57 protein-coding genes, 1 tRNA gene and 1 pseudogene (1 of these 59 only partly in view) are annotated in these 55971 nt (G+C 62.5%); 48 read left to right on the top strand and 11 right to left on the bottom strand.

Translation table 11 applies throughout. The annotated features are described in order from the left end of the window. The 4 genes and pseudogenes from ACTJK4_RS24210 to ACTJK4_RS24225 form a co-directional block, all read left to right on the top strand. Nucleotides 1-248, top strand: a pseudogene (locus tag ACTJK4_RS24210) (substrate-binding domain-containing protein); the annotation flags it as partial. Nucleotides 249-304: 56 nt separating this feature from the next. Continuing rightward, nucleotides 305-2839: an ABC transporter permease gene (locus ACTJK4_RS24215; RefSeq protein ID WP_440819138.1), complete on the top strand. Its 2535-nt coding sequence runs from the start codon at nucleotides 305-307 to the stop codon at nucleotides 2837-2839. A 34-nt stretch (nucleotides 2840-2873) separates the two neighbouring features. Beyond that, nucleotides 2874-3278: a group II truncated hemoglobin gene (locus ACTJK4_RS24220; RefSeq protein ID WP_147214697.1), complete on the top strand. Its 405-nt coding sequence runs from the start codon at nucleotides 2874-2876 to the stop codon at nucleotides 3276-3278. A 49-nt stretch (nucleotides 3279-3327) separates the two neighbouring features. Next, nucleotides 3328-3906, top strand: coding sequence for a DUF924 family protein (locus tag ACTJK4_RS24225; protein ID WP_316869795.1), 579 nt, complete (start codon nucleotides 3328-3330; stop codon nucleotides 3904-3906). Between the two features lie 12 nt (nucleotides 3907-3918). Here ACTJK4_RS24225 and ACTJK4_RS24230 read toward each other — a convergent pair whose 3' ends face one another. From ACTJK4_RS24230 to ACTJK4_RS24275, 10 genes are all read right to left on the bottom strand, one after another. Beyond that, nucleotides 3919-4503 (bottom strand): TIGR00730 family Rossman fold protein, encoded by a 585-nt coding sequence (locus tag ACTJK4_RS24230; RefSeq protein ID WP_440819139.1) that lies wholly within the window; start codon nucleotides 4501-4503, stop codon nucleotides 3919-3921. After that, nucleotides 4500-5219 (bottom strand): TetR/AcrR family transcriptional regulator, encoded by a 720-nt coding sequence (locus tag ACTJK4_RS24235; protein ID WP_440819140.1) that lies wholly within the window; start codon nucleotides 5217-5219, stop codon nucleotides 4500-4502. Before ACTJK4_RS24235 ends, ACTJK4_RS24230 begins: the two co-directional genes overlap by 4 nt. Before the next feature lie 136 nt (nucleotides 5220-5355). Continuing rightward, nucleotides 5356-5820 carry a diacylglycerol kinase gene (locus tag ACTJK4_RS24240; protein ID WP_232040480.1) on the bottom strand — a complete coding sequence of 155 codons (465 nt, stop codon included), beginning with the start codon at nucleotides 5818-5820 and terminating at the stop codon, nucleotides 5356-5358. 12 nt (nucleotides 5821-5832) lie between these two features. Further along, a complete protein-coding gene (locus ACTJK4_RS24245; protein ID WP_232043025.1) occupies nucleotides 5833-6876 on the bottom strand; it encodes a glycosyltransferase family 4 protein in 1044 nt (347 codons plus the stop codon). A gap of 85 nt (nucleotides 6877-6961) precedes the next feature. Beyond that, nucleotides 6962-7912 carry a UDP-2,3-diacylglucosamine diphosphatase gene (locus tag ACTJK4_RS24250; protein ID WP_232040479.1) on the bottom strand — a complete coding sequence of 317 codons (951 nt, stop codon included), beginning with the start codon at nucleotides 7910-7912 and terminating at the stop codon, nucleotides 6962-6964. A gap of 243 nt (nucleotides 7913-8155) precedes the next feature. Beyond that, the gene (locus ACTJK4_RS24255) at nucleotides 8156-9172 is read right to left on the bottom strand and encodes an esterase/lipase family protein (protein ID WP_440819141.1); all 1017 of its coding nucleotides are present in this window, start codon (nucleotides 9170-9172) and stop codon (nucleotides 8156-8158) included. 30 nt (nucleotides 9173-9202) lie between these two features. Beyond that, the gene (locus ACTJK4_RS24260; RefSeq protein WP_440819172.1) at nucleotides 9203-9727 is read right to left on the bottom strand and encodes an RDD family protein; all 525 of its coding nucleotides are present in this window, start codon (nucleotides 9725-9727) and stop codon (nucleotides 9203-9205) included. Between the two features lie 99 nt (nucleotides 9728-9826). Further along, nucleotides 9827-10666: a DUF3106 domain-containing protein gene (locus ACTJK4_RS24265; RefSeq protein ID WP_440819142.1), complete on the bottom strand. Its 840-nt coding sequence runs from the start codon at nucleotides 10664-10666 to the stop codon at nucleotides 9827-9829. Between the two features lie 11 nt (nucleotides 10667-10677). Then, a complete protein-coding gene (locus ACTJK4_RS24270; protein WP_232040475.1) occupies nucleotides 10678-11118 on the bottom strand; it encodes a DUF3619 family protein in 441 nt (146 codons plus the stop codon). Next, complete coding sequence (locus ACTJK4_RS24275) at nucleotides 11115-11681, bottom strand: RNA polymerase sigma factor (protein WP_260801843.1); 567 nt, start codon at nucleotides 11679-11681, stop codon at nucleotides 11115-11117. The genes ACTJK4_RS24270 and ACTJK4_RS24275 overlap by 4 nt, the downstream gene beginning before the upstream one ends. 359 nt (nucleotides 11682-12040) lie before the next feature. On the opposite strand from ACTJK4_RS24275, the gene ACTJK4_RS24280 reads away from it, so the two are divergent. From ACTJK4_RS24280 to ACTJK4_RS24305, 6 genes are all read left to right on the top strand, one after another. Further along, a complete protein-coding gene (locus ACTJK4_RS24280) occupies nucleotides 12041-13798 on the top strand; it encodes an acetolactate synthase 3 catalytic subunit (protein WP_045206179.1) in 1758 nt (585 codons plus the stop codon). Then, nucleotides 13798-14289, top strand: a complete 492-nt coding sequence (ilvN, locus tag ACTJK4_RS24285; protein WP_004630835.1) for an acetolactate synthase small subunit — start codon at nucleotides 13798-13800, stop codon at nucleotides 14287-14289. Before ACTJK4_RS24280 ends, ilvN begins: the two co-directional genes overlap by 1 nt. 75 nt (nucleotides 14290-14364) lie before the next feature. Beyond that, nucleotides 14365-15381, top strand: a complete 1017-nt coding sequence (ilvC, locus tag ACTJK4_RS24290) for a ketol-acid reductoisomerase (protein WP_004630832.1) — start codon at nucleotides 14365-14367, stop codon at nucleotides 15379-15381. Nucleotides 15382-15529: 148 nt separating this feature from the next. Continuing rightward, complete coding sequence (locus tag ACTJK4_RS24295) at nucleotides 15530-16177, top strand: phosphatidylserine decarboxylase (RefSeq protein ID WP_024975282.1); 648 nt, start codon at nucleotides 15530-15532, stop codon at nucleotides 16175-16177. Nucleotides 16178-16190: 13 nt separating this feature from the next. Next, nucleotides 16191-17063: a CDP-diacylglycerol--serine O-phosphatidyltransferase gene (gene pssA / locus ACTJK4_RS24300; protein ID WP_260801841.1), complete on the top strand. Its 873-nt coding sequence runs from the start codon at nucleotides 16191-16193 to the stop codon at nucleotides 17061-17063. Between the two features lie 318 nt (nucleotides 17064-17381). Continuing rightward, the gene (locus ACTJK4_RS24305; protein ID WP_232040472.1) at nucleotides 17382-18923 is read left to right on the top strand and encodes a 2-isopropylmalate synthase; all 1542 of its coding nucleotides are present in this window, start codon (nucleotides 17382-17384) and stop codon (nucleotides 18921-18923) included. A 244-nt stretch (nucleotides 18924-19167) separates the two neighbouring features. On the opposite strand, the gene ACTJK4_RS24310 is transcribed toward ACTJK4_RS24305, so the two are convergent. After that, nucleotides 19168-19635 (bottom strand): hypothetical protein, encoded by a 468-nt coding sequence (locus ACTJK4_RS24310; RefSeq protein WP_440476492.1) that lies wholly within the window; start codon nucleotides 19633-19635, stop codon nucleotides 19168-19170. Nucleotides 19636-19795: 160 nt separating this feature from the next. On the opposite strand from ACTJK4_RS24310, the gene ACTJK4_RS24315 reads away from it, so the two are divergent. The 38 genes from ACTJK4_RS24315 to ACTJK4_RS24500 all read left to right on the top strand — a co-directional run. Beyond that, nucleotides 19796-21055 (top strand): branched-chain amino acid ABC transporter substrate-binding protein, encoded by a 1260-nt coding sequence (locus ACTJK4_RS24315; RefSeq protein WP_440819143.1) that lies wholly within the window; start codon nucleotides 19796-19798, stop codon nucleotides 21053-21055. Nucleotides 21056-21214: 159 nt separating this feature from the next. Beyond that, nucleotides 21215-21484, top strand: coding sequence for a 30S ribosomal protein S15 (rpsO, locus tag ACTJK4_RS24320; RefSeq protein ID WP_012436069.1), 270 nt, complete (start codon nucleotides 21215-21217; stop codon nucleotides 21482-21484). Between the two features lie 329 nt (nucleotides 21485-21813). Then, complete coding sequence (gene pnp / locus ACTJK4_RS24325; RefSeq protein ID WP_253537698.1) at nucleotides 21814-23982, top strand: polyribonucleotide nucleotidyltransferase; 2169 nt, start codon at nucleotides 21814-21816, stop codon at nucleotides 23980-23982. 101 nt (nucleotides 23983-24083) lie between these two features. Further along, nucleotides 24084-25037 (top strand): HAD family hydrolase, encoded by a 954-nt coding sequence (locus tag ACTJK4_RS24330; RefSeq protein ID WP_232040468.1) that lies wholly within the window; start codon nucleotides 24084-24086, stop codon nucleotides 25035-25037. A 39-nt stretch (nucleotides 25038-25076) separates the two neighbouring features. After that, nucleotides 25077-26081, top strand: a complete 1005-nt coding sequence (locus tag ACTJK4_RS24335) for an NAD(P)H-quinone oxidoreductase (protein ID WP_440819144.1) — start codon at nucleotides 25077-25079, stop codon at nucleotides 26079-26081. A 79-nt stretch (nucleotides 26082-26160) separates the two neighbouring features. Continuing rightward, complete coding sequence (gene tpiA / locus ACTJK4_RS24340; protein WP_440819145.1) at nucleotides 26161-26907, top strand: triose-phosphate isomerase; 747 nt, start codon at nucleotides 26161-26163, stop codon at nucleotides 26905-26907. 62 nt (nucleotides 26908-26969) lie between these two features. Then, complete coding sequence (gene secG / locus ACTJK4_RS24345) at nucleotides 26970-27332, top strand: preprotein translocase subunit SecG (protein ID WP_045206187.1); 363 nt, start codon at nucleotides 26970-26972, stop codon at nucleotides 27330-27332. Nucleotides 27333-27511: 179 nt separating this feature from the next. Further along, a tRNA-Leu gene (locus tag ACTJK4_RS24350) sits at nucleotides 27512-27596 on the top strand. A 163-nt stretch (nucleotides 27597-27759) separates the two neighbouring features. Beyond that, nucleotides 27760-28119, top strand: a complete 360-nt coding sequence (locus ACTJK4_RS24355; protein WP_004630810.1) for an NADH-quinone oxidoreductase subunit A — start codon at nucleotides 27760-27762, stop codon at nucleotides 28117-28119. Nucleotides 28120-28125: 6 nt separating this feature from the next. Continuing rightward, entirely contained in the window at nucleotides 28126-28608 is a 483-nt protein-coding gene (locus ACTJK4_RS24360; protein ID WP_004630808.1) for a NuoB/complex I 20 kDa subunit family protein, read from the top strand. A gap of 1 nt (nucleotide 28609) precedes the next feature. After that, nucleotides 28610-29212 (top strand): NADH-quinone oxidoreductase subunit C, encoded by a 603-nt coding sequence (locus tag ACTJK4_RS24365; protein WP_232040464.1) that lies wholly within the window; start codon nucleotides 28610-28612, stop codon nucleotides 29210-29212. A gap of 22 nt (nucleotides 29213-29234) precedes the next feature. Then, nucleotides 29235-30488 carry an NADH-quinone oxidoreductase subunit D gene (locus ACTJK4_RS24370; protein ID WP_260801833.1) on the top strand — a complete coding sequence of 418 codons (1254 nt, stop codon included), beginning with the start codon at nucleotides 29235-29237 and terminating at the stop codon, nucleotides 30486-30488. Between the two features lie 115 nt (nucleotides 30489-30603). Beyond that, nucleotides 30604-31107: an NADH-quinone oxidoreductase subunit NuoE gene (nuoE, locus tag ACTJK4_RS24375; RefSeq protein WP_045206189.1), complete on the top strand. Its 504-nt coding sequence runs from the start codon at nucleotides 30604-30606 to the stop codon at nucleotides 31105-31107. Next, nucleotides 31108-32403, top strand: coding sequence for an NADH-quinone oxidoreductase subunit NuoF (gene nuoF / locus ACTJK4_RS24380; RefSeq protein ID WP_004630799.1), 1296 nt, complete (start codon nucleotides 31108-31110; stop codon nucleotides 32401-32403). A gap of 12 nt (nucleotides 32404-32415) precedes the next feature. Then, entirely contained in the window at nucleotides 32416-34767 is a 2352-nt protein-coding gene (nuoG, locus tag ACTJK4_RS24385; RefSeq protein WP_440819146.1) for an NADH-quinone oxidoreductase subunit NuoG, read from the top strand. A gap of 8 nt (nucleotides 34768-34775) precedes the next feature. Then, nucleotides 34776-35840: an NADH-quinone oxidoreductase subunit NuoH gene (gene nuoH, locus ACTJK4_RS24390; RefSeq protein ID WP_009241059.1), complete on the top strand. Its 1065-nt coding sequence runs from the start codon at nucleotides 34776-34778 to the stop codon at nucleotides 35838-35840. 20 nt (nucleotides 35841-35860) lie between these two features. Further along, nucleotides 35861-36352: an NADH-quinone oxidoreductase subunit NuoI gene (gene nuoI, locus ACTJK4_RS24395; RefSeq protein ID WP_003261939.1), complete on the top strand. Its 492-nt coding sequence runs from the start codon at nucleotides 35861-35863 to the stop codon at nucleotides 36350-36352. 146 nt (nucleotides 36353-36498) lie between these two features. Continuing rightward, nucleotides 36499-37131, top strand: a complete 633-nt coding sequence (locus ACTJK4_RS24400) for an NADH-quinone oxidoreductase subunit J (protein ID WP_024975296.1) — start codon at nucleotides 36499-36501, stop codon at nucleotides 37129-37131. Nucleotides 37132-37148: 17 nt separating this feature from the next. Continuing rightward, entirely contained in the window at nucleotides 37149-37460 is a 312-nt protein-coding gene (gene nuoK / locus ACTJK4_RS24405; protein WP_004630788.1) for an NADH-quinone oxidoreductase subunit NuoK, read from the top strand. Between the two features lie 29 nt (nucleotides 37461-37489). Next, complete coding sequence (nuoL, locus tag ACTJK4_RS24410; RefSeq protein WP_440819147.1) at nucleotides 37490-39550, top strand: NADH-quinone oxidoreductase subunit L; 2061 nt, start codon at nucleotides 37490-37492, stop codon at nucleotides 39548-39550. A 12-nt stretch (nucleotides 39551-39562) separates the two neighbouring features. After that, the gene (locus tag ACTJK4_RS24415; RefSeq protein ID WP_440819148.1) at nucleotides 39563-41029 is read left to right on the top strand and encodes an NADH-quinone oxidoreductase subunit M; all 1467 of its coding nucleotides are present in this window, start codon (nucleotides 39563-39565) and stop codon (nucleotides 41027-41029) included. Between the two features lie 16 nt (nucleotides 41030-41045). Next, nucleotides 41046-42521 (top strand): NADH-quinone oxidoreductase subunit NuoN, encoded by a 1476-nt coding sequence (nuoN, locus tag ACTJK4_RS24420; RefSeq protein WP_232040459.1) that lies wholly within the window; start codon nucleotides 41046-41048, stop codon nucleotides 42519-42521. Between the two features lie 13 nt (nucleotides 42522-42534). Continuing rightward, nucleotides 42535-42849 (top strand): DUF2818 family protein, encoded by a 315-nt coding sequence (locus ACTJK4_RS24425; protein WP_232040458.1) that lies wholly within the window; start codon nucleotides 42535-42537, stop codon nucleotides 42847-42849. A gap of 44 nt (nucleotides 42850-42893) precedes the next feature. Then, complete coding sequence (locus ACTJK4_RS24430) at nucleotides 42894-43505, top strand: NUDIX domain-containing protein (RefSeq protein ID WP_232040457.1); 612 nt, start codon at nucleotides 42894-42896, stop codon at nucleotides 43503-43505. A 137-nt stretch (nucleotides 43506-43642) separates the two neighbouring features. Further along, on the top strand, nucleotides 43643-44104 hold the full coding sequence (locus ACTJK4_RS24435; protein ID WP_232040456.1) for a DUF1178 family protein: 462 nt from the start codon (nucleotides 43643-43645) through the stop codon (nucleotides 44102-44104). A gap of 83 nt (nucleotides 44105-44187) precedes the next feature. Next, a complete protein-coding gene (locus ACTJK4_RS24440) occupies nucleotides 44188-45384 on the top strand; it encodes an acyl-CoA dehydrogenase family protein (RefSeq protein WP_232040455.1) in 1197 nt (398 codons plus the stop codon). A gap of 35 nt (nucleotides 45385-45419) precedes the next feature. Beyond that, nucleotides 45420-46550: an acyl-CoA dehydrogenase family protein gene (locus ACTJK4_RS24445; RefSeq protein ID WP_322017257.1), complete on the top strand. Its 1131-nt coding sequence runs from the start codon at nucleotides 45420-45422 to the stop codon at nucleotides 46548-46550. A 56-nt stretch (nucleotides 46551-46606) separates the two neighbouring features. Continuing rightward, complete coding sequence (locus ACTJK4_RS24450) at nucleotides 46607-47092, top strand: MaoC family dehydratase (protein WP_322017256.1); 486 nt, start codon at nucleotides 46607-46609, stop codon at nucleotides 47090-47092. Nucleotides 47093-47129: 37 nt separating this feature from the next. Next, a complete protein-coding gene (locus ACTJK4_RS24455) occupies nucleotides 47130-47609 on the top strand; it encodes a MaoC family dehydratase (RefSeq protein WP_232040452.1) in 480 nt (159 codons plus the stop codon). 264 nt (nucleotides 47610-47873) lie between these two features. Continuing rightward, nucleotides 47874-49136 carry an urea ABC transporter substrate-binding protein gene (gene urtA, locus ACTJK4_RS24460; RefSeq protein ID WP_232040451.1) on the top strand — a complete coding sequence of 421 codons (1263 nt, stop codon included), beginning with the start codon at nucleotides 47874-47876 and terminating at the stop codon, nucleotides 49134-49136. 106 nt (nucleotides 49137-49242) lie between these two features. Then, nucleotides 49243-50874, top strand: coding sequence for an urea ABC transporter permease subunit UrtB (gene urtB / locus ACTJK4_RS24465; RefSeq protein ID WP_440819149.1), 1632 nt, complete (start codon nucleotides 49243-49245; stop codon nucleotides 50872-50874). 1 nt (nucleotide 50875) lies between these two features. Further along, complete coding sequence (gene urtC, locus ACTJK4_RS24470; RefSeq protein WP_440819150.1) at nucleotides 50876-52045, top strand: urea ABC transporter permease subunit UrtC; 1170 nt, start codon at nucleotides 50876-50878, stop codon at nucleotides 52043-52045. Then, a complete protein-coding gene (gene urtD, locus ACTJK4_RS24475) occupies nucleotides 52042-52893 on the top strand; it encodes an urea ABC transporter ATP-binding protein UrtD (protein WP_009241045.1) in 852 nt (283 codons plus the stop codon). Before urtC ends, urtD begins: the two co-directional genes overlap by 4 nt. A 30-nt stretch (nucleotides 52894-52923) precedes the next feature. Next, a complete protein-coding gene (gene urtE, locus ACTJK4_RS24480; RefSeq protein ID WP_232040447.1) occupies nucleotides 52924-53616 on the top strand; it encodes an urea ABC transporter ATP-binding subunit UrtE in 693 nt (230 codons plus the stop codon). Nucleotides 53617-53759: 143 nt separating this feature from the next. Further along, a complete protein-coding gene (locus ACTJK4_RS24485) occupies nucleotides 53760-54647 on the top strand; it encodes an urease accessory protein UreD (protein WP_440819151.1) in 888 nt (295 codons plus the stop codon). A gap of 90 nt (nucleotides 54648-54737) precedes the next feature. Beyond that, nucleotides 54738-55040: an urease subunit gamma gene (gene ureA / locus ACTJK4_RS24490; RefSeq protein WP_045206205.1), complete on the top strand. Its 303-nt coding sequence runs from the start codon at nucleotides 54738-54740 to the stop codon at nucleotides 55038-55040. 55 nt (nucleotides 55041-55095) lie between these two features. Beyond that, nucleotides 55096-55713 carry a HupE/UreJ family protein gene (locus ACTJK4_RS24495; RefSeq protein ID WP_316879021.1) on the top strand — a complete coding sequence of 206 codons (618 nt, stop codon included), beginning with the start codon at nucleotides 55096-55098 and terminating at the stop codon, nucleotides 55711-55713. Between the two features lie 11 nt (nucleotides 55714-55724). Then, nucleotides 55725-55971, top strand: partial view of an urease subunit beta gene (locus tag ACTJK4_RS24500; protein ID WP_012762288.1) — the 5' portion only. 59 nt of this gene lie beyond the right edge of the window; the window shows 247 of its 306 coding nt (coding positions 1-247); the start codon lies at nucleotides 55725-55727; the stop codon falls past the right edge of the window.

Raw genomic sequence — 55971 nt, forward strand, 5'->3', positions numbered from 1 at the left:
GCCCGGGCGCCGAAGCCCACGGCCTGCACTTTGTTCCGCTGACGCGCGAAACGTATTACCTGGCGGTGCGCCGCAACGATGCGCTGTCGCCCTGGGTGCGCGAGCTGATCGAGCGCATCGGTCAGCCCGCCTTCCGCGAAGGCCTTGGCCACCTCGCAGGCTACCGGCCGACCGAGCACGTTTCGCTGCTGACCGCAGAGCAGGCGCTGCCCTGGCACGCTGACGAGGCTCGCACGCTGGCCCGCTGAAGTCGTGCGAACATGGCGGGGTTCGCGCGATCGAGCGCCCCGTCAATGTTCTGCCCATGTCACGTTTCTCCGTCTGGACCCAAGCCCTGCGCATGCTGCGCCGCGACTGGCGCGCCGGTGAGCTGAACCTCCTGCTCGTCGCGCTGGTGTTGGCCGTGGCAGCGCTGGCGTCCGTCAGTTTCCTGGCCGATCGCATGCATGCGGGGCTGGAGCGCGACGCGCGCCAGCTGATCGGCGCGGATGTCCTGATCGTGTCCGACCAGCCGTTGCCACCCGACATCGAGGCGCATGTGCGCGCGAGCGGCCTGCAAGTCACGCACACCGCCACCTTCCCCAGCATGGCGAGCACGTTGGCAAAGGGCGCCTCGGGCGAACCCGTATCGCAACTCGCTGCCATCAAGGCCGTCGACGTGGGCTACCCGCTGCGCGGCACCCTCAAGGTGAGCGATGACGGGCGCGATACCGTGGGCGCGCCCATCCAGGGCATTCCTGCTGCAGGCACGGTGTGGGTGGACGCACCGCTGCTCGAAGCGCTCGGCATGCGCGTGGGCGATGCGATCCGCCTGGGTACGCGCACGTTCAAGGTCGCCCATGTCATCACCCAGGAACTTGATCGCGGCGCCGGCTTCATGAATTTCGCCCCCAGGGTGATGCTGCCCATGTCGGATCTGGGTTCGACGGGGCTTGTCACCTACGGCAGCCGGGTCACGTATCGCCTGCTGGTGGCTGGCCCCGATGCCGCTGCCAGCGCGTTCCGCACCTGGGCCGAGAACGAAGCGAAAACGCGCCAGTTGCGTGGCGTGCGCGTTGAATCGCTGCAGAACGGCCAGCCGCAGATGCGCGAAACGTTGGACCGCGCCGAGCGCTTCCTCTCGCTCGTCGCCTTGCTCGCCGCGATGATTGCCGCAGTGGCGATCACCATGGCCGCGCGCCGCTACACCACGCGGCATACCGATGCGGTGGCCGTCATCAAATGCCTGGGCCTCAAGCAGGGACAGATTCTCGGCACGTTTGCGCTGGAGTTTTGGCTGATCGGCGTGATCGGTTCGGCGGTGGGCGTGGCACTGGGTTATGGGGCGCATTGGTTGTTGCTGGCATCGCTCGGCGACCTGGTCACGGTGACATTGCCCGCGCCATCCGTCTGGCCGGCAGTCGTGGGCGTGACGGCGGGGCTGGTGCTGCTGATCGGCTTTGCCGTGCCGCCGTTGCTGAGCCTCGTGCGCGTGGCGCCGCTGCGAGTACTGCGGCGCGATGTGGCCGAGCGCGCCGTTGCTGCATGGATCGGTTATGCGCTGGGTGCTGCGGCGTTCTTTGCGCTGCTTGTGGTGTCTGCGCGCGACGTAAAACTTGGTGCGCTCACCGCCGCCGGGTTTGCCGGCGCAATCGTCGTGTTTGCGCTACTGGCTGCCGGCGGATTGCGCGCGCTGGCGGTGTCGCTGGGGCGTGGTCGCGCGCTCAGCGTGGGTTGGCGCTTTGCGCTGGCCGTACTGGAGCGCCGTCGTGGCGTGAGCGTGCTGCAAACCGTGGCGCTTGCGGTCGGCCTGATGGCGCTGCTGTTGCTTGCCATGACGCGCAATGACCTGATCCGTTCGTGGCACAACGCCACCCCGGCCGATGCGCCCAACCGTTTCATCATCAATATCCAGCCCGATCAGGTGACGCCCGTGGCGCAAGCCCTGGCCCATGCCGGCGTGGCCGACCCAAAGCTCTACCCCATGGTGCGCGGGCGCCTCACGCAGGTGAATGGCCAGGTGATCGACCGCCAGACCTATGCTGAATCGCGCGCCCGCAATCTGGTCGAACGCGAATTCAACCTGTCGTACGCCACGGCGCAGCCGCCCGAAAATCGCATCGTCGCCGGCCGATGGTTCAGCGGGCAGAAGCCCGAGGCCTCGGTGGAAGAGGGCATCGCCAAGACGCTCGACCTGCACCTGGGTGACGTGCTGCGTTTCGACGTCGCCGGGCAGACGGTGGATGCGCCCATCACGTCATTGCGCAAGCTCGACTGGAGCTCGATGCGCGTGAACTTTTTCGTGATCCTGCCGCCCGTGGCGTTGCACGACATGCCGCAGACGTACGTGACCGCGTTCCGCATTCCCACCGGGCAGGCTGATCTGCCGGCCAAGCTCGTGCGTGAGTTTCCAAACCTGACGGTCGTCGACACCGAGCTGATCCTGCAACAAGTGCAGGGCGTGCTGGATCAGGTGACGGCGGCGGTGGAGTTCCTCTTCGTCTTCACGCTGGCGGCGGGTGTGCTGGTGCTGTACGCCGCGCTCTCCGGCTCGCGTGACGAGCGCTTGCGCGACGCAGGCGTGCTGCGCGCGCTGGGTGCGGGCTCCGCCGTGGTACGTCAGACCCAGTATGCAGAAGTACTGATCGTGGGCGGCCTGGCCGGGCTGATGGCAGGTGTAGGCGCAATCGCCATCGGCTGGGTGCTCTCGGCGCACGTGTTCGATTTTCCGTATCGTTTCAACCCTGCGATCCTGCCGGTGGGCATCGTGAGCGGTATGGCGTGCGCCTTTGTTGGCGGCTGGTTGGGGTTGCGCGACGTGCTGCGTCGCCCGGCCATGGCAACGCTTCGTGACGCATGACGACGCCTGAAATTTCTGATGTGACTGACGCTGTATGACTGACGCAACTTCTGGCCAGGAAGCCCTGGCTTTTGACCTGATTGGCGGCGAAGCGCGCGTGCGCGAACTCGTTGACCGCTTCTACGACCTGATGGATCTGGAGCCCGAATTTGCCGTGCTGCGCGCACTGCATCCGCAAAGCCTGGATGGGTCGCGCGACAAGCTGTTTTGGTTCCTGTGCGGCTGGCTGGGCGGCCCAAATCATTTCATCGAGCGCTTTGGCCACCCGCGCTTGCGCGCGCGGCATATGCCGTTCGAGATCGGCACGCAGGAGCGTGATCAGTGGATGCGCTGCATGGCACTCGCCATGCAAGATATTGGCTTGGACGAAGCCCTGCAGATGCGACTGATGCAGGCGTTCTGGCAAACCGCCGACTGGATGCGGAACGTGCAGCGCTAAGGTGCCGCGCTAAAGCGCACCGTACAAAAACAGATTCAAGGAGACCCCGATGATCGGTTTGCCCACCGCAGACGACGTGCTCGCGTTCTGGTTCGGCAATGCGCCGCTGATTGACGCACGCCCGGAGTGGTTCACCAAATCTGACGCGTTTGATGCCGAGATCCGCGCGCGCTTCTTGCCCCTGTGGGAAGCGCTTTCCACGGGAGACGCCGACACCTGGATGGATACGCCGCTCGACGCCATCGCGCGCATCGTCGTGCTGGACCAGTTCCCTCGCAACATGTTTCGCGGCAGTGCTCGCGCATTTGCCAGCGACGCGGCTGCGCTGCACACCGCGCAGATCGTCGTGGCAGCAGGGTGGGATGCGCAATTACCGACGCGCCATCACCGCATGTTTTGCTACCTGCCGTTCGAGCATAGCGAGGCGCTGTCTGCGCAGGACGAATCGATTCGCCTCTACACATGCCTGCGTGACCAGGAAGGTGATGCGGACCCGCTCATCTGGGCTGAGAAACACCGCGAGATCGTGGCGCGCTTCGGGCGCTTCCCGCATCGCAACGAAGCCCTCGGGCGCGTTTCCACACCCGAGGAAGTTGCGTTTCTGACGCAGCCGGGGTCGTCGTTTTAGCGCTGGCGGTGCTTACGTGCGCTCGCGGCGCTCCGACCACTTGTCGACCGTCTCGCGAGGCGCACGCGCCAGCATGTCGATCAACCCGGCAGGGTCGTCGCTCACGTGCAGCAGATCGGCGTGGTGGCGCTTGAGGAAGCCTTCCTGCACGGCGTGGTCGATGAAGGCCAGCAGCTTGTCGTAGAAGCCCGCCACGTTCAGCAGGCCGATCGGCTTGTTGTGATAGCCGAGCTGCAGCCAGGTGAACGTCTCGAACAGCTCTTCGTAGGTGCCGACGCCGCCGGGCATGGCGATGAAGGCATCTGCACGGTCAGCCATCATCTGCTTGCGCTGATGCATGCTGTCGACGATGTGCAGCTCGGTCAGCTCTTTATGCCCGACCTCCTTGCGCACCAGCGATTTCGGGATGATGCCAATGACCGGCCTGCCGCCGTGCAGCACCGCATCGGCCACCACGCCCATCAGGCCGACGTTGCCGCCGCCGTAGACGAGCGTGAGGTCACGCTTGACCATCTCGTTGCCCAGCGCGATGGCATTGGCTTTGTATTCCGGGCGCTCGCCCGGGCTGGAGCCGCAGTAAACGCAGATCGATTTCATTTAGCAGGGATGTTGTTGCTTGGAGTGCCCGCGGTGCCGATAGGCGGATCGTTGCTGCGGCTCACCGCCAGCAAATCGAACGCCCGCCGCGGCTTGCCGCGCAGGTAAGGCGCGAGGATCGACAGGATGTGGTAGCTCGCGCCGTGCAGGTGGTCGCGGATCGCGTTCTGGTCGTTGTACTGACGCGGGTGCTGCACGAACTGGAACGACAGCCAGTAAGTGGCAATCACGACGATATTGGTGCAGATGACGTCGACCTGCTCGGCCGTGGCTTCCATCTCGCCGTCTTCGATGAACTGGTGGCAGATGTCCATGGCGAAGTGGCGCTTTTGCTCGACGATGCGCTTGAAGTTCAGTTCAAGCATGCGGTTGCGCGCGAGCAGATCGTTGATGTCGCGGTACAGGAAGCGGTAGTTCCAAAGAAACTCCGACATGTACTGCAGGTAGCCCCAGGTCTCGTCGAGTGTGGCCTTGTGGTCATCCGGCAACTTCAGGCGACGCGCGATCTCCTGCTCGAACTGTACGAAGATCGAGTTGATGATGTCGTCTTTGTTGCGGAAGTGGTAGTACAGATTGCCAGGGCTGATCTCCAGCTCTTCGGCGATCGTCGTGGTGGTGACGTTGGGCTCGCCCAGTTCGTTGAACAGGCGCAGCGACACTTCGAGGATGCGATCACGCGTGCGGCGTGGGCCGGTGGAATGCTGCTTGGTTTCCATTGAACTGCCAAGGCCGGTGGCCCTGTCTCCGTGGCGTATTGGTGCCCGGATTATAAGAGATCGTGCCCGTGCAACGACCCCCACATGCTGTGGGCAGGCATTACCAAACGTTGTCACCGGTTTTTCGCTGGTGTTCCTAATGCAACAGCGACGCTACCCACGGCCAGGCAATCGCCACCCACGTCCCCACACACAGCAGCAGGGCCAGCATGACGGCCGCGCTGCCGAAATCCTTGGCGCGCTTGGACAGCCCGTGCTGCTCCAGCGAGATACGGTCGACCGCCGCTTCCACGCTCGAATTGAGCAGCTCGACAATCAGCACCAGCACCAGCGTGCCGAGCATCAGAATGCGCTCGACCACCGTGGCAGGAATAACGAATGCACACGGCAGCAGGATCGCGCACAGCGTCAGCTCCTGGCGGAAGGCGCTTTCCTCGTCGATGGCGAAGCGGATGCCGCTGATGGAGTTCTTGAGCGCAAACCATGCCCGCGTGATGCCGCGATTGCCCTTATGCGGGTTGTCGGCCGGCGAATAGGCGCCGGCCGCCGGCGGCGCAGGCGGATTTTCCAGGCGCCGGTCCGGCGGGGTAGTGGGTTTCATGGAACGCAAGGCTCAGGCACCCGCGGCGGTGGACGGTTCGGCGGCCTTGGTGTTGCCGGCTGGCGCGGCGGGCATCGGGCGCAGGTGCGCGAGGAATTGTTCCGAGGCCGCGCGCCACGAGAACTTCTCGGCGTGCGCACGCGCCGTGGCGCGGTCGATACGCAACGCTTCCAGGCAGGCTTCGCGCAAGTCTTCGCGCAACGCACCAGCCGGTGAATCGCCCAGCACGTCGATGGGGCCTGTCACCGGATATGCGGCAACCGGCAGGCCACTGGCCAGTGCCTCCAGCAGGACCAGGCCGAACGTGTCGGTGCGGCTCGGAAAGACGAACACATCGGCCGAGGCATACACCTTGGCCAGCTCCGGTTGCTTGAGCACGCCGAGGTAGCTGGCGTTCGGGTACTTGGCTTTCAATCCGGCCAGTGCCGGGCCTTCACCCACAACCCATTTCGAGCCCGGCAGATCCAGCTCCAGGAAGGCTTCGACGTTCTTCTCCACGGCCACACGGCCGACGTACAGGAAGATCGGATGCGCCGTGTTGAGCACGTTGCTGCGCTGTGCGGTGAAGATGTCCAGATCGACGCCGCGCGTCCACAGCACGCCGTTGGTGATGCCGTAGTCGGCAAGGTCTTTCAGCACCACGGGCGTCGGTGCCATCACGGCCTGGGCGGGGCTGTGGAACCAGCGCAGGAAGCGATACGTCCAGGCCAGCGGAATGCCGAAGCGCGCCTGCACGTATTCCGGAAAACGCGTGTGATACGCCGTCGTATAGGGCAGCTTGTGGCGCAGCGCATAGGCGCGTGCGGCCAGGCCGAGCGGGCCTTCGGTGGCGATGTGCAGGGCCTGCGGGGCGAACTTCTCGATGCGCGCACGCACGCGCTTGGCCGGCAGGATCGAGAGGCGGATTTCCGGATACGTCGGGCACGGCACCGTCTTGAATTCCAGCGGCGTGATCATGTCGACGATGTGCCCCATGGCCTCCAGCTCGCGGCGCGTCTGGGTGAGGGTGCGGACGACGCCGTTGACCTGCGGTTCCCAGGCATCGGTGACGATCATGACTTTCACGGGCTCTCCTTGGGGGGTAGGTTGGGCTGCGGTGGGCTGCACGAGGTCGATGCTGGTGTTGGTCATAGGGGTCCCATCAGGCGGCGGCCGCAGCGGCACGGCGTGCGCGGCGGGAGGTGCGCGGCGCATCGAGCAGATGCGTCCAGTAGACGATCTGCAGTTCGCCTTCCATGGTTTCGACCAGGGCAGAAAGGCTTTCCACCCAGTCGCCGTCGTTGCAGTAGAGCTGGCCGTCGATCTCGCGAATCTCGGCCTTGTGGATATGCCCGCAGACCACGCCGTCGCAGCCGCGGCGGCGCGCTTCATCCGTCATCACACGCTCGAATGAATTGATGAAGTTGACCGCGTTCTTGACCTGGTGCTTCAGGTATTGCGACAGCGACCAGTACGGAAAACCCAGCCGCACGCGGATGCGGTTGAAGTGCCGGTTCATCGCCAGGATGAAGGTGTAGAGCGAGTCGCCGACGTAGGCCAGCCAGCGCGCATGCTGCATCACGCCGTCGAACAGGTCACCGTGCACGACCCACAGGCGTTTGCCCGTGGCGGTGACGTGCACAGCGTCTTCAGCGACTTCGATATCGCCAAAATTCAGCCCGTGGAACTGGCGCGCCATCTCGTCGTGGTTGCCCGGGATGAACACCACGCGCGTGCCTTTACGCGCCCGGCGCAGCACCTTCTGCACCACATCGTTGTGTGCCTGGGGCCAGTACCAGCCCTTGCGCAGTTGCCAGCCGTCGACGATGTCGCCCACCAGGTACAGCGTGTCGGACTCGTGGTGTTTGAGAAAGTCCAGCAGGTAATCGGCCTGGCAGCCCGGCGTGCCGAGGTGGATATCCGACAGCCAGATCGTGCGGTAGCGCTGGATCTTCTCGGCGGGCGGGTCGGTGTCCGTGTCAGCCGAGTGCTCTGGCGCCAACGTGGAAGCCGGCGTGGCAACGGGAGCTTCGTGCTCGCGCACATCGCCGCGGCCCGCCGGCACAGCCGAGCCCAGCGCACCGGCAGCGGCTAGTCCGGCAGCCATTTGCATCAGAGGCGGTGGAGCATTCCAGTCGGAACCGGTGAGGGGAGCAGCGCGAAAGCGTTGCGCGAGGCGGCGGAGGAAACCAGGGCGAGATGGCAGTTTGGGCAGGACCATGTCGGCAACAGAGGCTGCGTTGGACGGATTTCGCCATCGCCGCATGAAAGCGCCGTGTCAGAAACATGACCGTCACATGACGTATTTGCCGAGAAGGGGGCTGGGTGCGCCCAAGACCTGCGCCGGGCGCGCGTTTCAACCAGATGGGCTCACGGAGGTGGCTTCGATGCGCGCGAGTTCCGCCAGCACAGCGTCGCGCACGCGTGCGTCGCATAGCAGCGACACATGGCCGATGCCCGCAAATGCGATGTGCCGCGCGCCGTCCAGCCAGGAAGCACCAGCCGGGCCGACGATGGAGTCGTGCCACGAGAAAATCGACGTGATGCGGGCTCGCACGGCCGGCGTTTCGGATGCTGCAAGCTGCCGCAGCCAAGGGCTTGCCCAAGCCATCTGGCGAACATTATGACCGCGCCCGCTACGCGCCATTGCCGTGCCCCGATGTGGCGTGCCGAGCGTGATGACGTGGGCAACGGGGCCGGATTCCGATTGGCGCAGCAGCGCTCGTGCGGCGAGGCCGCCCATGCTGTGGCAGAGCAGAACGGGCGCACGGCCATGCATGTGCGTCAGGTGTGCGACAGCGGCAGTAATGTCGCGGGCGTAGTCGTCGATGTCGCCTAGCAGCGGCATGAGATCGATGGCGTCGATCGGATGCCCTGCGGCGGCCACATGCTTCTGCATGGGCAGCCATACCGCGCGATTGCAGCCATAGCCGTGGATCATCAGCACAGGCACGCGCTTGCCGTCGCCCGCCGGTAAATCGAACGCGGCGCGCGCTCGGAACGGTTGCAGCACGTTGAACATCCACGCCACGGATACACATTCGCGCAGCCAGCACCCGATGAAGGCGTTGATGCCGATGCGGTGTTCGCGCGGCACGGGCATGCGGTCCCACACGGGGTCGTCCGGTATCGCGGTGCCCAGACTCTTCAGCGACACCAGGAACGCCCATCCGACCGAAAGGAGATAGCCCAGCACCAGCGCGGCGCCCGCGAGCAGGCTCGCCGCCGGCCAGCTCCATCCGCCCCAGTAATGCGCCGCCCAGCCAACCGCCAGCGTTGCCGCACATTGCAGCGCCACGGCGATGCGGCGCGCGGTGGCTGCGGTCAGGAAGGCGAGGGGAACAGGCGAGGTTGGCAGATCGGCGCGCGTCATGGTGGAGGTTGCCGCCGAGCGTGGAACCGATCAGTCGCGCACCAGCCGCGTGCCGGCCAGGCGATCGTGCAGGAACTGGCGCTGCGGATCGAGCCACGCCAGCGCACCCCAGGCCAGCAGGCACGCCAGAGCGACGCCGGCGCGGGTCCAGCGGGACGCCCCGCTCAGGTGAATCACGCCCACTGCCGCGGCCACCCACATCCACGCGAGCAGATAGCGTGCAACGGCGCGGCCCAGCGAAATACGCGATCCATCGGCGTTGACCACGCGCATGCGCCACGTCTGCATCGCCAGCGTCTGGCCGCGCTTGCGCCAAAACCAGACGAAGTACAGACCCAGCGCCAGAAAGCCCCACACCTGCAGCCCCACATCGCCGGTGCGCGCCAGTGGTGGCACGATCAGGCGCAGGAGCAGAAAGACAGCCGTGGCGCCAAACATTACGCCAAACAGCAACAAGCCCTCGTAGAGCATCGCGGCAAGACGGCGGCGTAGCGTGGGCGCGGCAAGCGGATCAGGCGCCGCAACGGGGGAAGACGAGGGAACGGAAGTGGCCATCGAACAGAGTGTGAGCGCGCCGTCAGCGCAGTCCTTCATGTGCCGGCGAGCAGGATCGCGCGGCACGTGGTTCGGATTATGCCAAAGGGTTGGCTGGCCTCAGCCGCCCAGCACCGTGGAGGGCGGCGGATTGCCCGATTCCCCGCCGGTGGTGGTCGGCGGTGCAACAGGGTGCACAGGTGTGAGCGGCGCACTTGCAGGTGCCGGTGCGGCAGCGGCAGGTTCGGGCGCAGGGGTTGCGGCCGGCGCGGATGCCGTGGCAGTCGGCTTGCTCGTCGGCACCGTCTTGGTCGTACCCGGTTTGGTGCGCGCACCGTGATGGATCGATTTGGCCGCGTCCTTCGCCAAGCGTGCCCCGCCGGGCAGCGCCGTCACTGCTGTCGGATGCTTTTGCGCCTTGGCCGCGGCAGCCAGCGCTTTTTTCTGCTCTTCAGTCAGTTGCTGGTAGCTCTGCCAGGCCTCGCTCTTTTTTTGCACCGGGAGCGACTTGGTGGTCTGGAAATTCTCACGCGCGCGGTGGCGTTGCTCCGGCGTGAGCTTGACCCAATCCGCCATGCGTGTTTGCAAGCGCTGCTGCTGAGCCGGCGTGTACTTCGGATATGCCCGGGCGATCTGCAGCCACTTTTGGCGCGCCAGTTCCGGCAGGCCGTTCCATTCCGGCGCCAGCGGCGCGAAGATGCGCTGCTGCACGATGGTCAGCTCGGCCCAGTTCGGATGGACGGCGGGTAGCGGATTGGTCGCGGGCGGTGTCGGCAGATCAACCGGCGCATTGACTGTCACGCCCGATGCCGCCGCAGGCGCCGAAGTGCTCGGAACCTGCGCGATCGCAAGACCTGCCATCAGACCGGCGGCACCGATCAAAGTAACGATGCCCGCGCGCAGACAGAAGGTCTTTGCGCCTCGCGGTGTTTGGCCGTGGGTGTACAGGAAGTCGCTCATCGATCAGCCTTTCACTGATCGTGCTTCAGATACTGATGGAAGCCTTGATCGGCGTAAGCGGCCAGCGGCAGATCGTCGAGCAGCATTGCGGCATCGACCTCCGCGAGTTCGTCCACGCGTTGCTGCTGTTGCCACTGATAGATGCCTGCGAGCCCGGCCACCAGCGCGATGGTCGGCCAGAGCAAGCCGAGGCGACGCAGGACTGCGGCGGCGCGTTGCAGGGGGGAGGGCGTTTCGCCTTCCGTCTCGAAAGACATCGAGCCGACGCCCGGCATCGCCAAGGCAGGCGAGTGCACCGTGCTGGGCACTTCCGCTTTCTTGTGCGCAAGCGCCGTCCGGCGCGCCGCTGCGAGGCGGTCGCGTACGTCGGGCGGCAACTGTCCAGCCGACTCATTCAGAGCGGTTCGGACGGCATGCACAAAACGGCGTTCTCGGAGTTCTACCTTGTTCATAGTCGGATCCCTCGCGCCCGCAGCGCTTGGGCCAGGGCGTGTGTTGCCCGCGAGCAGTGCGTCTTTACGCTGCCCTCGGAACAGCCCATCGCCTGGGCTGTCTCGGCAACATCCATGTCCTCCCAGTAACGCATCAGGAAGGCCTCCCGTTGACGTGTGGGCAGCTTCTCGATTTCGCGTTCCAGGATTTCCAGCATTTGCGAGCGCTCGACTTTGTCGGCGCTGCTTTCAGCCGCTGTGGTGCCGGCTTCGCTTTCGATCAGTTCAAGCGGGTCGGTGTCATCGCCCTCGGCATCGGTGCGGAAGCTCGAGAACAGACTCACCCAGGTGTTGCGCACCTTGGAGCGACGAAACCAGTCGTGAATCGTGTTCTGCAGAATGCGCTGGAACAGCAGCGGCAGTTCGGCGCACGGCTTGTCGCCGTATTTCTCGGCCAGCTTGATCATGGCGTCCTGCACGATGTCGAGCGCGGAATCGTCGTCTCGGACCGCGAAGACCGCCTGCTTGAAGGCGCGTTTTTCGACGCTTAAAAGAAAGGCCGACAGTTCCTGTTCAGAGGCCATACAACGGCGGGTGCGAATCCTGTGAGGCAGCCGCGCGAAAATTCACATTCACAGCATGTGATGATCACGCCGCGTGGCGTCAACGGCCTTGGCCGTGAAAAATGGTGCGATGCTAGCAAAAATGCGGCTCCGCGGACAGTCCGGCGGCCGGGTGCGCCGCCAGGAGAGGGGAGTCGCACCGGCGCTGGACCGCCATGCGGCATTGCAGTATTATCCTCGGTTCACAACATCTGTGGTTTGTCTCATCTGGCCGCCCATCAGGCGGACCATCCATGCAGACGCGCACCGCTCAAATCCGCGCCACAAGCCCGGTAGAGAGCATCCAAACAATTTTTTGCCGAAAATTGCAAAGGACTGACATGAATATGCCAAGCGCGGAATTTTCCCACGCCAATAGCGGTTCATCTGCCGACATGATGGGGGCTGACATCCTCGTCAATGCGCTCGCGGCAGAGGGCGTCGAGTTCGTCTGGGGTTACCCCGGCGGCGCGGTGCTCTATATCTACGACGCGTTCTACAAGCAAAACAAGATCGAACACATCCTGGTGCGCCATGAACAGGCGGCAGTCCATGCGGCTGACGGCTATGCGCGTGCCACGGGCAAGGTCGGTGTCGCCCTCGTGACGTCCGGCCCCGGCGTGACGAATGCCGTGACTGGCATCGCCACCGCTTACCTGGATTCGATCCCGATGGTGATCATCACCGGCAACGTGCCGACGCACGCCATCGGCCAGGACGCATTCCAGGAGTGCGACACCGTCGGCATTACCCGCCCGATCGTCAAGCACAACTTCCTGGTCAAGGACGTGCGCAACCTCGCCTCGACCATCAAGAAGGCGTTCTACATCGCCGCAACGGGCCGTCCGGGTCCGGTGGTGGTGGACATCCCGAAGGATGTCTCGCGCGAACTCTGCAAGTACGAGTATCCGAAGACCATCGAGATGCGCTCGTACAGCCCGGTCAACAAGGGCCATTCGGGTCAGATCCGCAAGGCGGTCAGTCTGCTGCTGCAGGCCGAGCGTCCGTACATCTATTCGGGTGGCGGCGTGGTGCTTGCCGAGGCCAGCGAAGAGCTGCGCCAACTGGCTGCGCTGACGGGGTACCCCGTGACGAACACGCTGATGGGCCTGGGCGCGTTCCCTGGCACCAGCAAGCAGTTCGTGGGCATGCTGGGCATGCACGGCACGTACGAAGCCAACATGGCGATGCAGAACTGCGACGTTCTGATTGCCATCGGCGCGCGGTTCGATGATCGAGTGATCGGCAGCCCGGCGCACTTCTCGTCGCAGCCGCGCAAGATCATTCACATCGACATCGATCCGTCGTCCATTTCCAAACGCGTGAAGGTCGACATTCCCATCGTCGGCAACGTCAAGGATGTGTTGCAGGAGATGATCGCCCAGATCCAGTCTGGCGAAGCCAAGCCCAACAAGACGGCGCTGGCCAAGTGGTGGGAACAGATCGAGCAGTGGCGCAGCGTCGATTGCCTGAAGTACGACCGTACCTCCGAGATCATCAAGCCGCAGTACGTGGTCGAGAAGATCTGGGAACTGACCAACGGCGACGCTTTCGTCTGCTCTGACGTCGGTCAGCACCAGATGTGGGCCGCGCAGTTCTACAAGTTCAACGAGCCGCGCCGCTGGATCAACTCCGGCGGCCTGGGCACGATGGGTGTGGGCCTGCCGTACGCGATGGGCATCAAGAAGGCATTCCCGGACAAGGAAGTTGTCACCATCACCGGTGAAGGCTCGATCCAGATGTGCATCCAGGAACTGTCGACGTGCCTGCAGTACGACACGCCGGTGAAGATCTGCTCGCTCAACAACGGCTACCTGGGCATGGTGCGCCAGTGGCAGGAAATCGAGTACGACAACCGTTACTCGCACTCCTACATGCAGGCATTGCCCGACTTCGTAAAGCTGGCCGAATCGTATGGCCACGTTGGCATGCGCATCGAGAAGACGTCTGACGTCGAGCCCGCGCTGCGCGAAGCCTTCCGACTCAAGGATCGCACCGTGTTCCTCGACTTCCAGACCGACCCGACCGAAAACGTCTGGCCGATGGTCCAGGCAGGCAAGGGCATTTCTGAAATGCTGCTCGGCGCGGAGGACCTCTAATGCGCCACATCATTTCCGTCCTGCTGGAAAACGAACCGGGTGCGTTGTCGCGCGTGGTCGGCCTGTTCTCCGCGCGTGGCTACAACATCGAGACGCTGACGGTCGCTCCGACTGAAGATGCCTCGCTGTCCCGCATGACGATCGTCACGACCGGTTCGGACGACATCATCGAGCAGATCACCAAGCACCTGAACCGCCTGGTGGAAGTCGTCAAGGTCGTCGACCTGACCGAAGGTGCGCACATCGAGCGCGAGCTGATGCTCGTGAAGGTGCGCGCGGTCGGCAAGGAGCGCGAGGAGATGAAGCGTACCGCGGACATCTTCCGCGGCCGCATCATCGACGTGACCGAGAAGACCTACACGATCGAGCTGACGGGCAACGGCAGCAAGCTCGACGCGTTTCTCGATGCCATCGATCGCACTGCCATTCTTGAGACCGTCCGTACGGGCGGCTCGGGTATCGGCCGCGGCGAGCGCATTCTGAAGGTTTGAACCGGCGCTTGCACCAACGTGTAACTGCGGCCGGACCCCATCGATATTGAAGTATTTGAAAATTAGGACATCAACATGAAAGTGTTTTACGACAAGGACGCCGACCTCTCCCTGATCAAGGGCAAGAACGTCACCATCATCGGCTATGGCTCGCAAGGCCACGCCCACGCCCTCAACCTGAACGACTCGGGCGTGAAGGTGACGGTCGGTCTGCGCAAGAATGGCGCGTCGTGGAACAAGGCTGTCAACGCCGGCCTGCAGGTCAAGGAAGTGGCCGAGGCTGTGAAGGAAGCCGACGTCGTCATGATCCTGCTGCCGGACGAGCAGATCGCCGACGTGTACAAGAATGAAGTGCACGGCAACATCAAGCAAGGCGCTGCACTGGCATTCGCCCACGGCTTCAACGTGCACTACGGTGCCGTGATCCCGCGCGCCGACCTGGACGTCATCATGATTGCCCCGAAGGCTCCGGGCCATACCGTGCGTGGCACGTACACTCAAGGTGGCGGCGTGCCGCACCTGATTGCCGTGCACCAGGACAAGTCGGGCGCCGCGCGTGATATCGCCCTGTCGTACGCCACCGCCAACGGCGGCGGCCGTGCCGGCATCATCGAGACGAATTTCCGCGAAGAAACCGAAACCGACCTGTTTGGCGAGCAAGCCGTGCTGTGCGGCGGTACCGTCGAACTGATCAAGGCAGGTTTCGAGACGCTGGTGGAGGCTGGTTACGCTCCGGAAATGGCCTACTTCGAGTGCCTGCACGAACTGAAACTGATCGTCGACCTGATCTATGAAGGCGGCATCGCCAACATGAACTACTCGATCTCGAACAACGCCGAATACGGCGAGTACGTCACTGGCCCGCGCGTCGTGACGGAAGAGACCAAGAAGGCCATGAAGCAATGCCTGAAGGACATCCAGACCGGCGAATACGCCAAGAGCTTCCTGCTGGAGTACAAGGCAGGCCAGCCGACGCTGATCTCGCGTCGTCGCTTGACCGAAGAGCACCAGATCGAGCAAGTGGGCGCCAAGCTGCGTGCGATGATGCCGTGGATCGCCAAGAACAAGCTGGTTGACCAGACGAAGAACTGATTGTTCGCGCCTTGTGCGAGAAGAAGCCAGCCTCCGGGCTGGCTTTTTTTATGCTGAATCCGGGGTGCCAACCATTGTTTCAAGTGCTGGCGCGGCCCCGTGTCGGCTAGAATGCCGCATTTCCTTCAAGACGCTGTCGAGGTCTGATTTGAACAACACGTATCCGCATCCCATCATCGCCCGCGAGGGCTGGCCGTACCTGGGCGGGATTTTCATCGTCACGCTCATCGTGCAGGCTGCCGCCGGCTTCGGCTGGGCTTGGCCGTTCTGGGTGCTGACGCTGTTTGTGCTGCAGTTTTTCCGCGATCCGGCGCGCGCCGTGCCCACGCAGGCCAATGCGATTCTGTCGCCGGCCGATGGTCGCATCGTCGCCGTCGAGCAAGTGCGTGACCCGTACGCCGATCGCGACTCGCTGAAGATCAGCGTGTTCATGAACGTGTTCAACGTGCACTCGAACCGCGCGCCGGTCGACGGCACGGTGCAACAGGTGCAGTACTTTCCAGGCAAGTTCGTCAATGCGGACCTGGACAAGGCGTCGCTCGAGAACGAGCGCAACGCCATCGTGCTGCGCCGTGCTGATGGCCAGCTCGTCACTTCTGTGCAGGTAGCGGGTTTGATCGCGCGGCGCATCCTTTGCTATACCAAGGCAGGCGAAGCGCTCACGCGTGGTCAACGCTACGGCTTCATCCGCTTTGGCTCCCGCGTTGATGTGTACCTGCCGCTGACGGCACGCCCGCGCGTGACCATTGGCGAGAAAGTGTCCGCCACGCTTACGGTGCTTGCTGAGCTGGACTGATCCGGAGGTCACCATGCCCGCGTTCAACCGACGCAAGAAGCGCTTTACCGCCGGTAATGTGACGCACCTGCGTCCGCTGCGGCATAACCAGCCACGTGCGGACGACGACGACCTTGAGATCGTACGTCCACGACGCCGGGGCATCTATCTGCTACCCAACGCGTTCACGACGGCCGCACTGTTCGCAGGCTTCTTCGCCATTGTTCAGGCGATGAACCTGAACTTTGAGACGGCTGCCATCGCCATTTTCGCGGCGATGGTGCTTGACGGCATGGACGGGCGCGTCGCTCGCATCACCAACACGCAAAGCGCGTTCGGCGAGCAATACGATTCGCTGTCCGACATGGTGTCGTTCGGCGTCGCACCGGCATTGGTCATGTACGAGTGGATCCTGCGCGACCTGGGCAAGTGGGGCTGGCTCGCGGCGTTCGTGTATTGCGCTGGCGCGGCATTGCGCCTCGCGCGCTTCAATACGAACATCGGGTCAGTCGACAAGCGCTTCTTCCAGGGCATGCCGAGCCCGGCAGCCGCAGCGCTCATCGCGGGTTTTGTCTGGCTGGCGATCGACAACAAGCTGCCGGTCAAGGAGCTGTGGATGCCGTGGGTGGCCTTCGGGCTGACGCTTTATGCAGGGCTGTCGATGGTGTCGAACGCGCCGTTCTACAGTGGCAAGGCGCTCGACGTTCGTCACCGCGTGCCATTTGGCGTGATGGTGCTCGTGCTTGTGTTGTTTGTCGTGATATCGAGCGATCCGCCGGTCGCGCTGTTTGGCCTGTTTGTTGGTTACGCGGTATCGGGCTATCTGCTGTGGGGCTGGCGTGCGCTGCACGGGCAACAGGGCAGCCCGCGCTTGCCGAAACAGGCATCGGGTGACTCGCATGAGTGACCGATGCGCTGCACCAATGTGCGCTTGCGCCGATTTTTGAATTCGTCTATAGTCATTCGCATGCTTTCGCACCCGATTTCCATTCTGATTACGCTAGTCTCGATTGATGGCCTACTAGGTCGTCAGGTCGGGACACGCGCATAGGAAATCGCAAGACAAGGCAAGCAGAAACCGCCAAGTTTTCGCAAACCAGAATTCACAGCGCCCCGGCCTGCAACCATGCACGCCGGGGCGCTTTGCATTCTGCGCCGCAAAAAAACCATCCGAGACATCCACTAAGACCGACGCCAAAAACGTCACCCCCACCAAGGAGCCGCCATGAGCGACAAACTCATCATTTTCGATACCACGTTGCGCGACGGCGAGCAGTCGCCTGGGGCGTCGATGACCAAGGAAGAGAAGATCCGCATTGCCAAGCAGCTTGAGCGGCTCAAGGTGGATGTAATCGAAGCTGGCTTCGCGGCCAGCTCCAATGGTGACTTCGAGGCAATCCGCGCGATTGCGCAGTCGGTCAAGGATTCGCGTATTTGCTCGCTGGCCCGTGCGAACGACCGCGATATCTCGCGCGCTGCCGAGGCGCTCAAGCCTGCCGGCCAGTTCCGTATCCATACGTTCATCGCCACATCGGCGTTGCACATGGAGAAGAAGCTGCGCATGTCGCCGGATCAGGTGTACGAGCAGGCACGCCTGGCGGTGCGCTTCGCGCGCCAGTTCACCGACGACATTGAGTTCTCGCCGGAAGATGGCAGCCGCTCCGACATGGATTTCCTGTGCCGCGTGCTGGAAGGCGTGATCGCCGAAGGTGCAACCACCATCAACCTGCCGGATACGGTGGGCTACGCGGTGCCGGAAGGTTACGCCGCGCTGATCCGCTCGGTGCGCGAGCGCATCCCGAATTCCGACAAGGCGGTCTGGTCGGTGCATTGCCATAACGACCTTGGCATGGCGGTCGCGAACTCCCTGGCCGCTGTCAAATTGGGCGGCGCACGCCAGATCGAATGCACGATCAACGGCCTGGGAGAGCGTGCCGGCAACACCAGCCTCGAAGAGGTGGTGATGGCAGTGAAGACGCGTCGCGACTACTTCAACCTCGACGTTGGTGTTGATACCACCCAGATCGTGCCGGCGTCCAAGCTGGTCTCGCAGATCACCGGTTTCGTCGTTCAGCCGAACAAGGCTGTCGTGGGCGCCAATGCGTTCGCGCACGCTTCGGGCATCCACCAGGACGGCGTGCTCAAGGCGCGCGACACGTACGAAATCATGCGCGCCGAAGACGTGGGCTGGACGGCCAATAAGATCGTTCTGGGCAAACTCTCGGGTCGCAACGCGTTCAAGCAGCGTCTGCAGGAATTGGGCATCGAGCTGGATTCGGAAGCCGAACTGAACGCAGCCTTCACCCGCTTCAAGGAGCTGGCCGATCAGAAGGCCGAGATCTTCGACGAGGACATCGTCGCCATCGTTTCGAACGAAGCACAGCACAGCGAGGGCGAGCACTTCCGTTTTGTGTCGCTGGCCCAGCGTTCGGAAACCGGCGAGCGTCCGCACGCACGCGTCGTCTTCGTTGCGGACGGCAAGGAAGTGACGGGCGAGGCGGAGGGCAATGGCCCGGTTGACGCCACGCTGAATGCGATTGAGAGCAAGGTCGCTAGCGGCGCTGAGCAGCTGCTGTATTCGGTTAACGCCATCACGACAGGCACGCAGGCACAGGGTGAAGTGACGGTGCGGCTGTCCAAGTCGGGCCGCATCGTCAACGGTGTGGGTACCGATCCGGACATCGTCGCGGCTTCGGCCAAGGCTTACCTTGCCGCGCTGAACAAGTTGCAGGACAAGAGCAGCGAAAAACTCAACCCGCAGATCTGATCTCGGGTACTACCAACACACGCAGGAGTCAGCCCAGACCCCAACACGATCACCACTGAGCGCGCAACCGGTTATCCACCGGAACGCGAAGCGGGTGCAGCGGCACCGGACACGTCAGGAGCGTGCGCCATGCCAGCCGTCTTTGAGAGCGATGTCTGTGTGATCCACGACATGGCCGACCCGAATGTCCACGCCAGGCGACGCGCCTCGCGTGGATGTTGCCGTTCTGGCGTTGAGCGCTCGCTTACCGGCTCGAATCGTGATCGTGGTCGTACATCGGGTCCGGGCTGACTTGCGTGAGCCGCACGATACCGTCGCGGTCGAAATAGAAGTTCATCAACGAAGGCCACACACCCTCGTGCCTGAAGCGGTAGGACCACACCTGCCGATCCATCAGCCGGAAATAGGCGGTTTCCTCTGGCTTGCCGAACGTTTGCAGTACATCATTCCGCGTCGCCGTGCCGACACGGATCTGCGCAAAGTCCATCGTGGTCAGAATTTGCCGGAACGAGACGAGCTTGCCACTCGCATCGAAGTCCGCGGCATACGTGAACTGACCATAGGGCTGCGTCGGATATAGCCAGCGCATGCCGCCATCCGCATGCGGATATCGCTCGGGTGGTTTGCCAAAGCGTGCCTCCACGGCAGAAGCGGGTTGGCCGAGCAGTGCTTCGCCTGTTTGCACGGGCGCCAGCACGGTGCACGCGCACATTGATATCAGCGTTACAGCGAGAAGCGCAGCGCTCCGCCACGTCGATCGAATGTTCACAATGGTTCTCCCGAGGTTTTCAGTGTAGGAGCCCGAGCGAGTGGCGCTGGCTTGTGTCGACATGCAGCGGCGCTTTACCATCCGCGCTTCACGGAGATTTTCCATGGTGTTTCGTTGGTTTGTGGCCGCGCTGGCGGCTGTGGGGGTGTGTGGCGCGGCGGCTGCCCAGCCTGAAGCCGCACCGATCCGGTTGGCGCTGATTGAAGGGTTGTCGGGCCCATTTGCCAATGCTGGCGAGGCAGTGGATCGCAATCTGCGCATGGCCATTGAGGATGTGAATGCGCGCGGCGGTGTGAAGTTGCCCGATGGCCGCCATCCGCTCGCGCTCGTGCGATTCGATAGCAAGAACACCGTCGACGAATCGTTGCTGCAGCTGCAAGCCGCTACGGATGCGGGTATCCGTTACGTGCTGCAGGGCAACAGTTCGGCGGCCGCGGCAGCCTTGTCGACGTCGATTTCGCGCTACAACGACCGTCATCCAGGCGCGCGGGTGCTGTTTCTGAACTACGCCGCCGTCGATCCGGCGCTGACCAACGAGGCATGCAGCTTCTGGCATTTCCGCTTCGATGCGTCGGCCGACATGCGCATGCACGCGCTGACGGAAGTGATCCGCACGGACAAGGCCATCAAAAAGGTCTACCTGATTGGGCAGGACTACACGTTCGGTCGCCAAGTGGCGCAATCGGCGCGTCAGCAGTTGAGCGAAAAGCGGCCGGACGTGACGATCGTTGGCGAGGTTCTGCACCCGATCGGCAAGGTGAAGGACTTTGCGCCGTATGTGGCGCGCATTGCCGCGTCGGGTGCGGATACGGTCATCACCGGCAACTGGGGTAACGATCTGACCTTGCTGGTCAAGGCCGCCCGGGATGCCGGGCTCAAGGCGCGCTTCTTTACGTTCTACGGCAACTCGCTCGGCGCACCCGGCGCGATGGGCGAAGCAGGTGTCGGTCGTGTAGTGGCGGTGGCGGAGTGGCACCCGAACCTGGGTGGCGCCAAGTCCGATGCGTTCTACAAGGCCTTCCGCGCCCGTTACCCGTCGCCTGCCGATGATTACCCGCTGCTGCGCGACCAGATGATGGTCGACATGCTGGCCGCGGCGATAGAGCGGGCGGGTACCACGGAAGCTACCGCGGTGGCACGTGCGCTGGAAGGCGCATCACTCGACAACGGCTTCCATCGCATCACGCTGCGGGCGGAGGATCACCAGGCAATCCAACCGCTTATCGTCACGCAGATGGAACGAGCGGGGACGGCTGGTGTGCCTTTCGATATCGAGGGCTCCGGCTACGGTTTTCGTACGCTTAAAGTGATTCCTGCTTCGCAAACCGCTTTGCCTACGACCTGCAAAATGGTGCGCTATTGAGCGGGATGACACAGAACTGTCGTCCGGGCGGCGTTCTGGGCTATAATCGCAGTCTTGCTGTCCAGACCGCTTTTGGATGGGACGGCAAGATCATTGTTCAACACGGCACCAACGGCGACTGTTCAGGCGCTGCAGTGTCCGCAAGTCAAAGGAATCAAAATGTCCGTCGCTGACATCAAGAAGCAAGACATCGTCAAAGATAACGGCCGCAGCGCCAACGACACGGGTAGCCCGGAAGTGCAGGTTGCACTGTTGACCGCCCGCATCAACGAACTGCAGCCGCACTTCAAGGCGCACATGAAGGATCACCACAGCCGTCGGGGCCTGCTCCGCATGGTGAGCCGTCGTCGCCGTCTGCTGGACTACCTCAAGAGCAAGGACGCTGACCGTTACACCGCGCTGGTGGCGAAGCTGGGTCTGCGTAAGTAATGGTGGGTATCACGCACTGCGCGTGATGAAAAGTGCCTGCGTCAGCGTGCTGATGCAGGCATTTTGTTTTTGGCGGCCGCGTTTGTGGCCGCGCCGGGCAACCGGCGACTGATGGCAGCCGGCCACTTCAAGATGAAGCGGCTGCCATGGACCGGAGGCGGCAGGGAGCGGGGCCTTGTGTCATTCCAGCGCGGCGTTGGTGCCAGCGCTGCGCTGGAATGGCATAAAACACACCTCTGCAACCGCACCGTCTTCCGGAACGTGTTTGTCGCGGCGTAATGAAATCGACTTTGAATCGTCGGTGCCGCGAATACCGAACAGGAGAAAACATGTTCAACAAAATCGTCAAAGAATTCCAGTGGGGCGGCCATAAGGTCCGCATGGAAACGGGTGAGATCGCCCGCCAGGCGAGCGGCGCTGTGTTGCTCGACATGGACGACACCGTCGTGCTCGCTACCGTTGTGGGTGCCAAGAACCCGAAGCCGGGTCAAGACTTCTTCCCGCTGACCGTCGATTACCTTGAGAAGACCTACGCTGCCGGCAAGATTCCGGGTGGCTTCTTCAAGCGTGAAGGCCGTCCGTCGGAAAACGAAACGCTGACCTCGCGCCTGATCGATCGCCCGCTGCGTCCGCTGTTCCCGGAAGGCTTCTACAACGAAGTTCAGGTCGTCATCCACGTGCTGTCGATCAACCCGGAAGTGCCGGCCGATATCCCTGCGCTGGTCGCAGCTTCGGCTGCGCTGGCTGTGTCGGGTCTGCCGTTCAACGGCCCGGTGGGCGCTGCCCGCGTGGGTTACAAGGATGGCCAGTACCTGCTGAACCCGAATCGTGCCCAACTCGCGCATTCGGATCTGGACCTGGTTGTGGCCGGTACCGAGCGTGCCGTGCTGATGGTCGAATCCGAAGCGCAGCAACTGTCGGAAGAAGTCATGCTGGGCGCCGTCGTGTACGGCCACGAGCAAATGCAGATCGCCATCAACGCGATCCACGAGCTGGTGCGCGACGGCGGCAAGCCTGAGTGGGATTGGCAAGCGGCTCCGAAGAACGAAACGCTGACCGCCAAGGTTTCCGAGCTGGCCCTGGCCGATCTGCAAGCCGCTTACCAACTTCGCCAGAAGTCGGCCCGCAGCCAGAAGCTGAAGGAAGTCTACAAGTCGGTTGCCGCCAAGCTGGCAGAAGCCGGCGTGGAAGCCGACGGCGTGGAAGTCGACAATATCCTGTTTGAGTTGGAAGCGAAGATCGTGCGCGGCCAGATCCTGAACGGCGAACCGCGTATCGACGGCCGCGACACCCGCACGGTTCGCCCGATCGAGATCCGTTCGTCGGTGCTGCCGCGTGCGCACGGCTCGGCCCTGTTTACGCGCGGTGAAACGCAAGCGCTGGTGGTGGCCACCCTGGGCACCAAGAGCGACGAGCAGATCATCGACGCGCTGCAAGGCGAGTATCGTGACCGCTTCATGCTTCACTACAACATGCCGCCGTTTGCCACGGGTGAAACCGGCCGCGTGGGCAGCCCGAAGCGCCGCGAAGTGGGCCACGGCCGTCTGGCCAAGCGTGCGCTGATTCCGGTGCTGCCGAAGGACGATGAATTCGCTTACACGATTCGTCTGGTGTCGGAAATCACCGAGTCGAACGGTTCGTCGTCGATGGCTTCGGTGTGCGGCGGCTCGTTGTCGCTGATGGACGCTGGCGTGCCCATCAAGGCGCACGTGGCCGGCGTGGCCATGGGCCTGATCCTGGAAGGCAACAAGTTCGCCGTGCTGACCGACATCCTGGGTGACGAAGATCACCTGGGTGACATGGACTTCAAGGTTGCTGGTACCGACGCTGGTATCACCGCGCTGCAGATGGACATCAAGGTGCAGGGCATCACCAAGGAAATCATGCAGGTGGCACTGGCGCAAGCCAAGGAAGGCCGTCTGCACATCCTGGGCAAGATGCAGGCTGCCATGGGCGGCGCACGCACCGAGCTGTCGGAGCACGCTCCGCGCATGATCACCGTCAAGATCAATCCGGAGAAGATCCGCGACGTGATCGGCAAGGGTGGTTCGACCATCCAGGCGCTGACCAAGGAAACCGGCTGCACGATCGACATCCAGGAAGACGGCACGATCACCATCGCGTCGACGTCGTCGGAAGGCATGGCCGAAGCCAAGCGCCGCATCGAAGGCATCACGGCAGAAGCCGAAGTGGGCAAGATCTACAACGGCACCGTGCTCAAGCTGCTGGACTTTGGCGCGATCGTGAACATCCTGCCGGGCAAGGACGGTCTGCTGCACATCTCGGAAATCGCCAACGAGCGCGTGAACCAGGTTTCCGACTATGTGAAGGAAGGCCAGGCTGTGCGCGTGAAGCTGCTGAGCACCGACGAGAAGGGTCGCATGCGTCTGTCGATCAAGGCTGCCAAGGCTGAAGAAGGCGACGTGCCTGCCGCGGCACCGCAAGCCCCGGGTGCTGGCGACGCTGCCTCGCAACAACAGCAGCAACAACAGCAGTAAGCGAGCGGTTTTCGCCATGAAAAAACGGCTGGACGATGTCCAGCCGTTTTTTTGTTTACACTGCGTCGCGAGTTCCTCCCGTTGCCCTTCCGCGCCCCATCATGAGCCGCCTGTTCGAGCAAAACCGCATCGCTATCGTCTGGGATTTCGACAAGACACTGATCCCGCGCTACATGCAAGTGCCGCTGTTCGATCGCTTCAACATCGCCGAGCAGGCTTTCTGGGACGAAGTGGCCGCGGGCTCGCGCGAAATCGAATCGCGCGGCCAGAAGGTCAACCACGAAACGTTCTACCTCAATGTGCTGCTGCGCCATGTGCGCGACGGCCGCATGGGCGGTCTCGACAACGCCACGCTGCGCGAACTGGGCGCCGAACTCGAATTCTTTCCCGGTGTGACCGATTTCTTCGAGCGCAGCAAAGCGTGGGTGCGCGACAACGCTGCCTACCAGGCGTTCGACATCAAGCTCGAACACTACATCGTCAGCACGGGCCTGACGGAGATGATCAAGGGCTCGCCCATCGCTCCATACATCGATGGCGTGTGGGGCTGCGAATTCCTGGAGGCGCCTGACAGAAGCGCGGACGGCCGGCGGGTCATCTCGGAAGTCATCTACGCCATCGACAACACCACCAAGACGCGCGCGCTGTTCGAGATCAACAAGGGTGTCAACAAGCACCCGGAAGCGGTGAGTGTGAATTCGTCAATTGCCGAGGACGAGCGCCGCGTGCCGTTCGCCAACATGATCTACGTGGCTGATGGGCCAAGTGATATTCCGGCGTTTTCTGTCGCGCGCAAGGGCGGTGGCCGCACCTATGCGGTCTACAACCCCGAGAGCCCTCGCTCGTTCGAGCAGGCCGACAACTTGCGTGCCGATGATCGCGTCGACATGCTGGGCCCGGCCGACTATCGGGCCGGCTCGCCGACAGAGATGTGGCTGAAGTTGCATATCGGCAAGATCGCCGATGGCATCGTTCACGGCAAACAAGAAATCATGCGCGAAACCACGCGCGGCATTCCGCAGCACTTTGTCGAACCAAAGCGTAGCGTCTCGTAACGCGCGCGCAGCGTCGTAACCCTCATCGATCCGATTCCCATGAAAGCGATTGAAATCACCCAATACGGTGGCCCTGAAGTCCTGAAGCTTGGCGAGCGCCCAATGGCGGAGGCAAAGTCCGGCGAGGTGCTGATCCGTGTGCGTGCAGCGGGCGTGAACCGGCCCGATGTGTTCCAGCGCACGGGAAACTATCCGGTGCCGCCGGGTGCCTCCGATATTCCAGGGCTTGAAGTTGCTGGCGAGATCGTCAGTGGCGATCTGGCGCACGCCGATAATCGCTACGGCCTGAAGGTGGGCGATCGCGTCTGCGCGCTGGTGCAAGGCGGCGGCTATGCGGAGTTCTGCACAGCGCCGCTGGGCCAAGTGCTGCCTGTGCCGGCCGGCTTGTCCGATGTCGAAGCCGCTGCATTGCCCGAAAACTATTTCACCGTGTGGTCGAATGTGTTCGACCGCGGCTTGCTGGGGAAGGGCGCGCATGGCGCCGATGAAACGCTGCTCGTGCAGGGCGGCTCCAGCGGCATCGGCACGACCGCGATTCAGATCGCCTCTGCATTGGGTTACCGCGTGTTCGCCACCGCGGGCAGCGCCGACAAGTGCAAGGCCTGTATCGACCTCGGGGCCACGCGCGCCATCAACTACAAGACTGAAGATTTCGTCGAGATCGTCAAGGCCGAGACAGGGCGCGGCGCCGATGTGGTGCTCGACATGGTCGGCGGCAGCTATGTTGGGCGCGAGATTGCCTGCACCGCCGATGACGGCCGCATCGTATTGATCGCGTTGCTCGGGGGCGCCAAAGCCGAGGTGCCCTTGGGTGATATCCTGCGCCGCCGCATTACGCTGACCGGCTCGACGTTGCGCCCGCGTCCGGTTGCATTCAAAGCGGCCATCGCGGCCAATCTGTATGAAACGGTCTGGCCGTTGCTGGCCTCGGGGCGCATCAAGCCGGTCATCCACGAGGTCATGCCAGCCGCGCAAGCGGCGCAGGCGCACGCGTTGATGGAATCGAGCGCCCATATCGGCAAGATCATGTTGGTTTGGGATTGATTCCAAGACGTCAAAATTGACCCTGTTTTTGCCGCCACGGTAGAATGCCGGGTTTATTTGACAGTCGACCGGGCAAAACGTGAACGCAAGACCGAAGCTGGTGGTGGGCAACTGGAAGCTGCATGGCAGCCTGAGCGCGAACGCCGCGCTGCTTGAACAGATCAAGGCGGCAGGCAAAACCAACGCCACGCTGGCCGTATGTGCGCCATTCCCGTACCTGGCGCAGTGCCAGTCCTTGCTCGCCGGTTCAGCGGTGGGCTGGGGTGCACAGGATGTGTCGGCCGAAACGCGAGGCGCCTTTACCGGCGAGGTGGCGGCGTCGATGTTGTCAGAATTCGGCTGCGGCTACGTGATTGTCGGTCACTCAGAGCGTCGCTCGTACCACGGCGAAACCGACGTGCAAGTGGCGACCAAGGCGCTGCGTGCACTGGAACATGGCATCACCCCGATCGTCTGTGTGGGCGAAACGCTCGCGCAGCGCGAAGCTGGTGAGACCGAGCACGTGGTCGCCCGCCAGCTGGATGCGGTGCTGGAAGCGCTGTCGGTTGAGCAACTGGGTCGTATCGTCGTGGCGTATGAGCCGGTTTGGGCAATCGGCACGGGCAAGACGGCAACCAGCGAGCAGGCGCAGGCTGTGCACGCATTCCTGCGCGCCCGTGTTGCTGCTCGCGACGCAGGTGTGGCGCAGCGCCTAGCGATTCTGTACGGCGGCAGCGTCAAGCCGGACAATGCCGGCGAGTTGTTTGCAATGGCGGACATCGATGGCGGCCTGATCGGCGGCGCATCGCTGAAGGCAGAAGATTTCCTGGCGATTGGTCGCGCATAAACGACGGATCGAGTCGCCATGTTACGCATGTGCGACGGCAACATATTATTGAGAGAAACGAAATGGCAATTCTGAAGACTCTGCTGCTGGTGGCGCAAATTCTGAGCGCGCTCGGCGTGATCGGCCTGGTGCTTTTGCAGCACGGCAAGGGTGCGGACGTGGGGGCGGCGTTTGGCTCCGGCGCATCGGGTAGCCTGTTTGGCGCCACCGGCTCGGCAAACTTCCTGTCGCGCACGACGGCCGTGCTGGCCACCGTGTTCTTTATTGCCACGTTGGCGCTGACGCTGATCGGCACCAACAAGGGCAGCGTGTCGGCAGGTGTGATGGGTTCGGTCGCGCCTGTTACGTCCACGGCCTCGGCCCCGGCCGCTTCGGCTCCTGCTGCCGCTCCGGGCGCTGCTTCGGCCCCGGCTGTGCCCAAGTAATTTGATGTAATGACCGCGGCGTGCCGCTGAGGTTTTCCGGCGTGTCGCGAGGCATAAGATTTTTGTTTGTGCATTGAACAAAAGCGTTGCTTTGCGGTAGAATGCAAGGCTTGAAACAACGCGGGGAACGGCAAGGACGTTAAGTCTCAACCGGCTTCCTGATAAAGTTTCTTCCCCCAGCCGACGTGGTGAAATTGGTAGACACGCTATCTTGAGGGGGTAGTGGCGAAAGCTGTGCGAGTTCGAGTCTCGCCGTCGGCACCAATCAAATTCGGGGTCTGTTCAACGGGATGTTCCGCGCAGGCCCCTCCGCAAGACGACGCGCAGTTGAAGCGTCGTAAGGCTGCGGACCCGGCGCCTTCGATGGGGCGACAAGGCGCCGCCTGCGGGCAGTGCTGTTGCAACCATTCAAAAAGGCGGGCGTCCCTTGAACCTCGAAGCCTATTTCCCCGTACTGTTGTTCATCGTTGTCGGCGTTGGCCTTGGCCTTGCTCTGATGACCATCGGCCGAGTCCTCGGTCCGAACAATCCCGATCCTGACAAGCTCTCGCCGTACGAGTGCGGCTTCGAAGCATTCGAAGACGCGCGCATGAAGTTCGACGTGCGCTATTACCTCATCGCCATCCTGTTCATTCTGTTCGATCTGGAGACTGCGTTCCTTTTCCCCTGGGGCGTGGCGCTGCGTGAGATCGGCTGGCCTGGGTTCTTCGCGATGGGTGTGTTTCTTCTCGAGTTTCTCGTGGGCTTCGTCTACATCTGGAAAAAAGGCGCGCTCGATTGGGAGTGATGTGAAATGGCGATCGAAGGCGTACTCAATGAAGGCTTTGTCACGACCACCGCTGACAAGCTGATCAACTGGACCCGTACTGGGTCACTCTGGCCGATGACATTCGGCTTGGCCTGCTGTGCTGTCGAAATGATGCACGCCGGCGCCTCTCGTTATGACCTGGACCGTTTCGGCGTGGTGTTTCGCCCGTCGCCGCGTCAGTCTGACGTGATGATCGTCGCTGGCACGCTGTGCAACAAGATGGCACCCGCGCTGCGCAAGGTGTATGACCAGATGGCCGAGCCTCGCTGGGTCATTTCGATGGGTTCGTGCGCGAACGGTGGCGGTTACTACCACTACTCATATTCTGTCGTGCGCGGCTGTGATCGCATCGTGCCGGTCGACGTGTACGTGCCGGGCTGCCCGCCAACGGCTGAAGCGCTGATCTACGGCATCATCCAGCTGCAGGCCAAGATCCGCCGCACCAACACCATCGCGCGCAAGGCCTGACATGACCGACAAGCTTGCCACCCTGAAGGCCGCGCTGGAGAAGGCGCTGGGCAATCGTGTTCAAAGCCTGACCGAATCGGTCGGTGAGCTCACCCTCGTGGTGAAGGCCGCCGATTATCTCGACGTCATGCGCACGCTGCGCGACGACGCGTCGCTCAAGTTCGAACAACTGATCGATTTGTGCGGCGTCGACTATGCCGACTATGGCGACGGTGCCTGGAACGGCCCGCGTTTTGCCGCTGTGTCGCATCTGCTGTCGATTACGCACAACTGGCGTGTCCGCGTCCGCGTATTCGCGCCGGACGACGACCTGCCGGTGGTCTCGTCTGTGACGACCATCTGGAATTCGGCTGACTGGTTCGAGCGCGAAGCATTCGACCTGTTCGGCCTGGTGTTCGAGGGTCACCCGGACCTGCGCCGCATTCTGACCGACTACGGCTTCATCGGCCACCCGTTCCGCAAAGACTTCCCGGTGTCGGGTTACGTTGAAATGCGCTACGACCCGGTGCAGCGCCGCGTGGTCTACCAGCCGGTAACCATCGAGCCGCGCGAGATTACGCCGCGTGTGATCCGAGAGGATCAATACGGTGGCTTAAAGCACTGACGGCACTGAAGGGCGCCCGACTATGGCAGATATCAAAAACTACACCCTGAACTTCGGTCCGCAACACCCGGCCGCACACGGCGTGCTGCGCCTGGTGCTCGAGCTGGACGGCGAAGTCATTCAACGTGCCGACCCGCACATCGGCCTGCTGCACCGCGCGACTGAAAAGCTCGCAGAGCAGAAGACCTGGATTCAGAGCGTGCCGTACATGGACCGCCTCGACTACGTGTCGATGATGGTCAATGAGCACGCCTACGTGATGGCAATCGAGCGCCTGCTTGGTCTGGAAGTGCCGCTGCGTGCGCAGTACATCCGCGTCATGTTCGACGAAATTACGCGGATCATGAACCACCTGATGTGGATCGGTTCGCACGCGCTGGACGTGGGCGCCATGGCGGTGTTCCTGTACGCCTTCCGCGAACGTGAAGACCTGTTCGATATGTACGAGGCGGTGTCGGGCGCGCGCATGCACGCAGCCTACTACCGTCCAGGCGGCGTCTACCGCGACCTGCCTGACACGATGCCGCAATACAAGGCATCCAAGGTGCGCAACGAGAAGGCCCTGGCCGCCCTGAACGAAACGCGTTCGGGTTCGCTGCTGGACTTCATTGAAGACTTCACCAACCGCTTCCCGAAGTATGTTGATGAGTACGAAACGCTGCTGACCGACAACCGGATTTGGAAGCAGCGCCTGGTCGGTATCGGCGTGGTGACCCCCGAGCGTGCCCTTAACAAAGGCTTCTCCGGTGCGATGTTGCGCGGTTCGGGCATCGAATGGGATGTGCGCAAGAAGCAGCCGTACGAAGTGTACGACCGCGTCGATTTCGACATTCCGGTTGGCGTGAACGGCGATTGCTACGACCGTTATCTGGTGCGCGTGGAAGAAATGCGCCAAAGCAATCGCATCATTCGTCAGTGCATCGAGTGGCTGCGCAAAAACCCGGGTCCGGTGATCACGGATAACCACAAGGTCGCGCCGCCGTCGCGCGTGGACATGAAGACCAACATGGAAGAGCTGATTCACCACTTCAAGCTCTTCACGGAAGGTATGCACGTGCCCGAAGGCGAAGCGTATGCCGCCGTTGAGCACCCGAAGGGCGAGTTCGGCATCTATGCAATCTCCGACGGCGCCAACAAGCCGTACCGTCTGAAGATCCGCGCGCCGGGCTTCGTTCATCTGGCCGCGCTCGACGAAATGGCAAAGGGTCACATGATTGCCGATGCGGTAACGATCATCGGTACGCAAGACATTGTGTTTGGCGAGATTGACCGCTGAACGCCAAGGAAACAACGGTTTGACGCGCAGGCAAGCGCGGCTGTGAAACGAGGACGCACGCCGGGGTAAGGCTGCTAGGTAGCACGCCCCGCGTCCCGCACCAATCGCAACGAACATGCTATCAGCAGAAGCTCTCAAGGAAATCGACCGGGCGGTCGCGAAATATCCCGCCGACCAGAAGCAGTCCGCCGTGATGGCGGCGCTGGCGGTCGCGCAGAGCGAGAAAGGCTGGGTCTCGCCCGAAGTCATGCAGTTCGTGGCCGAGTACCTCGAAATGCCGCCGGTGTGGGTCGAGGAAGTGGCGACGTTCTACAACATGTACGACACCAAGCCGGTGGGCCGCTTCAAGCTGTCGGTGTGCACGAACTTGCCGTGCGCGTTGTCGGGTGGCGAGCGCGCGGCCGATTACCTGAAAAAGAAGCTCGGCATCGGTTTCAACGAAACCACGGCCGACGGCAACTTCACGCTGAAAGAAGGCGAGTGCATGGGCGCGTGCGGTGATGCGCCGGTCATGATCGTCAACAACACCCACATGTGCAGCTTCATGAGCAACGAGAAGCTCGACGCGCTGATCGCTGACCTCCAGTCGAAGGCGCCGACCACCGGAGCAGGCAAGTAAATGACCTCTCTGCACGATCGACATATCCAGCCGTTGATTCTCGCCGGCTTGAACGGCGACAACTGGCACCTCGAAGATTACGTCAAGCGCGGCGGCTATCAACAGCTCAAGCGCATCCTCACCGAGAAGATCACCCCCGAACAGGTCATTGCTGACGTGAAAGCGTCAGGCCTGCGCGGCCGTGGCGGTGCAGGTTTCCCGACCGGCTTGAAGTGGAGCTTCATGCCGCGCCAGTTCCCGGGCCAGAAGTATCTGGTCTGCAACACGGACGAAGGCGAGCCGGGTACGTTCAAAGATCGCGACATCATCCGTTACAACCCGCACGCGCTGATCGAAGGCATGGCCATTGGCGGCTATGCGATGGGCATTACCGTGGGCTACAACTACATCCACGGCGAAATCTGGAACGAATACAAGATTTTTGAGCAGGCGCTTGAAGAGGCTCGGGCTGCGGGCTTCCTCGGTGACAACATCCTGGGTTCCGGCTTCAACTTCCAGCTGCATGCGCACCATGGCTATGGCGCGTACATCTGCGGCGAAGAGACCGCGCTGCTCGAGTCGCTGGAAGGCAAGAAGGGCCAGCCGCGCTTCAAGCCGCCGTTCCCGGCGAGCTTTGGCCTGTACGGCAAGCCGACCACCATCAACAACACCGAAACCTTTGCCGCTGTGCCGTTCTTGCTGGCCATCGGTCCGGACAATTATCTGAAGATGGGCAAGCCGAACAACGGCGGCTCAAAGATCTTCTCGGTGTCCGGCGACGTGGAGCGTCCGGGCAACTATGAGATTCCGCTCGGCACGCCGTTCTCCAAACTGTTGGAGCTGGCCGGCGGCATGCGCGGCGGCAAGAAACTCAAGGCGGTCATCCCGGGTGGCTCGTCGGCGCCGGTGGTGCCGGCCGACCTGATGATGGCTTCCGACATGGACTACGACTCGATCGCCAAGGCGGGCTCGATGCTGGGCTCGGGCGCTGTGATCGTGATGGACGAAACGCGCTGCATGGTGAAGTCGCTGCTGCGCCTTTCGTACTTCTATTTCGAAGAGTCGTGCGGCCAGTGCACGCCGTGCCGTGAGGGCACCGGCTGGCTGTATCGCGTGGTCGACCGCATCGAGCACGGCAAGGGCCGCCAGGAAGACCTGGACCTGCTGAACAACGTGGCAGAAAACATCATGGGCCGGACCATCTGCGCGCTCGGCGATGCCGCTGCGATGCCGGTCCGCGGCATGCTCAAGCACTACTGGGATGAGTTCGCGTATCACGTCGAACACAAGCAGTGCATGGTGCCCACCTACATTTAAGCGTGGCAGAACATGGTTGAAATCGAAATCGATGGCAAGAAGGTTGAGGTTGCCGAAGGCAGCCTGGTGATGGAGGCTGCTCGCCAGACGGGCACCTATATTCCTCACTTCTGCTATCACCGCAAACTGTCGGTCGCGGCCAACTGCCGGATGTGCCTGGTCGAGGTCGAGAAGGCGCCCAAGGCGCTGCCGGCCTGCGCCACGCCCGTCACCGCGGGTATGAAGGTCTTCACCAACTCCGAGAAGGCGGTGAAGGCACAGAAGTCCGTGATGGAGTTCCTGCTGATCAACCACCCGCTGGATTGCCCGATCTGCGACCAGGGTGGCGAGTGCCAGTTGCAGGACTTGGCCGTGGGCTACGGCAAGTCGGAATCGCGCTACCAGGAAGAAAAGCGTGTGGTGTTCCACAAGAACGTGGGCCCGCTGATCTCCATGGAAGAGATGACGCGCTGCATTCACTGCACGCGTTGCGTCCGCTTCGGTCAGGAAATTGCCGGTGTGATGGAACTGGGCATGCTCAATCGTGGCGAGCATTCCGAGATCACGACGTTTGTCGGTCAGACTGTTGACTCCGAGCTGTCCGGCAACATGATCGATCTGTGCCCCGTTGGCGCGCTGACCAGCAAGCCGTTCCGCTATTCGGCCCGTACGTGGGAGCTGGCACGCCGCAAGTCGGTGTCGCCGCACGATGGCCTCGGCGCCAACGTGATTGTCCAGACCAAGAACCAGCGCGTGATGCGCGTTCTGCCGCTGGACAACGAAGCCATCAACGAATGCTGGCTGTCCGACAAGGACCGCTTCGCCTATGAAGGCGTGAACAGCGACGATCGTCTGACGCAGCCGATGCTCAAGCAAGGCGGTCAGTGGAAAGCTGTCGACTGGACCACGGCACTGGAATACGTTGCCAACGGCCTGAACGAAATCAAGCGTGACCATGGCGCTGAGCAGATCGGTGCATTGGCCAGCCCCCACAGCACGCTGGAAGAGCTGTTCTTGCTGCAAAAGCTGGTGCGTGGCATTGGCAGCGACAACGTCGATTTCCGTCTGCGTCAATCCGATTTCTCGGTCAAGCCGACGGGCGCTCCGTGGCTCGGCATGCCGATCGCCGACGTGTCGCTGCTGCAGCGCACGCTGGTGGTGGGCGCGTTCCTGCGCAAGGATCATCCTCTGCTGGCCGCGCGCCTGCGGCAGGCAGGCAAGAAGGGTGGTCAGCTGAATGTGATCGGCGCCGGCGGCGAAGACCTTCTGATGCCCGCCACGCAACTGTTGGGCGCGCCGTCGCAATGGCTATCGCTGCTGTCGCAAGTGGCGGTGGCCGTGGCTGCTGCCAACAACGTTGCGCGTCCGGGCGGGACCGATGGCATCGAAGCCGGTGACGTTGCTAAGCGCATCGCCGCAAGTCTCGCGTCGGGCGAACGCAAGGCGGTGTTCCTCGGCAACGCTGCTGTAGCGCATCCGCAATTCTCGCAATTGCATGCGCTGGCTCAGTGGGTTGCGCAGCAAACCGGTGCGACGCTGGGCTTCCTGACGGAAGCGGCCAACACCGTCGGTGGCTACATTGCTGGTGCACTGCCGCAAGGCAATGGCCTCGATGCCGCCGCTATGCTGGCGCAGCCGCGCCGTGCTTACGTGCTCCTGGGCGCCGAACCCGAATTCGATAGCGCGAATCCCGTGCAGGCTCGTGCGGCACTGGATCAGGCTGACACGGTGATCGTGTTGGCGCCGTTTGCCTCTCGCGCTGCACTCGAATACGCCGACGTGCTGCTGCCGACGGCGCCGTTCACGGAAACCTCGGGCACCTTCGTCAACTGCGAAGGCCTGCCGCAAAGCTTCAACGGCGTTGTGCGCAGCCTGGGTGATTCGCGCCCGGCGTGGAAGGTCCTGCGCGTGCTGGGCAACCTGCTGAACGTGTCGGGCTTCGAATACGACAGCTCGGAAGTGGTGCGCGACGAAGTGTTGACCAAGCCGGTCACCGATCGTTTGTCGAATACGACGATCGCGCAGACCACCGTTCCCGCTGCCTCCGCTGCCGGCATCGAACGTCTGGCCGATGTGCCGATTTATCACGCCGATCCGATCGTACGCCGCGCTGGTTCGCTGCAGCTGACGGCCGCAGCACGCGCAGCAATGCGCGCTGGCTTGCCGGCTGACCTCTATGCGCAACTCGGCCTTGTCGATGGTGACGCCGTGCGCGTGACGCAGGGGCAGCGCAGTGTGGTGCTGCCGGCCGTGCTGGACAAGTCGCTGGCTTCCGGTGTGATCCGCGTGTCCGCCGCCACCGAGGCTTCGGCACAACTGGGTGCCATGTTCGGCGCGGTAAGCGTTGAGAAGGTTGAATCGTCCGCGCTGGCGGCTACGGTGTAAGGGTCAACATGATCGAGTCGATTACTTCTTTCGGTACCGCCACCTTCGGTGGGTGGTGGCCGCTGATCTGGACGCTGGTCCGCGCGGTCTGCATCATTCTGCCGCTGCTGCTGTGCGTAGCCTACCTGATCTTGTGGGAGCGCAAGCTCATCGGCTGGATGCACGTGCGTCTGGGCCCGAACCGCGTGGGCCCGATGGGTCTGCTGCAGCCGATTGCCGACGTGCTCAAGCTGCTGCTCAAGGAAGTCATGGTGCCGAGCGCGGTCAGCCGCGGCATGTACATCATCGCGCCGCTGATGGTGCTGATGCCCGCCGTGGCGATCTGGGCGGTGATCCCGTTCCAGGCCGAAGCCATGGTGTCGAACATCAACGCCGGCTTGCTGTACGTGATGGCGATCAGCTCGGTGGGCGTGTACGGCGTGATCCTGGCCGGCTGGGCTTCGAACTCCAAGTACGCATTCCTGGGTGCGATGCGTGCCTCGGCGCAGATGATTTCGTACGAAATCGCCATGGGCTTCGCGCTCGTGACGGTGCTGATGGTGACGGGCAGCCTGAATCTGTCGGACATCGTCAACTCGCAGAACCGCGGTTTCTTTGCTGGCCACGGCATCAACATCCTCTCGTGGAACTGGCTGCCGCTGCTGCCGATGTTTGGCGTCTACTTCATCTCGGGCGTGGCAGAAACCAACCGCCACCCGTTCGACGTGGTGGAAGGCGAATCGGAAATCGTGGCTGGCCACATGATCGAATACTCGGGCATGGCGTTCGCGCTGTTCTTCCTGGCCGAGTACATCAACATGATCGTGATCTCGGCGCTGACGGCAACGCTGTTCCTGGGCGGCTGGGCCTCGCCGATTGATGCACCGGTTCTCAACTGGATTCCGGGCTTCTTCTGGCTGCTCATCAAGGTTTTCCTGCTGCTGTCGGTGTTCATCTGGCTGCGTGCATCGTTCCCGCGTTATCGCTATGACCAGATCATGCGTCTGGGCTGGAAGATCTTCATTCCGCTCACTGTGGGCTGGCTTGTCGTCGTCGCCATCTGGTTGGTGTCGCCGTGGAACATCTGGAAGTAACGGGACAATAGGAAGGCACCATGTTGCTTGCCATCAAGGAATTCTTTAACAGCCTGCTCCTGAAGGAACTCTTCAAGGGGCTGGCGCTGACCGGGCGCTACCTGTTTGCGCGCAAGATCACTGTTCTCTTTCCGGAAGAGAAGACGCCGCTGTCGCCGCGCTTCCGCGGTTTGCATGCACTGCGTCGCTATCCGAACGGCGAGGAACGTTGCATCGCTTGCAAGCTGTGCGAGGCCGTATGCCCGGCTCTGGCCATCACGATCGAGTCAGACCAGCGCGACGACGGCACTCGCCGCACCACGCGCTACGACATCGACCTGACCAAGTGTATTTTCTGCGGCTTCTGCGAAGAGGCTTGCCCGGTGGACGCCATCGTCGAGACGCACATCCTGGAATACCACGGTGAAAAGCGCGGCGACCTGTATTTCACCAAAGACATGCTGCTGGCCGTGGGTGATCGCTTCGAGCCGGAAATTGCGGCCAACAAGGCGGCCGACGCAAAGTACCGCTGATTCAGAACGTCCGCCGTGCGGTTGGCGGGCGGTGCAGTTGACATCCCGGTTGGACAACGGCTCTTTGAGAGCCAACCAGTTGCGGTGGCGTTACGCCATCGCGGCTTTGGACAAGCGCGTGCCGCAAAACGGCCCGTGCCAGGATCATGGAAATCACGACGATCATCTTCTACTGTTTCGCGCTCGTGCTGGTGCTCGCAGCGCTGAAGGTCATCACCGCGAAGAACCCGGTACACGCGGCGCTGTTCCTCGTGCTCTCGTTCTTTACCGCGGCGGCGATCTGGATGCTGCTCAAGGCCGAGTTCCTCGCCATCACGCTGGTGCTGGTCTACGTTGGGGCAGTGATGGTGCTGTTCCTGTTCGTGGTGATGATGATCGATATCGACATCGAGCACTTGCGACGCGATTTCTGGACGTACGTGCCAATGGCAGCGTTCGTGGGCGTGGTCATCATCCTCGAAATGGCCGTCGTGCTGACCAAAACCTTCATGGGGCGCGTACAGCCCGTGCAGGAGTTGCCCAAGGGCTTTACTGGTCCGAACACGCAGGCGCTCGGGAAGCTCATCTACACCGATTACATCTATGCCTTTGAAGTCGCTGGCGCAGTGCTGCTGCTGGCGATTGTCGCGGCCGTGGCCCTGACCGCCCGCCGCCGCAAGGACACCAAGGCCCAGAACGTGTCTGATCAAATCCGCGTGAAGCGCAAGGACCGTGTGCGTCTGGTCTCGATGCCGTCTGAAAAGTCGGCTGGCGCAGCTTCGGCTGAATCCAAGAGCTGAGCCCCGGGAGAACCCATATGTCTTCGCTATCCCTTGCCCATTACCTCGTGCTCGGCGCGGTGCTGTTTGCCATCAGCATCGTCGGCATCTTCCTGAACCGCAAGAACGTCATCGTGCTGCTGATGGCGATCGAATTGATGCTGCTGGCGGTCAACCTGAACTTCGTTGCGTTCTCCCATTACCTGGGCGATCTGGCAGGGCAGGTGTTCGTGTTTTTCATCCTGACGGTGGCCGCGGCGGAATCCGCGATCGGTCTCGCCATCCTGGTGGTGCTGTTCCGTAATCTGGACACCATCAACGTCGACGATCTGGACAGCCTGAAAGGCTGACCTCCGCATCCACCTATAAGAAGCGTTCCATGGCTACCACGCTCAATCCCAACCTGCTGCTGGCGATCCCGCTCGCGCCGCTGGCCGGCGCGGCGATCGCCGGGCTGTTCGGCACCAAGTTCTTTGGCGAGAAGATCGGCCGCACGGCATCCCACAGCGTCACCATCCTTGGTGTTGCGATCGCCTTCATTCTGTCGGCGCTGACGCTGTCCGACGTCATCAATGGTGCCGGCTACAACGGCACCGTCTATGAATGGATGACGGTTGGCTCGCTGAAGATGGAAGTCGGCTTCCTCATCGATTCGCTCACGGCGATGATGATGTGCGTGGTGACCTTCGTCTCGCTGATGGTGCACATCTACACCATCGGCTACATGGCGGAAGATGACGGCTACAACCGTTTCTTCGCGTACATCTCGCTGTTCACGTTTTCGATGTTGATGCTCGTGATGAGCAACAACTTCCTGCAGCTGTTCTTCGGCTGGGAAGCTGTGGGTCTGGTGTCGTACCTGCTGATCGGCTTCTGGTTCAAGCGTCCGACGGCCATCTACGCCAACATGAAGGCGTTCCTGGTGAACCGCGTGGGTGACTTTGGTTTCGTGCTGGGCATCGGTCTGCTGCTGGCATACAGCGGCAGCCTGAGCTATGCCGACGTGTTTGCCGCCCGCGACAACCTGGCCACGATCGGCTTCCCGGGCACCGATTGGCACATGCTGACGGTCGCTTGCATCTGCCTGTTCATCGGCGCGATGGGTAAGTCGGCGCAGTTCCCGCTGCACGTGTGGCTGCCGGACTCGATGGAAGGTCCGACCCCGATTTCTGCGCTGATTCACGCGGCCACCATGGTGACCGCCGGCATCTTCATGGTCGCGCGCATGTCGCCGCTGTTCGAGCTCTCGGACACCGCACTGTCGTTCGTGCTGATCATCGGCGCCATCACTGCGCTGTTCATGGGCTTCCTGGGCATCATCCAGACGGACATCAAGCGGGTGGTGGCGTACTCCACGCTGTCTCAGTTGGGCTACATGACCGTCGCGCTGGGCGCGTCGGCTTATCAAGTAGCCGTGTTCCACTTGATGACGCACGCGTTTTTCAAAGCGCTGCTGTTCCTCGGCGCGGGCTCCGTCATCATCGGTATGCACCACGATCAGGACATGCGCAACATGGGCGGCCTGCGCAAGTACATGCCGATCACTTGGCTGACGTCACTGGTGGGATCGCTGGCGTTGATTGGCACGCCGTTCTTCGCGGGCTTCTATTCGAAGGACTCGATCATCGAAGCGGTGCGCGAATCGCACCTGCCGGGCGCTGGCTTCGCTTACTGGGCGGTGCTGGCCGGCGTGTTCGTGACCGCGTTCTACTCGTTCCGCATGTACTTCCTGGTGTTCCACGGTGAAGAGCGTTTCGGCAAGGCCCACGCTCATCACGACGATCACCATGAAGAGGAAGAGGGCGACCACGATCATCACCATGGTCTGGCCCCGGGCCAAAAGCCGCACGAGTCGCCGTGGGTGGTGACGGTGCCGCTGGTCCTGCTGGCGATTCCGTCGGTCATCATCGGTGCAATGGCAATCCAGCCGATGCTGTTCGGGGAGTTCTTCAAGCACGGTGTGGTGTTCTCGGAAGTCATCTTCAATGCTGACAACCACGAGGCAATGAAGGTGTTGGCTGAAGACTTCCACGGCTGGGTCGAGATGGCGCTGCACGGCTTTACGTCGGCACCGTTCATCCTGTTGCTGGCGGGCGTCGTGTTGTCGTGGTTCTTCTACCTGAAGCGCCCGGATATCCCGGCAGCGATTGCCAAGCATTTCTCTGGCGTCTACAAGCTGCTGGACAACAAGTACTACATGGACAAGATCAACGAGATCGTCTTTGCCAACGGTGCGGTCAAGTTCGGCCGTGGCCTGTGGAAGGGCGGCGATCAGGGCGTGATCGACGGTGTTGTCGTCAACGGCAGCGCGCGTCTGGTGGGCTGGTTCGCGACTGTCGTGCGCCTGCTCCAGTCCGGCTTCATCTATGACTATGCGTTCGCGATGATCATCGGCACGGTTGGGCTGCTGACGTATTTCGTGTTCCTGGCAGGCAAATAAGGGATTACAAAAATGGTTCTGTCTTTTGCGATCTGGCTGCCGATCTTCTTCGGCGTGCTGGTGCTGGCCTCGGGCTCAGACCGCAATCCCGGTTATGTCCGCTGGATGTCGCTGATCGGCTCGCTGATCAGCTTCGTGATGACGTTGCCGCTGATCACGCGTTTCGACAAGACGACGGCTGCGATGCAGTTCGTCGAGAAGTCGTCGTGGATCGAGCGCTTCCACATCAGCTACTACCTGGGTGTCGACGGCATCTCGATGTGGTTCGTGGTGCTGACTGCATTCATTACCGTCATCGTGGTCATTGCCGCCTGGGAAGTGATCACCGAGCGTGTGGCCCAGTACATGGCCGCGTTCCTGATCCTGTCGGGTCTGATGATCGGCGTGTTTGCGTCGCTCGACGGTCTGCTGTTCTACGTGTTCTTTGAAGCCACGCTGATCCCGATGTACATCATCATCGGCGTGTGGGGCGGCCCGAACCGCGTCTATGCGGCATTCAAGTTCTTCCTGTACACGTTGCTGGGCTCGTTGCTGACGCTGGTCGCGCTGCTGTATCTGTACTTTCACAGCGGCACGTTTGAAATTCTGCAGTGGCATCAGGTCAAGCTGTCGATGAACGAGCAGATCCTGATCTTCCTCGCGTTCTTCATGGCCTTTGCCGTGAAGGTGCCGATGTGGCCGGTGCACACTTGGCTGCCGGATGCCCACGTGGAGGCGCCGACTGGTGGTTCCGTGGTGCTGGCGGCCATCATGCTGAAGCTGGGCGCTTACGGTTTCCTGCGGTTCTCGCTGCCGATCGCGCCGGATGCCAGCCATAGCCTGTCCGCGTTCATCATTGCGATCTCGCTGGTTGCTGTGATCTACATCGGCCTGGTCGCGCTGGTGCAAGCCGACATGAAGAAGCTGGTCGCTTATTCGTCGATCGCCCACATGGGCTTTGTCACGCTGGGCTTCTTCATCTTCAACGAGATCGGTGTGGAGGGCGGTATCGTCCAGATGATCTCGCACGGCTTCATCTCCGGCGCGATGTTCCTGTGCATCGGCGTGCTGTACGACCGGGTGCACTCACGTCAGATCGCCGATTACGGCGGTGTGGTGAACACGATGCCGAAGTTCGCGGCGCTGTCGGTGTTCTTTGCGATGGCCAACTGCGGCCTCCCGGCAACCTCGGGTTTCGTTGGCGAATTCATGGTGATCCTGGGTTCGGTCAAATTCAATTTCTGGATTGGTCTGCTGGCCGCCACGGCACTGATTTTTGGTGCAGCGTATTCGCTGTGGATGGTCAAGCGCGTGATCTTCGGTGATGTGACCCACAAGCACGTGGCCGAATTGAAGGACCTGAACTGCCGCGAGTTCTTCATGCTGGGCGTGCTGGCGGTCGCCACCCTGTACATGGGTCTGTATCCGAAACCTTTCACCGATGTCATGCATGCGTCCGTGGTCAACCTGCTGACCCACGTGGCTCAGTCGAAGCTGTAAGCAGCGAGAAGAAACTATGCAATCGTCCTCCTCTATTGCGGCTGTTGCCCCAATCGTTTTTCTCGCGCTGGGCATTGGTGCAGTCAACTGGATTGACCTGGCGCGCGGCCAGAAACGAAGCAGCGTGGCGTATCCGGTTTCGTTGGTGATCACGCTGGTGCTGGCCGTGTGGTTCGGGCTGAACGCCGCGAACGGTGAGACGCACTACGTCTTCGGCAATATGGCCGTGATCGACCCGATGGCCAACGTGCTGGCGTCGTTCTGCGCGCTTACGCTGTTTGCCACGCTCGTCTACACGCGCCGCTATCTTGCCGACCGCGACATGTATGCGGGCGAGTTCTACATGTTCGCCCTGTTCACGCTGGGTGGGCAGGTGGTGATGATCACCGGCAACAACTTCCTTGTGCTTTATCTGGGCCTGGAATTGCTGTCGCTGGCGTCGTACACGCTGGTGGCGCTGCGCCGCCGTTCGAACGTGTCGTCCGAATCGGCCATGAAGTATTTCATCCTGGGAGCACTGGCATCGGGCCTGCTGCTGTACGGCATGTCGATGCTGTACGGCGCAACCGGCTCGCTGGAGCTGGGCAAGGTGTTTGACGCCATCAAGAACGGCGAGATCAACAAGACGATCCTCGTGTTCGGCGTGGTGTTCATCGTTGCCGGTCTGGGTTTCAAGCTGGGCGTGGCGCCGTTCCACATGTGGGTGCCGGACGTGTACCAAGGCTCGCCGACGGCCGTGACGCTGCTGATCGCCGGCGCACCGAAGGTGGCTGCGTTCGCGATGACGCTGCGCATTCTGGTGGAAGGCTTGCTGCCGCTGGCGTTCGACTGGCAGAACATGCTGATCGTGCTGGCCGTTGTGTCGCTGGCTATCGGCAATATCACGGGCGTTGTTCAGACCAACTTCAAGCGTCTGCTGGGCTATTCGACGGTCTCGCACATGGGCTTCCTGCTGCTGGGCTTGGTGTCAGGCGTCAGCTCCGGCAAGCCGGATTTGACGGCACAGGCCTACAGCGCGTCGATGTTCTACGCGATCACCTACGTGCTGACCGCACTCGGCGCTTTCGGCATCATCTTGCTGTTGGCGCGTAAGGGCTACGAAGCGGAAGAGATTGCCGACCTCAAGGGCTTGTCGAAAAAGAGCCCGTGGTTTGCGCTGCTGATGCTGTTCATCATGATGTCGCTGGCGGGCCTGCCGCCGACGGTGGGCTTCTACGCCAAACTGTCGGTCCTGGGGGCGGTGGTTGATGCCGGAATGCCGTGGTTAGCCGTGGTGGCCGTGCTGTTCTCGCTGGTGGGGGCGTTCTACTACCTGCGTGTCATCAAGGTCATGTATTTCGATGCGCCGGCGGACGAGGGCCCCGTGGAGGCCACCTTTGGCCTGCGCTCGTTGCTGTCGATCAATGGCTTGCTGGTGCTGTTGCTGGGTATCTTCCCGGCCGGCCTGATGGCGGTGTGCTATCAGGCAATCCGCCTGACGTTGGCTTCGTAAGACGCCGAGCACCATGACTACGTCGACGGGCGGTCTGTTTGTCATCGTGTTGGCACTCATCTGTGCCAACCTGCCGTTCGTCAATCAACGCGTGTTGGCACTGGTGCCGGCACGCTGGCCGCGCAAGCCGTTCTGGCTGCGCGGCACCGAGCTGATTGCCATGTACGTTGTGGTTGGGCTGATCGGCTTTGGTATCGAATCGAGCCAGGGCAATGCATTTCCGCAAGGCTGGCAGTTTTACGCGATCACCGCTTGCTTGATGCTGGTTTTCGCGTTTCCCGGCTTTACGTGGCAATACCTGGTTCGCCATCCCCGCGATTCCCGTTAATTCCCGCCGGGCAGGTTCTCGCTGTCTCGGCATGAGAGAGCGCCATGTCCGATCACACCCCGCTGAACGCCACTCCTGAGACGACGCAGGACCCCGACGCCGGTCTGCGCGAGACGCAGGTCGCATCTGCGTTGATGCACCAAGGCAAATTTCTTACGCTCAAGCACGACATTGTTCGCCTGCCGGACGGCCGCAATGCGAGCCGCGAATACCTGATTCACCCGGGCGCGGTGATGATGATCCCGCTGTTCGATGACGGCACCGTATTGATGGAGCGTCAGTTCCGCTACCCGGTCGGCAAGGTGATGATTGAGTTCCCGGCAGGCAAGCTCGATCCGGAGGAAGGTGCGCTCACATGCGGCAAGCGCGAACTGCGCGAGGAAACCGGCTACACGGCCGAGCGCTGGGACTACCTCACGCGCATTCATCCGGTCATTTCGTATTCCACCGAGTTCATCGACATCTATCTCGCACGCGATCTTAAACAAGGTACGGCAATGCTAGATGAAGGCGAATTTCTCGAGACCTTCGTCACGCCGGCCGGCCAACTGATCGATTGGGTGCGCGAAGGTAAGATTTCCGACGTGAAGACCATCATCGGCACGTTCTGGCTTGAGAAGATTCTGTCAGGCGCGTGGACGCCGGGTGCAGTCTGAGGCGCTTACAGCCGTCGCTTGATCACACCGTTTTCCTGTCGTTGTTACCATAGCGAACGGTCGTGCGAAAAAATTAGCACGACCGTTCACAAATTTTCGAATCGGGGATACACTCGTCCCCATGCGCTGGACCGATCATGAAAGTGCTGGACCTCCGCTGTGCCAATGACCACCGCTTCGAAGGCTGGTTCGGCTCCGATGCCGATCTGCAATCGCAGCAAGAGCGCGGGCTATTGACGTGCCCAGTTTGCGGTCACAACGAGGTTGAGCGTTTGCCGAGTGCGCCCCGCCTGAATCTATCGTCGTCTCGTCCGGAGTCCGTCCACAAGAGCGGCGCTGGCAAGGCGGCCGAAAGCGAGAGCGGTGTGCCCGCGACCCTGCAACAGCTCTACCTGAAAGCCGTGCGCCATGTCCTTGCCAATACCGAGGACGTCGGCGAGCGGTTTGCAGAAGAGGCGCGCCGCATGCACTACAACGAGGCGCCGGAGCGGGGCATTCGCGGGACGACATCTCGGGAAGAAGCGCAGGAACTGGCGGAGGAAGGCATCGACGTGATGCCGCTGCTGGTGCCCGACGCGCTCAAGCAGCCCGTGCACTAGTCGCCCGATTCAGGTCCGCGCCGGTCCGACAGAACGTTCTCCATCGATTTGCCGCGGTGGAGAGCCAACCACAGGAGACAGGCATGGATCTGAACTACTCGGCGGCCGATGATGCGTTCCGCCAGGAAGTCCGCGGCTGGCTGCAAGCCAATCTGCCCAAGGACATCCAAGACAAGGTGTTGAACCACCGCCGCCTGAACCGCGACGATTTCGTACGCTGGCACAAGGCTTTGGCGGGCAAGGGCTGGTCGGTCCCGCACTGGCCGGTCGAATGGGGCGGCACCGGCTGGACCCCCATCCAAAAACACATCTGGGATGAAGAGTGCGCGCAGGTCGGTGCGCCCGGCGTGTTGCCGTTCGGCGTCAGCATGGTCGCGCCCGTCATCATGAAGTACGGCAACGAAGCGCAGAAACGCTACTACTTGCCGCGCATCCTGGACTGTACCGACTGGTGGTGCCAGGGCTATTCGGAGCCCGGCTCGGGCTCCGACCTCGCCTCGCTGAAGACGCGCGCGGTACGCGAAGGTGACCACTACATCGTCAATGGCCAGAAGACCTGGACGACGCTCGGCCAGCACGCCGACATGATTTTCTGCCTCGTCCGCACGGACCCGGAGGCCAAGAAGCAGGAGGGTATCTCGTTCCTGCTGATCGACATGAAGACGCCGGGCATTACCGTTCGCCCGATCATCATGCTCGACGAAGAGCACGAGGTGAACGAGGTGTTCTTCGACAACGTGAAGGTGCCGGTCGAAAACCTCATCGGCGAAGAGAACCGCGGCTGGACGTATGCCAAGTACCTGCTTGGTCATGAGCGGACCGGCATTGCTCGCGTGGGCAATTCGAAGCGCGAACTCGCATTCCTCAAGCGCGTCGCGTTGCAGCATCAGAAGAACGGCAAGCCGTTGCTGCAAGATCCGATGTTCGCCGCCAAGATCGCCTCGCTCGAAATTGAATTGCTGGCGCTGGAGATGACAGTGCTGCGTGTGGTGTCGAGCGAGAACGCCGGCAAGGGCCCGGGCCCCGAGGCATCGCTGCTGAAGATCAAGGGCACGCAGATCCAGCAGTTGCTGACCGAACTGATGGTCGAGGCCGTGGGGCCGTATGCCCAGCCGTTCGACCCGGACTACCTCGAGGGCGATGTGCCGCAGGCCGTCACGGGCGACAACGATGCCGCGCCGCTGGCACCCTATTACTTCAACTATCGCAAGACCTCGATCTACGGCGGGTCGAACGAAATCCAGCGCAACATCATCTCGCAGATGATCCTTGGCGTCTGATCAGAACGGCGACAGAACACATAGCGGAGACAAACATGGATTTCTCGTTCACCGACGAACAGAAGCAACTGGCCGATGCAGTGCGCCGCTTCATCGACAAGGACTACGGCTTTGAGGCGCGCAACAAGGTGGTGTACTCGCCGGAAGGTGTGTCGCAAGGTCATTGGGATGCGCTGGCCGAACTGGGCCTGACTGCACTGCCCGTGCCCGAAGCACAAGGCGGTTTCGACGGCCGCGCGATGGACCTGCTGGTCGTCATGCAGGAACTCGGCCGCGGTCTGGTTGTAGAGCCGTATCAGGCCACCGTGCTGGGCGCGCAGGCGCTCAAGCTCGCTGGCGGTCAGGATGCCTTGCTTGAAGAAGTCGCTGGCGGCGCCGTGAAGCTGGCCATTGCCTTCGGCGAGCCCCAATCGCGCTATGAGCTTTTCAACGTCACCACGCGCGCTGCGCAGCAGGGCAACGGCTGGACGCTCACGGGCGAGAAAGCGGTGGTGGTGCACGGCGCACAGGCTGACAAGCTGATCGTTTCGGCACGCACGGGCGGCGAAGCGCGTGATACGTCGGGCCTGTCGCTCTTCGTGGTCGACCGCAACGCCGCCGGCGTCACGGTCAAGGACTACCGCACGATCGACAACCTGCGTGCTGCCGACATCCGCTTCGACAACGCACCGGCAACGCTACTGGGCACAGCGGGCGAGGCGTGGGAAACCATCGATGCCGTGGCCGATCTTGGTTGTGTCCTGCTGTGCGCAGAAGCGATCGGCCTGATCGATGCGCTGAACGCCGCAACGCTGGAGTACACCAAGACCCGCCAGCAGTTTGGCGTGCCCATCGCGCGCTTCCAGGCATTGCAGCACCGCATGGTCGATATGTTCATCCACGCAGAGCAGGCCCGTTCGATTACCTATCTGGCTGCTGCGCACTTTGAAGATGGCGATGTCGAGGCACGCCGCCGCTACGTGTCGGCGGCCAAGGCGCGTGTCGGCCAGGCAGCGCGTGACGTTGGTCAGGAGGCCGTGCAACTGCACGGCGGCATGGGCGTGACGAACGAATTGCCGGCCGCGCACATGTTCAAGCGGCTGACAATGATCAACACGACGCTGGGCGACGTGGACCATCACCTGGCACGCTTCGCATCGCTGCCCGGCTTCCAGCAAGCGGCGTAACGGCAAACCTGAACGCCCCGCATTCGTGCGGGGCGTTGTCATTTGGAGGAGACGAGATGGCAGAGAACGAAAGGGCAGAAACAGCGCGTTCGTACGAGTTCTACTTCGACGATTTCGAAGTCGGCCGCACGCTGCAGATGGGCACCTACACGGTTACCGAAGAAGAGATCCTGACCTTCGCGCGGCAGTACGATCCGCAGCCGTTCCACATCGATGCGGAAGCCGCCAAGCACAGCATCTACGGCGGCATTATTTCCAGCGGCTGGATGACCTGCTCGATCATGATGCGGCTGATGGTGACGGGGTTTCTCGGCAAGGCGGCCAGCATGGGCTCGCCCGGCGTGGATGAAATCCGCTGGATGAAGCCGGTGTATCCGGGCGACACGCTGTCGGTGTCGAGCACCTGCATGGAAGTGCGTCCGTCGCAGTCGAAGCCGGATCGCGGCGTGGCCGTCAACCGCTGGGAGGCTCGCAACCAGCGCGGCGAACTCGTCTGTACCGTCACGGGCATGGGCCTGTTCGGTCGCCGTCCGCAAGCCTGATCGCTCGCCATTCCATCACAACAAGGAGACAACCCAGATGCGCATCATCGAATCGCTCGACGAGCTCAAAGGTTTGATCGGCCAGGAAGTTGCCGTGAGCGACTGGACCGAGATCACGCAGCAGCAGGTCAACCTCTTTGCCGAGGCCACGGGCGATCACCAGTGGATTCACGTCGATGTGGAGCGTGCCAAGCGCGAGTCGCCGTTTGGCGCGCCGGTGGCGCACGGCTTCCTCACGCTGTCGCTTTTGCCCATGCTGATGGCCAACGCGATCGAGATGTCAGACGTGAAGATGGGCGTGAACTACGGCCTGAACAAGGTCCGCTTCACCGCACCCGTGCCGGTGGGCAGCCGTGTGCGCGCCCGCGTGAAGCTGGTGGAAATGGAAGCGCTGCCGCCATTGCCCAATGCCCCCACGCTGACGGGCGCCCAGATGACCTGGGCGGTGACCATCGAACGCGAAGGGCAGGATCGCCCGGTGTGCGTTGCCGAATCGATCTCTCGCCGCTATTCCTGAGTCGCGTCTTTCTCATGTTCCCCAGGCCGGCGCAATGCCGGCCTTTCTTTTTGCACTGGCGTGCGCTTGCACTCCGCTTGTTTTGTGCTTGTCTTTACGCGCCCCAAGCGGGCGCATTCCAACGAACAAATGCGCTGACTTGGCGCGGCTTCAGCACCGTTTTGGCGCGTATTTCCCTTTGAACGAGCCAAATGCGATGGCACGGTAGTTGCACTTTTGGGCCCCGGGAGTCGTTCTCGCCACCAATAAACCCAAGGAGCCGCAATGAAACGTCGTGAGCTGTTGAAGCTGTCTGCCGTCGCCGCCGCAACGCTGTTGTCCGTGTCGAGCCTCGCGTTTGCCCAGGCCAAAGAACCGATCAAGGTCGGCATCCTGCATTCGCTGTCGGGCACGATGGCCATCTCCGAGACGTCGCTGAAAGACGTCGCGCTGATGACGATCGACGAGATCAACAAGAGTGGTGGCGTGCTGGGCCGCAAGCTGGAGCCGGTGGTGGTGGACCCGGCGTCGAACTGGCCGCTGTTTGCCGAGAAGGCGCGCGGGCTGCTGACGCAGGACAAGGTGGCCGTGACGTTCGGCTGCTGGACGTCGGTGTCGCGCAAGTCGGTGCTGCCGGTCTATGAAGAGCTGAACGGCCTGCTGTTCTACCCCGTGCAATACGAAGGCGAAGAGATGTCGAAGAACGTCTTTTACACCGGCGCGGCGCCCAACCAGCAGGCCATTCCGGCCGTGGAATACCTGATGAGCAAGGAGGGCGGCGGCGCCAAGCGGTTCTTCCTGCTCGGTACCGATTACGTGTATCCGCGCACGACCAACAAGATCCTGCGCGCGTTCCTGCACAGCAAGGGCGTGAAGGACAGCGACATCGAAGAGGTCTACACCCCGTTCGGCCACTCCGACTACCAAACCATCGTCGCCAACATCAAGAAGTTTGCGCAGGGCGGCAAGACGGCCGTGGTGTCGACCATCAATGGCGACTCCAACGTGCCGTTCTACAAGGAACTCGGCAACGCGGGCCTGAAGGCCAAGGACGTGCCGGTGGTGGCCTTCTCGGTGGGTGAAGAAGAACTGCGCGGCATCGACACCAAGCCGCTGGTGGGCCATCTGGCCGCATGGAACTACTTCATGTCGGTCAAGAACCCCGTCAACGACGACTTCAAGAAGAAGTGGGCTGCATGGGTCAAGGCCAACAACCTGCCCGGCGGCGACAAGCGCGTCACCAACGACCCGATGGAAGCCACCTACGTCGGCATCATGATGTGGAAGCAGGCTGTCGAGAAGGCTGGCTCGACCGACGTGGACAAGGTCCGCAAGGCGATGTACGGCCAGCAGTTCAAGGCACCGTCTGGCTTCACGCTGGTGATGAACAACAACCATCACCTGAGCAAGCCCGTGATGATTGGCGAGGTGCGTGGCGACGGCCAGTTCAACGTCGTGTGGAAGACGCCGACGGTGATCCGTGCCAAGCCGTGGAGCCCGTACATCCCGGGCAACGAGGGCAAGCCTGACATGGTTGCAAGCAAGTAATGTGGTCAGGCGGGCGGGTCACGTGTCTGACGTGGCCGGTCCTTTGAACGACGCTGTACGACGTGGCGGACCGATCTCGGCATCGGCCGCCACGCATCGGATTGCCATGATGCGCTTGTCCCGCTGGTTGTTTCATTCCCTTGCCGCACTGCTGTGCGCCTTCTGTCTGACTGCGATGCCCGCGGTATCTGCGTGGGCGGCCGGACAACCCTTGACCCAGGCCGATCTCAAGCCCCTGGCCGAAGACGACTTCGATGCCAAGGTGAAGACACTCAATGCACTGGCCGCTGCACCTGCGGAGCAGGCCGGCCCGATCCTGCAAGCCTTGCAGAATGACGCGCTGTTCTTCGCGCCCGCCGCCGGCATGGTGCGTCAGGACGGCGACAAGTACTTGGATGCGATCACTGGCCAGCCCGTCACCGTCAAGGCCGACGATCTGCAATCCCTCACACTGAACAATGCCCTGCGTGCGCAAGTGGACAGCGCGGCGAGCGGCTTCGTGCTGCAATCGCCCGACCGTGCCGTGCGTGCCCAGGCCGTCGATACGTTGCTCGCGCATCCCGAAACGGCGTCGCGCCCCATTGTCGACGCGGCACGCAAGCATGAAACCGATCCGGAATTGCGTACCAAGCTGCACCTGTTGTGGGCCAATCTCGCGCTCGACGACGGCACACATGCCGAGAAGCTCGAAGCGCTGAAGTTGCTGGCGGGCGACACCAATCCTCAGACGCGCCAGCGCATTGCGCCGCTGCTCGCCAAAGACAGCGGCGCCGACAATGAACTGCGCGCCGCCGCACAGCAAGCGCTCGACAGTCTGGCTGCACAGGAGCGCAAATCAGAACTGATCGGCAACCTGTTTGCCGGACTGAGCCTGGGTTCGGTGCTGCTGCTCGCGGCGCTCGGGCTGGCCATCACCTACGGGCTCATCGGCGTCATCAACATGGCGCACGGCGAGTTCCTGATGATCGGTGCGTACGCCACGTACGTGGTGCAAACGATCTTCCGCAACTACTTTCCGAACGCGTTCGACTGGTATCTGCCCGCAGCGCTGCCTGCCGCATTCCTGGCGGCGGCCGTCGTCGGCTTTGCACTGGAGCGGCTGGTGCTGCGTCACCTGTATGGCCGTCCGCTCGAAACGCTGCTCGCCACCTTCGGGATCAGCCTGCTGCTGATGCAGGCGGTGCGCTCCATCTTTGGCGCGCAGAACGTGGAGGTGGCGAACCCGAGCTGGATGAGCGGCGGCGTTGCCCTGACGCAGGGCCTTGTGCTGCCGTACAACCGGCTCGTCATCCTGCTGTTTGCGCTGGCCGTGGTGGCGATCGCCTGGGCCGTGCTCAACCGCACGCGCCTGGGACTGTTCGTGCGTGCCACCACGCAGAACCGCACGATGGCGGCCTGCGTTGGCGTGCGCACGTGGAAGGTCGACAGCTACGCGTTTGCATTCGGCGCGGGCATTGCCGGGCTGGGCGGTTGCGCACTCTCGCAGATCGGCAACGTCGGGCCGGACCTCGGCCAGAGCTACATCATCGATTCCTTCATGGCCGTGGTGTTGGGCGGGGTGGGGCAGTTGGCCGGCACGATCATCGGTGCGTTCGGGCTGGGCCTCATCAACAAATTCATCGAGCCGTTCTATGGCGCGGTGCTGGCGAAGATCATCGTGCTGGTGCTGATCGTGCTGTTCATCCAGAAGCGTCCGCAGGGCCTGTTCGCCCTCAAAGGCCGCAGCGCCGAGGCCTGATATGACGACAACCAAGTTCTCTCTCGATATTCCGGCGCGCATGCCGCTGCTGTCGCGGCGCGGGTGGTCTGCGCTGGTGCTCGTGTCGCTCATCGTGTGCATTGGTGCGCCGGTGTGCGCGCTTCTTGTGCCGGAAGGCAGCCTGCTGCATCTGTCGGCGTATGCGCTCACGCTCATCGGCAAGATCATGTGTTACGCCCTGGCCGCGCTGGCACTCGATCTGGTGTGGGGCTACTGCGGCATCCTCAGCCTCGGCCACGGCGTGTTCTTTGCGCTGGGCGGCTACGCCATGGGCATGTACCTGATGCGCTCCATCGGCCGAGAAGGCGTGTACAAGAGCGATCTGCCCGACTTCATGGTCTTCCTCGACTGGAAAGAGCTGCCGTGGTTCTGGCACGGCACCGAGCACTTCGCGTGGGCGATGCTGCTGGTGATCCTGGTGCCCGGCGTGCTGGCGTGGCTGTTTGGCTTCTTTGCCTTCCGCTCACGCGTCAAAGGCGTGTACCTGTCGATCATCACGCAGGCGATGACGTATGCGGCCATGCTGCTGTTTTTCCGTAACGAAACGGGCTTTGGCGGCAACAACGGCTTTACTGACTTCAAGCGCATCCTCGGCTTCCCGATCTCCGCATTGCCCACGCGCACCGTGCTGTTCGTCGCAACGTTCGTGGCGCTGGTTCTGGCGTTCATCGCCTGCCGCGCCATCGTTACGTCCAAGTTCGGCCGCGTAGTCACGGCCATCCGCGATGCCGAGGCCCGCGTGATGTTCTCCGGCTACAACCCGCTCGGGTACAAGCTGTTCGTGTGGACGTTTTCGGCTGTGCTGTGCGGTATTGCCGGGGCGCTCTACGTGCCGCAGGTCGGCATCATCAACCCGGGCGAGATGTCGCCGGGCAACTCCATCGAGATGGCCGTGTGGGTGGCCGTTGGCGGGCGCGGCACATTGATCGGCCCGATCATCGGCGCCTTCCTCGTCAACGGGGCCAAGACGTTGCTCACCGCATGGGTGCCGGAATACTGGCTGTTCGTGCTCGGTGCGATCTTCGTGCTGGTGACGCTGTATCTGCCGAACGGTGTGCTGGGTCTGATGGGCAAGCTGCGCATAAAGAAGCGGGTGCCCACGCAAGCCAAGGCACCCGAAGCCGCGACCGTGACCGGAGACCACGCATGAGCACGTTCACCGAACTCCCCGACCGCGCGGAGACTGGCACCGCCACCGGCATGGGCCACCTGGTCGAGCCCGACACCATCGACGTCTCGCACGGCGCCATCCTGTATCTCGAAGACGTGACGGTGCGCTTCGGCGGCTTTCGTGCGCTGAACGCGCTCACGCTGTCGATCGACCATGGTGAGCTGCGCTGCATCATCGGCCCCAACGGCGCGGGCAAGACCACGATGATGGACGTGATCACCGGCAAGACGGGGCCGCGCAACGCCGACGTGACGGGCCGCGTGTTCCTCGGCCAGACCATCGACCTGCTGCGCCTGACCGAACCGCGCATCGCGCAGATCGGCATCGGCCGCAAGTTCCAGAAACCGACCGTGTTCGAGCAGCACACCGTGTGGGAAAACCTGGAACTGGCGATGAAGGCCGACAAGCGCTGGTGGGTGTCGCTGCGCGCGCGTCTGCTCAACGACGGCCGCCAGCGCATCGAAGAAACGCTCGGCCGCATCCACCTGGAAGCGGAAGCCTATCGGCCCGCTGGGCTGCTCTCGCACGGGCAGAAACAGCGGCTTGAGATCGGCATGCTGTTGATGCAGCAGCCGCAACTGCTGCTGCTCGATGAGCCTGTTGCCGGCATGACGGATGAAGAGACGATGCAGCTCGCAACGTTGCTCAACGGCCTGCGCGGCACGTGTTCGATCATGGTTGTGGAGCACGATATGGAGTTCGTCGCCGCGCTGGCGGGGGCGGAAGGGCGCGTGACCGTGCTGGCCGAAGGCAGCGTCCTGGCCGAAGGCACGCTCGACGCCGTCAAGCGCGATGAGCGGGTGATCGAATCCTATCTGGGGCGCTAGAGCTTCCTCAAGGCAAAAGGAAAGAACGCGATGTTGCAGGTCCAACAACTGAACCAGTACTACGGCGGCAGCCACATCCTGCGCAACGTCAGCTTTGACGTCCCCACGGGCAAGCTGACCACGCTGCTTGGCCGCAACGGTGTCGGCAAGACGACGTTGCTCAAATGCCTGATGGGCGTGGTGCCCGCCGCCAGCGGTGCGATCGATTGGGAAGGGCGCACCATCCAGAAGCTGCCCGCGTACGAGCGTGTCTCGCAGGGGCTTGCCTATGTGCCACAGGGGCGCGAGATCTTCCCGCGCCTGACGGTGGAAGAGAACCTGCTGATTGGTGCCGCCGCCAAGCGTGCGCCCTCCAAGGTGCCCGATTCCATCTATGAATTGTTTCCGGTGCTCAAGGAGATGAAGGGGCGACGCGGCGGTGATCTGTCGGGCGGTCAGCAGCAGCAACTTGCCATTGGCCGCGCACTGATGAGCGAACCGCGCCTGCTGATCCTGGACGAGCCGACCGAAGGCATTCAGCCGTCGATCATCCAAGAGATCGGCCGCACCCTGCGCCGGCTGGTGGATGAGTTTGGCATGTCGGTGCTGCTGGTCGAGCAGTACTACGACTTTGCCCGCAGCATTGCCGACCGCTACGTCGTCATGAGCCGTGGCGAGGTGATCGCCCAGGGCGACGGCGCCAACATGGAGGCCGATGGCGTACGCGATCTGGTGGCGGTTTGACGCACAGGTGTCGTGTGAAAAAGTCGGGTGCCAAATGGGCGGCATCTGGCTATGATGGAAAATCTTTCCGTTTGCTTAGGGCGGGGTCCGGTCTGAAGCGCACAGCCGCGTTTCATGTGGGACGCCTCCCGTTTGCATGACCGATGCGCCATCCCGATTTTCCTGTTCCGCCGCAGGCCTCCGCATTTGCATCCTGGGAAGCCTCATTGCACTTGGCGTTTGCGCGGCGCGGTGAGCGCTCCGTGCTGGCGACGTGCCGGCATCAGGGGCCGCTGCGGGTGCAGAAGGCCCTGTATCCGGAAGGTGAGGGTGTCTGCCATGCCGTCATGCTGCATCCGCCCGCAGGCATTGCAGGCGGCGACGTGCTCGATATCGACATCGAACTCGGCGCCGATGCGCATGCCGTGCTGACCACGCCCGGCGCCACCAAGTGGTACAAGTCGCTCGGCCGCACGGCCACGCAGCGCGTTGCCATCCGGGCGGAGGCCGGCGCGCGGCTCGACTGGCTGCCGCAAGAGAACATCGTCTTCAACCAGGCCTGCCCGATCATCGACCTGACTCTCGATCTGGCCCCCGGTGCCACCGCCATCGGCTGGGACACCACCATGCTCGGCCGCCATGCCGCTGGCGAATCGTGGGACGAAGGCCGCATCGCCATGCGCACCGCATTGCGTTGCAACGGCCAGCCGCTATGGATCGAGTCGGCTGCGTTCGATGCGCAATCACCCATGCTGAATGCGACGACGGGCATGGCCGGCTTCCACGTCGTCGGCACGCTGTGGGCCGTGGGCGAGGGCGCCACCGAAGCCCTGGCCGAATCGATGGCCGAGCACCTGCCGTACAACGACGACCTGCGCGCCGGCGTCACCTGCCTCACGCAAGATGCGCCTGGCCTGCCAAACGTTTTGTTGCTGCGCGTGCTCGCACGTCGGCCCGAAGATGCGCGCGCCTTGTTGGCCCAAACGTGGCTGGCACTGCGTGAACCGATGCATGGCGTGGCGGGCCGTCCGCTGCGCCTATGGGCGACATGACGGCCACATGACGGCGACATGATGGCGACGTGACCTCGCATCGCCCGATCTGAACTGAATTGAATTGACCCTCACCGAAGAGAGCCCCTCGTGGAACTGACCCCGCGCGAAAAAGACAAGCTGCTGATCTTCACCGCCGCCTTGCTGGCCGAGCGCCGCAAGGGCCGCGGCCTCAAGCTCAACTACCCGGAAGCCGTTGCCTTCATCAGCGCGGCCATCATGGAAGGCGCGCGTGACGGCAAGACCGTCGCCGAGCTGATGCACTACGGCACCACGCTCCTCACCCGCAATGACGTGATGGACGGCGTGGCCGAGATGATTCCCGACATCCAGGTCGAAGCCACGTTTCCGGACGGCACGAAGCTCGTCACCGTCCACCACCCGATCGTTTGAATTTTGAATTTTGAAATTTGAAGCCCGTACGCCACCCACCACTACGAGCCCTGCCATGACGCCTACCCTGTCTCGCTTCGTCCGGCCCGCTGCGGCCATTGCGCTCACGTTTGGCGCGTCCATCGCGTTTGCCCACCCGGGGCATCCGGGCCACACCGCTGAGGGCAGCCTGCTTGCCGGGTTCCTGCATCCGCTCACGGGCGCAGACCATCTGCTGGCGATGGTGGCCGTGGGCGTGTGGAGCGCACTGGCCTCGCGCTCGGTGCGTGATGCGCTGTGGGCGCCGGTCGCCTTTGTTGCGCTGATGATCCTGGGCGCGCTGCTCGGCGCGGGTGGCGTGGCGGTGCCGATGGCGGAGCCGATGATCGCTGCGTCGCTGCTCGTGTTCGGCCTGCTGATTGCCGCTCGCGCCCAACTGCCGGCATGGGGTGGTGCGTTGCTGTGCGGCACGTTCGCGCTGTTCCACGGCTATGCACACGGCACGGAATTCCCCGCAGGCGCGCAGGCCATGTTCCCGACCTTCGTGGGCGGCTTTGCCGTGGCGACTGCGTTGCTGCATACCGCCGGTATCGGCGCGGGCTTTGCGCTGAAGCCGCGTCTGGCATGGCTGGCGCGGCTGTCGGGTGTGGGCGTGGCGCTGTACGGTGCCGGCCTGCTGGCGGCGGCCGTCTGAAGGGGCGCGAGATGATCCCCGGAGAACTCCTGCCGCAAGACGGCGATCTCGAACTCAATGCAGGCCGCGCGACGGTCACGGTCACGGTGGCCAACACCGGTGATCGCCCCGTGCAGATCGGCTCGCATTACCACTTCTATGAAGTGAATGACGCGCTGCGCTTTGACCGCGAAGCTGCGCGCGGCTATCGGCTGAACATCGCCGCCGGCACCGCCGTGCGCTTCGAGCCGGGGCAGGAGCGCACGGTCGAACTCGTGG

It is taken from the genome of Ralstonia sp. 22111 (assembly GCF_052045895.1).
Lineage (GTDB): Bacteria > Pseudomonadota > Gammaproteobacteria > Burkholderiales > Burkholderiaceae > Ralstonia > Ralstonia wenshanensis.

Bases quoted from the DNA above. Each gene is read 5' to 3' on its own strand.
- nuoL (WP_440819147.1), top strand. From the start codon at position 37,490: ATGGCTACCACGCTCAATCCCAACCTGCTGCTGGCGATCCCGCTCGCG.
- ACTJK4_RS24360 (WP_004630808.1), top strand. From the start codon at position 28,126: ATGGCGATCGAAGGCGTACTCAATGAAGGCTTTGTCACGACCACCGCT.
- ACTJK4_RS24275 (WP_260801843.1), bottom strand. From the start codon at position 11,681: ATGGCCTCTGAACAGGAACTGTCGGCCTTTCTTTTAAGCGTCGAAAAA.
- ACTJK4_RS24335 (WP_440819144.1), top strand. From the start codon at position 25,077: ATGAAAGCGATTGAAATCACCCAATACGGTGGCCCTGAAGTCCTGAAG.
- ACTJK4_RS24225 (WP_316869795.1), top strand. From the start codon at position 3,328: ATGATCGGTTTGCCCACCGCAGACGACGTGCTCGCGTTCTGGTTCGGC.
- urtD (WP_009241045.1), top strand. From the start codon at position 52,042: ATGAGCACGTTCACCGAACTCCCCGACCGCGCGGAGACTGGCACCGCC.
- nuoI (WP_003261939.1), top strand. From the start codon at position 35,861: ATGTTGCTTGCCATCAAGGAATTCTTTAACAGCCTGCTCCTGAAGGAA.
- ACTJK4_RS24440 (WP_232040455.1), top strand. From the start codon at position 44,188: ATGGATCTGAACTACTCGGCGGCCGATGATGCGTTCCGCCAGGAAGTC.
- pnp (WP_253537698.1), top strand. From the start codon at position 21,814: ATGTTCAACAAAATCGTCAAAGAATTCCAGTGGGGCGGCCATAAGGTC.
- ACTJK4_RS24425 (WP_232040458.1), top strand. From the start codon at position 42,535: ATGACTACGTCGACGGGCGGTCTGTTTGTCATCGTGTTGGCACTCATC.
- nuoG (WP_440819146.1), top strand. From the start codon at position 32,416: ATGGTTGAAATCGAAATCGATGGCAAGAAGGTTGAGGTTGCCGAAGGC.
- ACTJK4_RS24230 (WP_440819139.1), bottom strand. From the start codon at position 4,503: ATGAAATCGATCTGCGTTTACTGCGGCTCCAGCCCGGGCGAGCGCCCG.
- ilvN (WP_004630835.1), top strand. From the start codon at position 13,798: ATGCGCCACATCATTTCCGTCCTGCTGGAAAACGAACCGGGTGCGTTG.
- urtC (WP_440819150.1), top strand. From the start codon at position 50,876: ATGACGACAACCAAGTTCTCTCTCGATATTCCGGCGCGCATGCCGCTG.
- ACTJK4_RS24270 (WP_232040475.1), bottom strand. From the start codon at position 11,118: ATGAACAAGGTAGAACTCCGAGAACGCCGTTTTGTGCATGCCGTCCGA.
- ACTJK4_RS24255 (WP_440819141.1), bottom strand. From the start codon at position 9,172: ATGACGCGCGCCGATCTGCCAACCTCGCCTGTTCCCCTCGCCTTCCTG.
- ACTJK4_RS24445 (WP_322017257.1), top strand. From the start codon at position 45,420: ATGGATTTCTCGTTCACCGACGAACAGAAGCAACTGGCCGATGCAGTG.
- ACTJK4_RS24400 (WP_024975296.1), top strand. From the start codon at position 36,499: ATGGAAATCACGACGATCATCTTCTACTGTTTCGCGCTCGTGCTGGTG.
- ACTJK4_RS24215 (WP_440819138.1), top strand. From the start codon at position 305: ATGTCACGTTTCTCCGTCTGGACCCAAGCCCTGCGCATGCTGCGCCGC.
- ACTJK4_RS24250 (WP_232040479.1), bottom strand. From the start codon at position 7,912: ATGCAAATGGCTGCCGGACTAGCCGCTGCCGGTGCGCTGGGCTCGGCT.
- ACTJK4_RS24305 (WP_232040472.1), top strand. From the start codon at position 17,382: ATGAGCGACAAACTCATCATTTTCGATACCACGTTGCGCGACGGCGAG.
- pssA (WP_260801841.1), top strand. From the start codon at position 16,191: ATGCCCGCGTTCAACCGACGCAAGAAGCGCTTTACCGCCGGTAATGTG.
- ACTJK4_RS24370 (WP_260801833.1), top strand. From the start codon at position 29,235: ATGGCAGATATCAAAAACTACACCCTGAACTTCGGTCCGCAACACCCG.
- ACTJK4_RS24315 (WP_440819143.1), top strand. From the start codon at position 19,796: ATGGTGTTTCGTTGGTTTGTGGCCGCGCTGGCGGCTGTGGGGGTGTGT.
- ACTJK4_RS24430 (WP_232040457.1), top strand. From the start codon at position 42,894: ATGTCCGATCACACCCCGCTGAACGCCACTCCTGAGACGACGCAGGAC.
- ACTJK4_RS24260 (WP_440819172.1), bottom strand. From the start codon at position 9,727: ATGGCCACTTCCGTTCCCTCGTCTTCCCCCGTTGCGGCGCCTGATCCG.
- nuoE (WP_045206189.1), top strand. From the start codon at position 30,604: ATGCTATCAGCAGAAGCTCTCAAGGAAATCGACCGGGCGGTCGCGAAA.
- ACTJK4_RS24330 (WP_232040468.1), top strand. From the start codon at position 24,084: ATGAGCCGCCTGTTCGAGCAAAACCGCATCGCTATCGTCTGGGATTTC.
- ACTJK4_RS24245 (WP_232043025.1), bottom strand. From the start codon at position 6,876: ATGATCGTCACCGATGCCTGGGAACCGCAGGTCAACGGCGTCGTCCGC.
- ACTJK4_RS24365 (WP_232040464.1), top strand. From the start codon at position 28,610: ATGACCGACAAGCTTGCCACCCTGAAGGCCGCGCTGGAGAAGGCGCTG.
- ilvC (WP_004630832.1), top strand. From the start codon at position 14,365: ATGAAAGTGTTTTACGACAAGGACGCCGACCTCTCCCTGATCAAGGGC.
- urtA (WP_232040451.1), top strand. From the start codon at position 47,874: ATGAAACGTCGTGAGCTGTTGAAGCTGTCTGCCGTCGCCGCCGCAACG.
- nuoF (WP_004630799.1), top strand. From the start codon at position 31,108: ATGACCTCTCTGCACGATCGACATATCCAGCCGTTGATTCTCGCCGGC.
- rpsO (WP_012436069.1), top strand. From the start codon at position 21,215: ATGTCCGTCGCTGACATCAAGAAGCAAGACATCGTCAAAGATAACGGC.
- nuoH (WP_009241059.1), top strand. From the start codon at position 34,776: ATGATCGAGTCGATTACTTCTTTCGGTACCGCCACCTTCGGTGGGTGG.
- nuoN (WP_232040459.1), top strand. From the start codon at position 41,046: ATGCAATCGTCCTCCTCTATTGCGGCTGTTGCCCCAATCGTTTTTCTC.
- ACTJK4_RS24455 (WP_232040452.1), top strand. From the start codon at position 47,130: ATGCGCATCATCGAATCGCTCGACGAGCTCAAAGGTTTGATCGGCCAG.
- ACTJK4_RS24415 (WP_440819148.1), top strand. From the start codon at position 39,563: ATGGTTCTGTCTTTTGCGATCTGGCTGCCGATCTTCTTCGGCGTGCTG.
- ACTJK4_RS24220 (WP_147214697.1), top strand. From the start codon at position 2,874: ATGACTGACGCAACTTCTGGCCAGGAAGCCCTGGCTTTTGACCTGATT.
- ACTJK4_RS24235 (WP_440819140.1), bottom strand. From the start codon at position 5,219: ATGGAAACCAAGCAGCATTCCACCGGCCCACGCCGCACGCGTGATCGC.
- secG (WP_045206187.1), top strand. From the start codon at position 26,970: ATGGCAATTCTGAAGACTCTGCTGCTGGTGGCGCAAATTCTGAGCGCG.
- ACTJK4_RS24280 (WP_045206179.1), top strand. From the start codon at position 12,041: ATGAATATGCCAAGCGCGGAATTTTCCCACGCCAATAGCGGTTCATCT.
- ACTJK4_RS24435 (WP_232040456.1), top strand. From the start codon at position 43,643: ATGAAAGTGCTGGACCTCCGCTGTGCCAATGACCACCGCTTCGAAGGC.
- urtB (WP_440819149.1), top strand. From the start codon at position 49,243: ATGATGCGCTTGTCCCGCTGGTTGTTTCATTCCCTTGCCGCACTGCTG.
- ACTJK4_RS24265 (WP_440819142.1), bottom strand. From the start codon at position 10,666: ATGAGCGACTTCCTGTACACCCACGGCCAAACACCGCGAGGCGCAAAG.
- ACTJK4_RS24495 (WP_316879021.1), top strand. From the start codon at position 55,096: ATGACGCCTACCCTGTCTCGCTTCGTCCGGCCCGCTGCGGCCATTGCG.
- urtE (WP_232040447.1), top strand. From the start codon at position 52,924: ATGTTGCAGGTCCAACAACTGAACCAGTACTACGGCGGCAGCCACATC.
- ACTJK4_RS24485 (WP_440819151.1), top strand. From the start codon at position 53,760: ATGCGCCATCCCGATTTTCCTGTTCCGCCGCAGGCCTCCGCATTTGCA.
- nuoK (WP_004630788.1), top strand. From the start codon at position 37,149: ATGTCTTCGCTATCCCTTGCCCATTACCTCGTGCTCGGCGCGGTGCTG.
- ACTJK4_RS24310 (WP_440476492.1), bottom strand. From the start codon at position 19,635: ATGTGCGCGTGCACCGTGCTGGCGCCCGTGCAAACAGGCGAAGCACTG.
- ACTJK4_RS24240 (WP_232040480.1), bottom strand. From the start codon at position 5,820: ATGAAACCCACTACCCCGCCGGACCGGCGCCTGGAAAATCCGCCTGCG.
- ACTJK4_RS24450 (WP_322017256.1), top strand. From the start codon at position 46,607: ATGGCAGAGAACGAAAGGGCAGAAACAGCGCGTTCGTACGAGTTCTAC.